Genomic DNA, 56,166 nt, shown 5'->3' with positions numbered 1-56,166 from the left:
GCGCCGCTGATAGAAAAACTATCGACCTTGGTTTTCTTATCGACGCTATCGGGCATGAACCCGGGCGCCATGGTGAGTGTTGGCCAGCCTGCCGCGGCGGCGTGCTCAATGCCCAGCAGATCACCCTCGCCACTCCAGTAGGCCGCAAAGTGCTGTACAGACGGTGAGCGAATGCAGTCAAAGCGAGAGTCATCCTCACGGGTAAACACTAACTTCACCGGCTTACCAGTCGCCTTAGCAGTAAGTGCGGCAGGCACCATATAATCGCCCGCTAACCTCCGGCCAAAACCACCACCGAGATAGTGCTGATGGATCACCACTTTGTCTTCGCCGAGGCCGACTGCCTTAGCCACCACCGGCAAGAACAATGACTGCCATTGGTTGCCCGTATACACGTGGCAAACACCATCTTTAAACTCCACCGCAGCATTGACCGGCTCTAATGCAAAATGCAGTGCCGACGCGGTTCGATAGCTGCCTTCAATGGATTTTTTCGCGCGCTGCGCCGCTGCGTCGATATCTCCATGATCGACAAACAAGCCACCCGCTGTTTTATCGGCGACTAGCTTCTCACCTTCAGCGATAAGATCCTCTTCGCTGACATTGGCCGTTTCCCCCGCGCGGTATTCCACTTTGATAGCATCGGCAGCTTTAACCGCGCCGTAGTAACTGTCGGCCAAAACAGAGACCCAGCCCTGCAAAATATCACTGGGATCACTGAGCACCTCGTAACCCAAATACCCCTTCACGGCTTTTGCGCCGCTGTCATCAACATTCAACACAGTCGAACCGTAGCGGGTTGGCGGAATGAGGGGGCGCGCGTAGATCATTCCTTCCAGCTCAACGTCGATACCATACTGCGCCTCACCGGTCGTTTTCACCGGGATATCCAAGGCCCGACTCGGCTTGGCAATTAACTGACGGTTGTCAGGTTTTTTCGGAGAGAATTTGGCGAGCTGGTCTTCGCTGTAGGTTTTATCAATCTTGCCGCGCTTCACAATATCGGCAAAATCCAAACGCTGGCTGCCACAAATCACTTGGCTGTTTTCCGTGCGGCAGTCTTTCGCTGCCACCCCAAGCAGCTCGGCAGCCGCTTCAACCAGCGCCTCTCTACCCGCAGCACCGGCTTGCGACATCGGCACATACGACTGAAATACCGACCAGGAGCCGCCCGTCACCATATACCCCCACTTGGGGTCGGTATCCACGTGATTAAAGCTCACCCTATTCCAATCGGCACCCAGTTCATCGGCCACGATACGCGCCAGCGCTGTGCCCACGTGCTGCCCCATCTCCGCACGGGTTACATTCACTAAAATGGCGCCACTTTGGTCAATCTCAAACCAGATAGTGGGGTTGAAACGCTTGCTGTTTAGTCGCTCGGACGCCGACTCAGAACTGCACCCAGACAAGATCGGCGCGAAGGCCAGCATTACCCCTGCCCCCGCCGATGCAATAAGAAACTGGCGGCGATTCACGCCCGTGTTGTTGGCATTTTTTATCCGTGACATCTTAACTTACCCCCTGTTTTTCAGACGCTTGCGTCGTGGTGCTATCCACCACCGTATTGCGCTTAGGGTCGTAAATTTGAATGGTGCCATCACTGCTCTGGGCAACTTTTTTTATCGCCCGCTTAATGCGCACATAAGACATGCACCGACAGAGATTGCCCGACATATGCTGCACAATCTCCTCGTCTGAGGGATTCGCCTTGTTCGCCAGTAGCGCCGCCGCCTGCATGATCTGACCAGACTGGCAGTAACCACATTGCGGCACTTGCTCCTCCACCCAAGCCTGTTGCAAGGGGTGGCTACCCGCCAAACCCTCAATGGTACGAATATCCGCATTGTTCACCGCACTTAGCGGCAGCGAGCACGAACGCATGGGGTTGCCGTTCATGTGCACCGTACAGGCGCCACACATCGCTATACCACAGCCAAACTTGGTTCCTTTTAGCCCAAACTCGTCGCGAATAACCCAAAGTAAGGGGGTATCTCCCGGCGCATCTGAGGACATCTTCTTGCCGTTCAATGTAAAAGTCGTCATCCATTTCACCCGTGTCGTAGCAAAACCTGCCTCCCAGTGTAGCTACATCTGACAGATCTACCCAACTCAGCACAGACGGACTCATTCTCGGGATACCACAGGCTTAGCCATTACGTGCCACCCCATTGCGGGGCGGATAGACTCTCGGTAGCGGCAGGTTCGCCACGTCTACAAAAGGGCGATGCGAACTCAGCGCTTAAAGAATGTTAAACAGCACCAAGGCGTAGGCGTAGAAACGCAGAAAGCGGGTTAAGCCGATCAATAGGAATGTTCGGAAAGGATACTCGATCATCCCGGCAATCGTGCTCGCCATCGCAAACGGAATTGGCAATAGCGCAGCGATGACGATAAAAACACCGCCCCATTTTTTCATAAACTCGACGTGCTCGGCGTGGCGTTCAAAAAGATAACGATGCACCGAGGGAATGTGTTCAATACGACTGCCTATGCCGTACGCCGTAATACCACCCAGGTATGAGATAGCCGCGAGTACCGTCACCATCAGGTAAGGTGCTTCCGGGAACCGCGACTTCGCCCACAGCATAAACAGGTCGGGCGGCAACAACCCAAGAATGGATTCAGAAATATAAAACAGCGGGAAAACATAGGTCGGCGGCAAGCGCTGCTCAATAAAAATCCGCAGGCCTTCCTGATATAACGCGAGATACGGCCTTACTAGCCAAAGCAGCGCGACGAGTGCGGCCATCACCGTCAAGGCTTTCAGCACATTCACGGTAATGAGGGTGTAAAGTTCACTGCGCTGATCGAGTGAAAATGACTTTTGTGGGCTCCTCATCACTCCGCCTCTTCCGGCTGACCAACATGGTAACGATGCTGCGAATTTCGATTTTTATAATTATCGCCACTTGCCGCCAAGGCCTGATTTTCAGATTCGAGAATTTGGCGAAGACTATGCAAGGCATTGTACGGCCCATTGACCGAAAGCGCGTTTATAAGCCAGCCTGGGATCGGCCCACCCGGTTCGGCGTGGATCACCGTGCTTAGGCGAACACTAGAGGAACCGGTGCGTACCAGGGTCCATGTTCCCTCGGCTTTTTCCACACGTACGCGGTCATCGACAATTGACGGTATGGTGTTGTCAGCGTGGGAGAGGATGCGCGCCTGCGAACCATCGGGCGCTACCGACCACTGTCGGCGTAGCAGCATGTCTCTGTCGCTAACCGGCCAGGGCAAGTCATTAACCACGTAGATAATATCTTCGCTTTCCGACAGTTTTTTATATACCGATGCCTCGGTGCACACCTTATCCCAGCGCGGCCGCTGACCGGCATCAAGTAACAGAGCGAAGGCTTTTTCGAAGGGCGCATTAATGTCCACCTCGGCTTTCACTTCACGCGTTGCCGAGTCATGGATCTCGCGGCTGGAGACTTTTATGCCGTCCTCATACTTATCAACCCGCCACACCGTCATGCTTTCCCCGCCCCACAAACTGAGCGGGACGAAGAAGGCCACTGTTGCGGCGCAGCGAAGCAGCAGACGAAGCGCGCCGCTGGCGCGCACGCGGCCTCTAAAAACGGTAGCCAAGTTCGACTTCATAGGTTGTATCTACATAAGCGCCACCGAAGTGAGTACCCCGAAAGCCCGGTGTATCCTGAGCGGCAGCCAGCGATTCACGGCCGGTAATGTTGTCGCCGAAAAAGCTAATATGCCAAGTGTCGTCCATCGACTTAAGGCCAAGCCGCACACCGTAGGTAGTGCCAGAAATGCGCGTATCGATTGGGTCGAGGTCAGTGGCCAGGGCCACCTCGGATGAGTAGCTCGCGGTAATGCCTGCCAGCGTTAGGAAGGGCCAGTTGAAGGGCTGCCCCTGCCAGCCCGCCGTGAAGGTGGACTTAATTTCCGGTACCAACCGCAGGCGTCGGCCGGTGAGGTCACACGGAGGTGGGTTGGTATTTTCAGCCGTACAGGCGGCCTGGCTAAATTCAGAATATTCCGATTCCGTGAAGGCGCCATTCAGGCCGAGCAGGATGCCGTAGGGCGTCATCAACATGCCCTCGTATTCCAAACCGTAGATCGTTGCTGACGCCGCGTTCTCCACCACGTAGGCCACGCCATTGAAGGTCGATACCTGAAGATCGCGAAAGTCGGTGTAAAACAGTGACGCATTAAAACGCGCCGCGCCGCCCAACCATTCGGTTTTAGCGCCCAGCTCGTAAGTCAGCGCGGTTTCGTCGTCAAACTCCAGGTTTATGTCGTTGCTTGGCTGGCCGGTGAAGCCACCAGACTTATACCCTTTGGCGGCAGTAAAATACGCCATTGCCGCATCGGCGAAGTCATACTTCACAGAGAATTTGGGAATGAAGTTGAAGGTTTCCCGTTCACGCTCCGCTTCAAACTGTGTATCCCCGGCAATAATCACCGGGAAGATAGTCGCCCCTTGAGGGTTCGGGCCGAGGCAATAACCCGCTGGGGACGGGATGCCGCCAAGCCCAGGCAAATCCACAGGCAGCAGCTGGTTGCACGCCGCACCAGAAATAACCGCATTCCCCTCGCCACCGGTAACGTTATTAATCAGGCGGTGACCGGTATCGAGGGTTTTGTCTTCATAATTTAAACGCCCACCAAAAGTGGCCGACCAGCGCTCTGTGAAATGCCAGGTGACCTGCCCAAACAGGGCAGCGCTGCCGGTGATCTGGTCGAAGCGCGTTAACGCCGTTTCGATGGGTGACGGACCACCAGCCAGTGTTTGTCGCGCCTGGATCAATTGACCTGCCAACTGGCCACTGTTGGCATCGTTGAGCACCTGATCCTGACACGCTTCCGGGTCGGGCGATTGCAAGCAGGCCATGCGCTCGCCTTCACCCGTCACCTGTAGCAACTCGGTCAGCAGTAAAAATTGTTGGATGTTGTAATCGGCCTGCAAGTCCGACTTCATGAAAAATAACCCACCGACAAACTCAACATCCCCCGGTGGTGAAGTGATGCGAAATTCCTGACTGTACTGCTCCAGCACTTCATTGTTATCAAGGATAAGAAAAGGAATCGGTGAAAAGTCGGCATCCAACCTCACCTCTTCGTCCAACCAGGTGTAGTTGGTAATACTGGTAAGCAGGTAGTCATTGCCGAAACTCCAGTCGGCTTTCAAGGTAACGTCATAGGCGTCGCGCGCTACACGGCCCTGCGTATCTTTCGCTGTTCGCTCGTCGAAAGGGTCTGCCGTGGTTTCCGGGTCAAACACCTGCATGGCCGCGAGATGGCGGTCACGCGCGCGAATAAGCTGACTACCCTCGCCATGCTGGCGGATCAGCGCTGCGTTCAGTGTCAGGCCAATGGTCAAATCCTCGGAGGCGTCCCATACGACGCGCAGGCGCGCATTTTGGGTATCGATATTCTCTTCATCGATCTCTGCCGTGGTGTTGTAAACACTGCCATCGCGAAGCTGACTCATCAGCGCGACTCGCCACCTGAGCGTATCCGTTATGGGCCCCGTGGCCATCAGGCGTACGCGCTGTTGGTCCAGGTCACCCAGTAGCACGTCACCCTTAAAACCAAATTCTGTGTCGGGCATGGCGGTGCGAAAGTGTATCGCACCGGCCGAGGCATTTTTACCAAACAGGGTACCCTGCGGGCCGCGCAGCACTTCAATCGCCGCCAGGTCCATGGTGGCCTGATTAATATATGAAGCGCGACCGTAGTAAACATCGTCGATCAGCAATGCCACCGATTGTTCAAAACCTCGGTTATAGCTCGACCCCAAACCGCGCATATAAATACTGGGAAACGACGGTGTTGCCAGCACGTCCAGGTTGGGCACATATACCGCCACTTCGTTCATGTCGGCCATGTTTTTGTCGACAATGTCATCGCCACTAATCGCGGTAACAGATAGCGGTACGGACTGTATGTCTTCCTCTCGCTTCTGCGCCGTGACGACAACTTCTTCAAGGGCATTGCGCTGCCGCTTAAGCGATTGCTCCTCCGCGCTAACCTCGGGATTAGCGGCCGGCGCTGCGAAACCCAGAGCCGGAGCCGCCAGTAGGCTCGCCACAAGCAGTGGTTGTAAGCAGGGTTTGCTCCGCTTAAATAAAAAGTGATTGAGCGCGCTGAAACACCCTCTTGTGTCGACTGACATTTACGCTTCCCCTACTGCTTATTATTGTATTTATACTTTTGACGCTAGAAATAATTGTGTTCAGCGCGGTTCGTCCGAGAGCAGCCCGTGAACATTGTGCACCGTTGGCGACTTATCAACGGCCTTCAGGTCAGGCGCGGTCCCCAACAGCAAGTCGCCCAATCCGGTTGACACGCCCCACCATAATTTTTCGTCGCGGTAATGATGCAGGCGATGCATTCGCTGGCGGCGACGGTAGTAATTCACTGGCATACACCAGGTGGTGTGGCCCATGAAATGACAAAACTCATAGTGCAGCGCCAAAGTAAAAAACATGGCAAGGGCACCGGTTGCCAGTTCGACACTGGGCAACAACAGGTAGGCAAGCGCAATCAGCACCGGCACCACGGTGGGGAACACCTCTTTGTTGATGGTGATATCACTGAGGTCAGAGGGGTTTACATGGTGGGCACGGTGAGAGCGGCCCACACTGAGGTCGATCGTTTTACCAAAAATTTTGCGCGGCTTGGAATGCAGAATGTAAGCATGAATCAGCCATTCCTGTATCGGCCAGAAAGCCAGAATGCACAGCGGAGCGATTAGATCCGCATAGCTCCAGTTGCCGAGGTAAACCCGAAAGCCGGTAAAGCCCAGTGCCAATGCCGTAAGAATGATCGGGCTCATATGGCCATAAAAGGCTTTAAAAAAGTCGCTAGCCTTTGCCGGGTTGGCTGGTTGGGCCGCGCCACCAGATGATTGAACGCTGCTCGTCATGGGATAGTCCTCTACGCATTGTTATTTAAATGATTTTGCGTGTGTTGCTCGTACAGATCTAAAAACTGGTTAATGGCGTTGCTGCTGCCATCGATATAGTCGCGTGCTAACTCTGCCGCCTCGTCAGCTTTCCCCTCACGCACCAGCATCGCGAGGCCACGGAATGAGTCCAACTTGCGAAGGTCGCGATCCAGCATCTGGGTCAGTAGCTCCCATAGCGGTTCGTAGGTTTTGCGCAGCGAGTTAAAGGCCAGGCGGTAGGCGATATTGCCGCTGCCATCAACCAGCTCCTCCCAAAATTCAAACGCGAGGCGCTGCAAGTCGACGGGGGCCACTGCCGCCGTCATGTCATCGACCAAGGCATCTAAACGATCAGCGGTAGCTGCGCCGCCATTCACCGCGGCATCGGCGGCAATCGCCGGAGACAAGACCTGACGCATCCGCACAATGCTGCGCGCCGCATCGACCTGAATTTGACCGTCCTGGTCAAACAATAAACTGGGGAGTAAGTCGGCACTGGCCTCCCTGCGGTAGTCCAGCACCGTTGTCATGCCGCCGTGCTTAACCTCAACCAAGCGCGCTTGTTGCAGGCGCTTGATCGCTTCGCGAACGGCATTACGGCTCACCCCTAGCATTTCAGACAGCAACCGCTCCGAGGGCAATTCCTCACCGGCTTTCAGTTCCTGATAGACGATGCGATTACGCAATTGGTCGAACACTTCATCCGACACAGACCGCTTCTGTATGGCCTTGAACATAGCTGCTACTCTCCCTTGAGGTAACTTATCCTACCAGTGGACCTGTTATTGCGCAAGTAGGTAAATATGAGCAAAAGTAGAAGTCTGAGCAGCGAAGTCCCACCGAAGACGCTCGCCATCATCCCAACACGCTTAACGCCCTGATCACGATTCGAAAAAACCGGCGAATCAATCGATAAACACACCTAAAGTGGCCTTTCACCCACGACGTTTTTTGCCATAATCACTGCATAGACAATCAAACAGCGGGCAAGCTATGCGCAAAACGAAGATCATCTGCACCATTGGGCCAGCAACCAGCGACTACGAGTCACTGCACAAACTGGCCGACGCCGGGATGAATATCGTGCGCCTGAATATGTCCCACGGTGAACACGACAGCTGCGCGCAAATTATTAAGTCCATCAAAACCCTCAACCGCAAACTCCACCACCCGGTCGCGGTGCTGATCGACACACAGGGGCCGGAGATTCGCACCGGCGATATCAATAACGAACTCAGCCTGAAAACCGGCGATGTGATTTCGGTGGTCGCGCGGGGCGAGGCCGATGTCGAGGCCAGCTCGATCCAGATCAATTACGAAGACCTGATCAACGACGTGAATATCGGCGACAAGATCACCGTCGACAACGGCCTGATCAATCTGGAAGTGCTCAGCAAAGAACAGCGCACCATGCAGTGCCGAGTGATCGACGGCGGCGTATTAAAGAGCAAGCGCCACGTTAATCTGCCCGGTATTCGCGTAAACCTGCCCGCCATTACCGAGAAAGACCGCCGCGATATTCTGTTTGCCATGGAACAAGAGGTGGACTTTATCGCCCTGTCATTCGTGCGCAGCGCCGACGACATACGAGAATTGAAAACCCTGCTGGGCGACAAGGTCGATAAGATAAAAATTATCGCCAAAATTGAAGACCAGGAAGGCGTTAAAAACCTCGACGCCATTATTCAAGAAGCCGCCGGTGTGATGGTCGCCCGGGGCGACCTGGGTGTGGAAATTCCCTTTGAAGAGCTGCCCATCGTGCAGCGGCAAATTATTTCCCAGTGCGCGAAATACGGCCGCCGCGTGATTGTTGCCACCCACATGCTGGAATCGATGATCGAAAACCCCATGCCCACCCGCGCCGAAGTTACCGATGTCGCCAACGCCGTGTACGAAGAGGCCGACGCCATTATGCTGTCGGGGGAAACCACCGTGGGCAAATACCCGGTGAAATGCGTGGAGGTGTTAGACCGCATTGCCCGTTCCATTGAGAAGAATCGCGGCCTGCGCTTTAGCGATGAACTGATCATGGGCAACGACAAACAGGAAATTGCCGCCGCCGCGGTGAAGCTGGCTGAGTCCATTCAGGCCAAGGCGATTGTTGTGCCAACACGGCGCGGGCTGATGGCCAGCCTGGTCACCAACTGCCACCCCCAAAGCTCCATCATCTGCGCGTTTACTAACGACAGTCGCACCCGCCGCAAGCTGGTGTTAAACCGCAACGTGCTTAGCTACCGCATCAACTTCAGCTCCGACCCAGAGAAAACACTCGCCAACGCCGCCCACATAATGATGAGCCGCGACGAATTCAGCGAAACCGATAAAGTGGTGGTGATTTCAGACGCCCTCTCCAGCCACGGTATCGAGGCCATTCAAATTCGCCAACTTGGCGACTTGGTAGCGCGCTATGAAATTGACCATACATAGAAAGGCTTGCGAGACGTTGTGGACCTGAGTAACTACCTGCTCCAGTGCCAGCTCTCATCCTAGTAGTACAAAAGGTGTTGCGGATATTTTTCAAATGTCTTCATCATTTATGAATGGAATAAAAATTATGTATTGCGGTAAGGAATCCGAATGAAAAGTCATCTTATTAGTGTGTTATTGCTTCTCTCGCTACCTCTTTTGACGGCCCACGCAGGTGGGCCGATACGGTCGATGACCGGAGGAAAGTGTATCCCGCTGGAAAGTCAGCCTGAGCTCTGTCGCGAAGCCGGAGAGCGCTGGCTAGTCATGAAGGCCGATGGCTCTGGCACGATGGTGATGGGGTTTGTGAGGAGTTCGCCTACCTATAAGGACATGAAAAAGATCTCCAAAAAGTTTGGAGGCAAACGCGAGAGAATCCCGGAGAGTAAATGCAAAAAAGACTGGGGAAGGAAACACCCATGGGGGCTAATCGAAGCAAATGGTGCCTCTCCGGTAGAGCCTGCCGCTTACCAACTCATCATTCCAATATCGGATAAATTTGCAATCGCCCAGCCCTACAAGGACATCGACTGTCATTGGAACGATGAATACTACCTTGTGGAAATTGATAACAAACTCAAAAAGCTCAAAGAGCCACTGGGAAAGGGTAGAACTTACTACACCATGGGTGGCTACTCCATGCAGAGCCCGGTAAGGGTCTTTATTGCCAGGGGCACTACGAGTGTAGGTGAGAATACTGTCAAGTTTGAGCAACTGGGGCCAGATGGAAGAGTGGTCGCGACTTACGACAATATTATCTTCTCTCAGGCAAAGCTGACCTTCTATACACAAAATGAATCCGGCTTGATCTTTGCCAAAGCGATTGACCCTAGAACCGGGAATGAGGCCTCCGTCCGCTGGGGACCTATGGGAGACTTTCTCGGCTATTATCCGAAGATCGATATTATTGAGTCGATCTATGACTTAGACAGAAAGAAATTCACTAATTATCTGATGCAGGCAGTCGGACGCCTTCCTCTGCAAACGGATCTGCCCGATCACACGTTGTATGTACCACTGGATGAACAGGGAGAACCCGTGAAGGGCCCTAAAAACTTTGTGGGTATGACGCCGCTTTATGACAATTACTGGGGCTTTAATGAGCGGCAGAAAAAATATAAAGACTGGTTGCTAGTGTACAAAACACCCACTGGCTTCAGTTACAAAATTGCCGGGCTGGCTACGCGCGGTCAAGTCAAAAACAATAGCGAATCTTCTCCGATCAGTATCTTAGCCTCGGAGGCTGACTACGTCATGCTGGCTGATTTTGATTATCAGAGAGAAGAAGGAGCGCGGGAGTACAAGTCAAATAGCGATATTTGGCAATCCTATTTTATTCAATTCTATACCGCCTACGAAGCCGATGGTGTGACACCAAAGGCTAGCGCCTATCCCGGAAAATGGCACTCGCTATCGCCATGGATAGGAAGCCGCATGGTGGTAGATACGGGTTATAAAGCGAAACTGGCAACGGCATATGGACCAAATCGATACGGATGGGATGACAGATTTACCGCGATTCAAACGGTCTACCAGAATGCGCTAAAGTCCCGTGCAGATAGCCTGGCTCGCAAGAGGGCCTACGAGGCAAAAATTGCTGAATCGAAGCGCCGTAGAGAAGAAGAGCGTGAACGTGCTTATAGGGCAGCACAAGAAGAGTGGCGTAAACAACAGGCTTTTCAAGCCGCCCACCCGTCCAATCGTAACAGCTCACAGAGCTTTGGCGATGCATTGAATGCCTGGGGTGATGCGATGATTAAGCAAGGTCAGATCAATAACCGCAACAACAGTTACAACGGCTACCGACGGGACTGTTACAACAATTATGACGGCACAGAAACCTGCTTTACCTCAAAGCGATAGTTCGCCATGACGAAATGGATCGTACACTCTGAGTGGTGGATGCAACGTGTCGTGTGGCTTTGGGGTGCAATAACGCTGCTATTTGGCTTGGTGACGCAGCAAGATCCGCTGTCGACGTTTATTTATCCCTGCCTGGCTGTGGCGCTGGCTTATTTGGCCGCAGCTCTGCTGAGGTGGCTGTTCGTGTTTCAAAGCTCGACTACGCAGCGTGTCACACCGTTTATCAGCCGAACCATCACTGCCTTTTGGGTCTTAGGGATAATTGGGTTTCTTCAGCTGTTGGCAATCGCGTTATTTGAGGGATTCAGGAGTGGCGCTTTCAATTATTTTTTAATTGCTATTTCTGTATTTCCTGTGGGCACGTCAATGGGGGCGGCACGAGAGTGGCGTCGAGTGCGACAACTGCAAATTAGAAACACTATTAGCTAATTTATGGGAAGAACATGAAAACGGCTAAATACGATATAAAACGCTTATCACCCCAGGATAGAAAGCGCATACAAAATCAATATTGGTTGATTGGCGGTTTTTCACTCTTTGCCGGAGCGATCTTCTATGTGATTTTTACCTCGATTGTTTCTTCTACCCATAACAGCGCCATTCCAATGGTCATTTTTGGTTTTTTCGCTGTGATTTTTTTTGCTGTTATTACAAGCATCGCCCGGCAAAACCACATCGAGCTCAGAGACGGGGTCAAACACTGTTACACAGGGGTGGTAACCAATAAGCGTGTCAACAAGCATACCTCCAGAACAGGAAATCATCGCTCCCCAAATCGCGCAGGTAACGGGGGAAGCCGAACCAGAACAACCATTACACACTATTTGTCAATTAATGGCGAAGAGCTAAAGGTAACGCCTAAAGAATATCATCAAGCGTCCGTAGGGGACGAAATTTCATTACATATCAGCCCCAAGAAAAAGCTGATTCTGAATTTTGAGATTTTAAATGCTCACATTCATGAGCGAACTGAAGAAGCTCCTGAATCTCGAAAGGTTAGTTCTTCGCGGAAGAAACGAGAATTACATATTTCTCCTACTGAACGATCAATAGTTAAGAAGCTTTTCTTCAAACAATGGCGAAAGAAGCTTTATTTCTTTATCGCCATGCTGGTTCTGTTTTTCCCTATCTTTACGACCAATTTGATCCTTTTTTCATTTCCTTTGGCCATTGTTCTGCTATACAAGGCTTTAGGTCTTTTCTCAGCCTACAATCTTTACCGACGGTTTACGAATACTGATCTTGGCAAAGTGGAAATTAGAACGAGGGTAAAAGACAAATTCGCTACAACATCGAATCTGGCAAAAACTAAATTTCGACTTTTGACGGCTGAGGGGCGGTGGGACGTGACTGAAGAAATCTACAACGCCTTGTCAGCGTCGGATGCTATTACTCTATACAAGCCTGCTCATTTGGATATGATTTACGCGGTTAGTTACCAAAATGACAAAAATATTCTATATCTGGTGTAGCGCACTGCTTTAGTAAGCCTTAATTGAGTGGGGATTTCTTTATCGATTTACCAAGTTTTATTTTTATTATTAATATACGCGTTAAACCGTTTTCCTAGCTCCCGCCCGTCCTTAAAGTCGGTGATATCACTCTCTCGAATAATACCTAAACGCTGATAAGGAAACTTCGTATTCTGAGGTTGCATGAATGACAATTTGTGTGTCCCATTAGGAAGCTTCAACACGCCACCACCCATAAACATATACCACGGCGAGTGGAAATTGGCATTTGACCGCTGAGTGCGAAACACTTCGATATTTTGACCCTCGGAGATCTCCTCAAAAGCGCCCTCTTTATCCACCATCAAGTCGAGCTTCTTCTTACCAAACGTCCCTGTGTCGATGAGTGAGAATGCAATCTCGTCACCCTCAATCGACAAGTAACCTGGGGCACTGTGAAATAACCCGTTTAGCAGCCAAGCTTTCAAAATCATTGTCTAATCCTTTGCACCTGCTTTGAGTTTTTACACCAGTATGAGTCATCGGATCAAATGCTACCTGCTGTCACGTAATATTATTATCGACTAAGAAGACAGGCTTAAAAAAAAGCGTTTCACGATAACAATGGCGAAACACGCCAGGTGCGGGCTTGCTGTGGGGTATACTTTAAGGAGGGCTTCACATCCATGCCGTAGTCACTATTGACTCCATTCTGAAGTACGCGGTAGCGTTTTGCTGCGGCCTGCAGCGCCATAATCAGGTACTCATGCTGCATTGAGTATTCCACACTCTTTGGCGGCCTGGAACCGGCGAATTAACGGTGCGCTAACCGCCAAGCGTTCTTTTATTTGTGAATTTAATTGCCGACGTCGGTGTTTTGCCGCGGGTTTGGTGCGACACCATGTCACATCCTCAGGCGTTGAGTCAGTCATTAGACTATTGCCGACATCTATAATTAGGCGATTTTTCTGTGAAGAAGCAATTTTTACTGACGGCGTTCGCGATGGCGCCCGCACTGGGGTTGGCCAACCATGACTTGGCCATTGAATTGGTTGAGGTGACGGCTGAGCGCGACCTGGACCCAACAGCGGATCAGATTTTTAGCGATGCGCCGCTCACCAAGCCGGTGCACGACGCCGGTGAGTTGCTGCGTTCGGTAACGGGCATGAGTGCCACACGGCGTGGCGGTCGCGGCTTTGAGCCAATTATTCGCGGCCAGAGCCAGAACCGTTTGAATATTATTTCCGATGGCGCGTTTAACTACGGCGCCTGCCCCGGCCGCATGGATCCACCCACCACTTATGTCGGCTTTGACAGTTTTGATCAGGTTTCTGTGATTAAGGGTAATCGCTCGGTGATTTACGGCGCTGGCGGCAGCGGCGGCACGCTATTGTTTGAACACCAACGCCCGGAATTTGATGAAAGCGGTTATCGCGGCAATGTTCGCCTTGGCTACACCGGCAACTCCGACCTGCGCAGCGCTGCGGTGGATTTTGCCGCAGGCAATGACCGCGGCTTTGTTCGCGTATTCAGCGAGAACATTGAATCGGACAACTACGATGATGGTGACGGCAACACCGTGTCGTCGGCCTTCGACTCCAACAGCTTCGGCGTGATTGTAGGTGGCGATATCGGCAACCACTATCTTGAAGCCTCTCATGAGGTGGCCAACGAGGAAGACCTGTTCTATGCCGGGAACGGCATGGATGCGCCCTATGCCGATTCCACCACCAGCCGCTTTAAGTGGCATTACAACGCCTCGATTGGCCCGGTAGATGCGCTGTCGCTGAATCTGTATCGCAGCGATGTTACGCACTTGATGGACAATTACACGCTACGCCCGCGCAATGCGATGCCGAACGGCATGGCAGCGCCAAGTTCATCGGACACCTGGGGCGGCCGTTTTATGGCCACGCTAAATGGCGACAACAGCGAATGGCGAGTGGGTATCGACCACCGCGCCAATGACCGCCGTGCCGACCTGTTTATGGATGCCGGCAAAGACGGTAGCTTCGATATGCTGGTGTCTCGCATGTGGCCCGATATTGAGCAGCGCCTAACGGGCCTGTTTGCCGAACTGGACTACGAGCTGAACGCGGTGGATGAGCTGCGTGTAGGCGTGCGCTATGACCAATTCCGCTCAGAGGCTACCTCCAGCGAAAAACCCGCCGGCATGATGGGCGCGGCCACCCCCGCCAACCTTTATCAGGCTAACTACGGCACGCGCAGCAACAAGGCCACTACCAATGACCTGGGCCTGGTATTGGGCTGGGACCGCAAGCTGAGCGAAAGCACCTTGTTTAGCACCAACCTTAGCCGCTCGGTTCGCCACCCGGATGCCAGCGAGAACTTTATTGCCCGCAGCGCCATGGGCAAGAGCTGGGTGGGCAACCCCAATATCGACCCGGAAATTCACCAGCAGCTAGACCTGACCTTGCTGTCTCGCCAGGGCGACAGCCACTGGTCGGCCACGGTGTACTGGGACGAAGTGACCGACTACATCGAGCGCTACAATCGCGGCACCGCCACCCTGTACCGCAACACCAACGCCCAGTTGCGCGGCGTGGAATTGGAGGCGGGCAAACCACTGTTTGGCGGCGTATCTGCGCGGGTGGGTATTGCCTATACCGAGGGTGAAGGCGACAACGGCGACCTGGCGACTATCTCGCCGCTGCAAGCCACCACCCATGTTGATTATCAGCGCGATGGCTGGTCGGTGGGCGTTCAGTGGATTGTTGCCGATCGGCAAAACCGCATTGATGTCGACAACGATGTACCGGAAGAAACAGCCGGTTTTGGTGTGGTGAATATCTACGGGAACTGGGAAGTGACCGACGCGCTATCGCTGGAAGCCGGTGTGGAAAACGTGGCGGATAAGAGCTACGCCTACCACGTTAACACCGCCTCATCTGACCCCTTCGACCCAACGGCCGTTCGCGTGAACGAACCCGGACGCCAGTACTGGATCAAGGCGCGCTATCAATTCTAACCCCTTCACCCGCTGGCATTGCGCCGCGGGTGCTTTTTTTGCCGCCGTAGCAACGCTACTTAGCAGCGTAGGCGGCAAACACTTCTTCGCCGGTCAATTTCTCGGTGGCATTGGCAAACGCGTAGTAGGTTGGTTTTTGGTCGATGAAGATCTGCTTGCTAAATTGCCAGTCCACATCGCCAAACAAACCCACCGGCAGAGCGTAATGATTGTCGGCCGTTAATCGATAAAACAGGTGGGTGCCGCACTGGCTGCAAAAGGCGCGCTCGGCCCACTCAGAAGACTGATAACGGCTAATATATTCCTCGCCGCTGAACCGCACCTCGCCATCACACTCCACGGCCAATAGCGGACCGCCGCCCCACTGGCGACACATGTCGCAGTGGCAGGCATCGATATGCATAGAGGACGGGGTGGCAAACACCGACACCTTGCCACATAAACAACTGCCTTGTTGCTGCGTTTCACTGGCCATCACACTCTCCTTTTTGGGGTAGTTTCACTGCTCGGTTGTCGCCTGCTCCAGTTGCGCCACCAGCTCGCTTACCGCCTCGGCAAACTTGCTGTCGTCGAGCTGTTCGCTCAGCTCACTGGCCCGCTGGGCATGCGTTAACGCCCGCGCCAGGTCTTGCTGCTCGGCAAACACTTCTGCCAGGGCGAAATTTAATGAGGCGATATATTCATCCAGGCCTGCGCGCTCAGCGCAGGCTAAGCCGGTTTCGTAGGCGGTAATGGCCTGCTCCACGTTGTTGGAAAAATCGCCCAGGGCCTCCCATTGCAGGGGGTGGTCGGCCTCGGTGTCGGCATTGTCTGCACACAGCGCCTTTAAGGCCTGAAAGGCTTTGGCCTCGCCCTTGCGGTCGTTGCCCTCGGCGGCGCGCAGCAGATTGAGGGTGAGGCAGTGAATCTCATCGTATAGCGGTGCAGACATGAATAAATCCTTTGGCGGCAGTTTGGCGCTGCCCGAAACTGAAGGTAGTGGCACTGCCAAGGTTTATAGCACGGCCGGTAGTGTGGCTAACAGCTTGGCCGACTCTGCCATTGGCGGGCCGCCACTTTGCCACCTACTATGGTCGCAGCCCACTAACGATAAAAACAGGGAGCCATCACCATGCACAACATCGACCTCAGCGGCAAAGTTGCCTTAATTACCGGCGGCAGTCGCGGCCTCGGACGCGCCATGAGCCTCGGCCTGGCGAAAGCCGGTGCCGATATTATTGTGGCCAGTCGCAAGCTGGAGGCCTGCGAAGCCGTTTGCGAGGAAGTGCGCGCCTGCGGCCGCCGCGCCGTGGCCATTGCTGCCCACGCTGGCGACTGCGCCAGCCTCGACGCCTTAATCAGCCAAGCACTGGAGGCGATGGGCAAGGTGGATATTTTGATCAATAACGCTGGCATCAACCCCGCCTTTGGCGAGCTATCGGCACTGGAGCCCGCCATGTTCGACAAAATGGTGGACGTGAACCTGAAGGGGCCTTGGTATTTGGCCTCGCGGCTGGCGCCCCATATGGCAAAAAGCGGCGGCGGCAGCATTATCAATGTCATCTCTGTTAGTGGTTTAAAGCCCTCGGCACTGATGGGCTTTTACGCCACCACCAAAGCCGCACTGAATGCCATGACAAAAGTGATGGCCGCCGAGTGGGCCGATAACAACATTCGCGTTAACGCGCTGGCCCCCGGCACCTACCTGACCGACATGGTGAAAAACAGCTTCCAGGTACCGGGCTTTGAAGAGGCCACCCTGCAAAGCAATTTACAAAAACGTATTGCCGATGCGGACGAAATTCTCGGCCCGGTACTGTATTTGGCCAGCGACCTGGGGCGCTACACCACGGGCAGCACTGTCGTCGCCGACGGCGGCTTTATGGTGTTGTAAGGCGGCGTAAAAGGACTAATACGATGAGCAATTACCCCGACTTTAACTGCCTGCGCATCACGCCGCTGGAAGACCAGATTGTCGAGCTGCAACTGCACCGCCCGCAGTCCCGCAATGCGCTGAGCTGGGAACTGATGCGCGAATTAAAGGCGGCTTTGCACCTGCTTGATCAGGACAACCGCGTGCGAGTGATTATTCTCAGCGGCGCGGGCAAGTCCTTTTGCGCGGGCCTGGATTTACTCGACCAAAACAACCCGGACAGCCTGCGCGACACCATTGGCGAGATCAAAGCCGGAAGCCGCGCCGGTATGCGCGCCCAGGAATACATGGCCGATATTGCGCTGCTGATGCGCCGCATTCAGCAGCCGATTATTGCCGCCGTGCACGGCCACGCCTACGGTGGCGGACTGGCCCTGGCACTGGCCTGCGACCTGCGCATAGCAGCAAGCTCGGCGCGCTTTTGCAGCCAGTTTATTCGCCTGGGGGTTTCCGGTTGCGACTTTGGTGTGAGCTATACCCTGCCGCGTTTGATCGGCGCCAGTCGCGCCCATGACATGATGCTGACCGCCCGTGTGGTCGATGCCGAGCAAGCCGAGCAATGGGGCTTAGTCACCCGCCTGACCAGCGATGACGCACTGGCCGAAGAGGCCCGGGCACTGGCACGCTCGCTCACTGAATTCAGTCCCTATGGCGTGATTTCGACCAAGCAGGCAATGTGGGAAAACCTCAACGCCCAGTCACTGCAGCAGGCGTTGCAACTGGAGAATCGCAATCAGATTTTGAACGGTTTAAGCGGGGATGTTGAAGAGGCAGCAGCGGCCTTTTTTGAGAAACGGCCGCCGCGCTTTGATGACTAGGGCAGGCTTACATTACCCGCCAGCCCATCGCCTGAAACAGCACCTCAACCGCCAGCGCTATACCGCCCGCATAAGTGCCGAGTGCGCCTATAAACCGCATGGGGTTGGGGCGCGCCATGGTGCGCGTGGTGAGAATGCCCAGCACAAACAGCACGCGGCAGGCGGTAACGGCCACCATGGTCCACATCACCCACAGGGCCATTTGTGCCTGGCTGGCAATGTAGATCAACACCATTAGCGCCGGCGCGTATTCAACCGTGTTGGCGTGGGCGCGAATGGCTTTGTGCAGTGGGTCTTTCGGGTCATCTGGGCAGCCGCTACCGCGTTTGGCCTTGGTGCGCGCAATACTGACGTTTAAACCCAGCACAAAACACAGCAGCCCCAGTACCGCGATGCAGATCATCGGAATATTCATGTTTACCTCGTTATCGTTGTTGTTAGTGTGCGCGTAATAAGCGCTTTCCTAAGCCAGCCATAGCAGCGTGATGACACCGTAACTACACAGTGACACCAGCGCAATACCCAGCAGATTCAGGGCGAAACCGGCGCGCATCATATCGCGAATTTCCAGCTCGCCGCTGCCAAAGATCACGGCATTGGGCGGTGTCGCCACCGGCATCATAAACGCGCAGGAGGCCGCCAACGCCGCCGCGCAGCAAAACAGCAGGGGCGATATCCCCTGGGCCACCGCCAGCGCACCGAGCAGCGGCAAAAATGCCGCCGTGGTGGCGGTGTTACTGGTTAGCTCGGTGAGGAAGATCATTACGCTCACGATCAACAGTAATATGAGCGCCAGTGGCAGCGCCGCCAGTTGTTCAAAACGGCTGGCGATCCACTCAGCCAGCCCCGAGCTGCCAATCAGCGCTGCCAGCGCAAGCCCGCCACCGAACAACAGCAGCACACCCCAGGGCAGCTTTTCGGTGGTTTTCCAATCCAGTAATGCGCTGCCCGGCACACCGGAGCGAATCACAAACAAACTCAGCGCCGCCGCCAGTGCAATGCCGGTATCACTTAAGCCCGGCAGCAGTTGCTCGGCAAAGGGACGGCCTATCCACGCCGCAGCGGCCACGCAAAAAACAATGGCCACGCGGCGCTCGGCAGTGGTGATCGGCCCCATCTCAATCAGCGCCTGCCGGCTGATATCGGCATTGCTGTAGTCGGCAACGCCGCTAAAGTCGCGACGACATAATAGCCGCCAGCAGATCACTAACATCGCAAGCGACAGCGGCAGCGCCAAGCCCATCCACTGGGCAAAACCCACCTCAATGCCGTGACTGCTTTGTAAGTAGGCGGCGAGCAGGGCATTGGGAGGCGTGCCAATCAGGGTAGCCATGCCGCCAATACTGGCGCTGTAGGCAATGGCTAACAGCAACGCGATAGCGTAATTGCGCCTTGCGGCGCCCAGGGACTCAGGCAGCAGACCAATTACCGACATCGCTATCGGCAGCATCATTACCGAGGTGGCAGTGTTACTTACCCACATACTTAGAAAGGCGGTAGCAACCATAAAGCCGGCAATTTGCCGACGCGGCTCCGCGCCCACGCGGCACAATATGGTCAGCGCCAAGCGCCGGTGCAACTGCCAGCGCTGCATGGCCAGGCCGAGCATAAAGCCGCCCATAAACAGAAACACAATGGGGTGAGCATAGGCCGCCGCCACCGCCTTGAGGGGCGACAGACCGATGATGGGTGCGAACAGCAGTGGCAGCAGTGCCGTAGCGGGAATGGCAATGGCCTCGGTGCCCCACCACAGCGCCATCCACAGTGCTAGCGCCGCACATAGCCAGGCGGAGTCGCTCATCCCTGCCGGTGCAGGCAACAGCTCGGCGGCCAGCAGCAAGCCAGGGCCGAGTAACAGCGCAACGCGGCGCAGGGTGCTAGCAGACGATGGGGTATCAGCGGGTTTGCTCGGCACTGGCGGAATCCATGGCGACAAAACAAAGGCTTATAGTAACGGCCTGCCGCCACTTCCACTACCGCCCAGCGCGTACCATGTTCAAGATTGAAAATCGGTGCTTCAAACAACTCTCGTAAGCCGCTACCCAAGCCCCACTTCAATAGCTATGCTCTGAACAGCTTTATAGGAGAAGACACCATGCAACGCGATGCCATGCTGGCGTTTCGAGAGCGCTACCGCCGCGACATCAGCCCCTACTATTCCGGCTGGCTGCACATGCTCAGTGTGGCCGCGATGGGTTTGGCCGTGATCGCCTACGCCGTGATGCAAACCGAGCAGCCCTCGCCTGCGGAGTACCTGGCGCTGCCGATTACCTTAATACTGGTGAACTTTGCCGAGTACTACGCCCATCGCTGGCTGGGACACCGTAAAACCCGACTGGGCGGATTATTTTACAAGCGCCACACCGGCGATCATCACAGCTTTTTTCTGCACGACGATATGGACTACGCCAACTCGCGGGACTGGCGCGTGGTGTTGTTTCCCAGCTATTTGATCGTGGCGTTTACTGTCGGCTTGGCAATACCCGGGGCGCTGGTGTTAAGCCAGATTGCCAGCCCGAACATTGCCTACCTTTATGTCATTGCTGCGATTGGCGGCTATCTGTTGTACGAGGTGCTGCACTTTAGCTATCACATTCCCGAGGGCGCGGCGGCCGAACGGGTATTTGCCTGTATTCCTGGCTGGCGCTCACTGCGACACAGCCACCGCGTTCATCATCAGCGCGATAAAATGGCCGCGTGCAATTTCAACATCACCCTGCCGATTTTTGACTACCTGCTGAAAACGCGGCAGTAAGCGGGCACGAGGCCCGCCTTGCGTTAGAAGTTGCGGCTAAAACCGATGCTCAAGCCGTCCATTTCCAGCTCGTCTTTATCGGTGTAGCGGGTTTGCTCAACGGTAATCGCCAGCAGGTCGCTCACTTCAAACGCGACGCCCAGGCCGTAGGAAACACTGTCGCGCTTTTCACTAACCGTGACTCGGCCGGGGCGCTGCGCCACTGAGGCATTAAACTTAGTGTGCGACGCGCCGAGCAATACATAGGGATAAATGCTTTCTGTTACGGGGTAACCCACTTTCAGGTAGGCGCCGAGCAGTTGCTTGAGCTCAGTTTCCACTGCCATTCCCTCGATATTGACGCTGTCATCGCCCAGCCCCATACCCGCGCGGAACTCGGCCGCCAGGTAGTCGTTAAACTCCATGCCATAGCGCAAAAAGGCAAACGCCGGTTCCGCTTCTTCACCGCTCTCGGTCACGGTGAACTGTCCCGCTGCGGCGCCAAAATAACGGTCTTCTTCAGCAAGCGCTGGGCACGCTGCAGCAATACCGCTTGCCAGAACCAAAGCAGAGAATGTGTTACGCATGGTGTTTTCCTTCTACATCGCCGGGGAATGAACACGCTGTTCGATAGTTTATGCAAGGCGTGAAATACACCGCGCATCACCTATCGACAGCAAATTTGTCGGGCACGATATAGATTGAAAAAGCGGATCGCAAGGGAAAAACGGACAAATTCTACCGCATTATTTATGTCGCGATCATACATACATTTTACGCATTCAGCGCAGCAATAATTAGTATTGAGGCCGTGAATCAATGCGGTAAAAACCCGTGTTTTTAGCGATAAAACCCAGGGCCTGCTAACACTAATTGAGATGCACCTGCCCGAGGTCATTCTTGCCTCCAGCAGGGCGAAGGAAGCGACGTCTGGTTATTCCAAACTTCTCTTCTCATTCCTGGGTTGGCGAATTTTTAGCCGCAACAGGCGTAACTCAATTAGTCAGAGGTGCCCTAGTCACTCAGCTCAATATCTAAACTGTCGAGCAGGCTAAGCGCTTCGTAGCGGGTAAATTTTGCGCCGCTAATGCGATTGTGAAAAATATCAATGTGATAATTCTGTGCGTCGCGAAAATCCGCGCGCTCAAGAACGGTTTTTGAAAACTGCGCACCGCTTAAATCGCTGCGTTGAAAACTGGCCTGACTCAGATCTGCCTCGCGAAAATCTGCGCGACAGGCCCGGCAGTCTTCCACGATCAATTCCGGTAATTGCAGGCCGTAAAACGAGGCGTCGTCTAACAGGCACTGAAAGAACCGCACCGGCGCGGCAAACAATACCCGTGGCCAGGAAACTTTCGACCAATCCACGCCGCGCATTTTGCAGTCGCGAAACAGGCTGTCTGAAAATTTGCTGTAGCCAAGGTCCAGTAAGTTGAGGTCGCACTGTTCAAATTCGCAATCGACAAAATTGCAGCGCTGAAAACTGGCCTGAGAGAAATTGCACTGTTTGAAGTGACAGCCCTCAAACTCCACACCCTCGATGCATTGATCCTGCATCTCAAGCTCAGAGAAGGTCTGTGAGTAGTAGCTGCTGTCGGTAAAGGCGGTCATTGCGGCGCTCGTCCGGTGAGAGTGGTTCGTTATGCTGCCCTGCTACCCGGAGCGTCGCAAGGCACAAACGGCTTAGGCGGCGGTATATCGTGCTCGCCGTCAGCCGGCGCTGCGCACGCTCGCCCCGTCACGTTGCGTTGGCGGCAGGCGCTTATCTTGCGTCTCGTAAAATGCCCGCCTGGCGCGCATGCGGTGATTAACGCACTCAACCATGTGCCGATCGGATTGCCAGTTATGGCAGCCGCCCGGCGCCGTGTACTGCTGCTCGAAAGCCCGCTCTAATTTCGCCTGCCGCTCTGCCTTTGCCCGCGCCGCCGCTTTTCGCTGGAGAATGCGCTGTTGCTCGGCGTCCCGCTGCGCTTGCTGGGCCGTCTGGTGCGCGGCGATGCGCTCCAGATTTTGCGTTTGTAACTGCTGGACGTTATTCATCATGCGCTGACCAAACTGCTCGATAATTGCCACGCGAAACATCCACAGCAACGCCACCCCGGTGACGACAATCACCCCTTTGAATAACCATTGTTTCACTGCCGATCACTCCTTGAAAAAACTGCTAAAAATTCCGTTTTACTGCTATTGACGGGCCGGGCATTTCACCGTAAAAACCCGCCGTTCAATTGCGTGTGTTATACCATGGCCTGGATCTCTTTCGATGTGTTTCGCAGCCTCGGCTTCGCCGATACACAAGTCCTCAAGCCCGACGATATTTTTCGTTGTCGCGAAGATATAAGCAATGCCGACTGGGTGCTTTACCCAGAGTACTGGCAGCTCAATGCACTGGTTTATGGCCTGAACGCGCGGGTTTTCCCCAGCGAGGCCAGTTATCGGCTCGGCCACAATAAAATTGAGATGACGCGCGCCTTTGAAATTGTCGCCCCCGGGCATTGCCCACAAACGCTTATCCTGGCGAACACCCCCGAAAACGCACAGCGGGTATGGCGCGACATGTTGCTGCCCTTTGTCGCCAAGTTACCCAAGGCCTCTCAGGGCGACGGGGTATGGCTGATCGGCGATCGCGCCGATTGGGAGCGCTACCTGCAACGCAGCGACGTGATCTACGTTCAGGAGTACCTGCCGATCGACCGCGATATTCGCGTGGTGGTGATCGGCGACAAGGTGCTCTCGGCGTACTGGCGTCTGCAATCTGAACAGGGCTTTTACAACAATGTCGCCAAGGGCGGCTTGTGCGACCACGGCGCCGTTCCCGAGGCGGCCACTCAGCTCGCCCTGCACTTAGCGCGCAGCCTGGATATCAATCACGCAGGGTTCGATATTGCCATGGTGGGCAACCATCCCTATGTATTGGAGTTTAATCGGCTGTTTGGGCATCACGGTGTTGAGGGTGGCGGGCGCGCGGTACGCGATGCGGTGCAGGCCTATCTGCTGGAGCACTCCGAACCCACCGGCCCCAACTACCCCAGCAGGCCGCCGCGACGGCTGCAACGCGTGGCATAAAAGCGCTACCAGCGCAGCGCCAGGAACCCAAGTGGGTTATGGCTAAAGGCCACGCTGAGCATATAGAGAAAGACCAGCGCCGCCAACGCAGCGAAAGCCGCCTTTTGCGCAGGGCTGCGGCCGCGCTTTATCGCAACACTGCCCAGTACGATGTACAGCAGCAAGGCAGAGAGCTTTGCCGCCAGCCAGGGCGTTTGCTGCGGCCAGGCACTGAGCATAATCATCAGGCTGACACCCAGCGCCAACAGGCCGGTGTCGAGCACATGGGGCAACACCCGCACCCACCGCCGCTGCATCATAGGCGAGGCACGCAGTGACCATGTGGCGCGCAGCAAAAAGAATGCAAAGCTGCTCAGCGCCGCGCTGATGTGTAGCGCCTTGATCAATGAGTAATCCATATTGACTTGCCTTCCACGCAGCTTAGGGCTCCGCGGCCTCATAGTGTTGGCGGAAACGGCGCTTGGCGGCCAATTTATCGCTGGCGCATTTCAGCATTTGCGCGTCCGACTGGATGTCTTCGCACTCGGCGGGTGGTTGATACCACGCCGTAAACGCCGCCGTGAATGCCTGCTCGCGCTGCTGGGCTCGGCGCTGCATGTCGGTCAAACCCTCAGTTGTTTGGCTGGCATCCCCCCTGGGGCTTTGCACCAGCGCCTGGTGACGTACGCTTTTGTCGCTGCGTTGTTGGCCAGTTGGAGTGGGCGTTACCGCACTGGGAGAGGTATCAGCGCCGCGCCCCAGGTAAAGCGCAGCCGCAGCAATCAGAGTGCCCGTAGCAATCAAGTAAGCTGTTTTTCGCGCAATGATCATTTGCCCACCCCGACACCGTGCTGCGCTTAGTGAAACGCAGAACGCACAGCGCCTCAATAGGCTGTGCCGATTAAAGTAGCAAGCAAAAAGGTCAGCGTTGGCACAGGCCTCGCTTGAGTACATCGAGCTAACCGAAGAACCCAATTCCGGGCGCGAAAAACTGATTACCATGACCCCAGCGGGCAAGCAGCACTGCGAGGATATGATCGCCAGTGCCTGCGAGGTGATTCGCAATATCACCGACAACTTCAACGATGACGAGAACCGCATGGGCGTGTATATGTTTATGCGAATGGATGAAGAGTTCTCCAAGGTAAGAACCTAGGGCCCGCTTACTCTCATTGAATGGCTCCAGCCTGCTGGCTTGTAGCGAAAAATCTCCCCAACGCGATACGCCGTATAACGTTGTTTAGCCGCCAACGCTTGGAGAGATCGTGTTCACCATTGCCTGCCGCACACTGCTGCCCGCGTGGGGCCTTCTCGGCGCAGCAGCCTGTTTGTGGATGCCCTCTGACTCCCTACTCGCGATCACGCCCTGGGTATGCGGCGTATTGCTCAGCTTGATCGGCCTGGTGCTGGCGGTGGCCATCAAGCCCTATTTCCGCAGTCGTTCTTTATTTCACAAGCCCTATACCACCGTCGCCATCGCCGCCGCGCTGGCGCCCATCGCGGCCGTGGCCTTTGCGATAAATGTGCAGGCAACCCTCTCCCAACACGCGATTCGCGATATCGCAGTGTTGGTGTGGCTGCTGAGCTCTCTGGGCCTGGTACTGTCTACGCTGGTGGCCCGGTTGCTGTGGGCCGTACACCCTAGGCGCGCGGGGAATTTCAGCGGCGGGGAATAATGGCGAAGTTGCCGTTGGCCTGCGCCAATAGCTTATCGCCGCAGTAAAGTCGCGACTCAAGGTTAGCAAGGCTGCGCCCACGATTAACCATTTCCGTTACACAGCGCACGATGCCAGCGATAGCAGGCCGAAAATAATTGATTTTGATCTCGACCGTGGCGCAGTACTCGTCTGCCGCCAAACCGGGATATACCGCGGCCCCCATGCCGGTGTCGGCCAGCGCATACAGCACGGCGCCATGCACCACCTGATGGGGGTTCATGTGGCGGGCGGGGTCCAGGGTCAGTTCACATTCGCTGTATCCGTCGCGCTGCTCCAGCACCTGCAAGCCGATATGTTCTGCAAAGGGGTGTTCCATTACCGCGTGCTCCCGCTAAAGCGGCCCGTTCATGTGTCGAGCCAGGTAGTCCTCAACGCTGCCCGCCGGGTTTGCCAATACCGTTTCCACCCAAGCGTTGCGCTCAAGGGCCATCAGTTTCATATCCCACACACAGGCGATTAAACCTGAGGGAGTGGTATAGCGAAAGGCCGTTGGGTCTTCCAGTGGTGCCACGTACACGTGGTGGTGAAGCTCATTTTCATCGGCCCACCAATCAACGAAGACAAAGTGCGCCGTTTTACCCTGATGAACGCCGACATAACCCACGTGATAGTGAGCACTAACATCGGCGCTATCTGCCAGCCTATCTGCAGTTAGCTGTTTTGCTGCGCGCAACAACTGCGGCTGGATTGGCGCGTCGCCATAGCGAATGCCGTAGGCCTTCATGCGCCAATCCCCAAGCTGCCATGTCTCCAGATACTGGCAGTCGCGGGGTTCATAGGGAGCGATCATTGGTGGGAGACCTCAAAGCCAACCACCCGGCCCTGCTTGTAGAGGGTTTTCGCGGTTTCCGCGTCGAAGCAGGCGGTGCGTGTTCCGCCCTGATAACCGCAGATGAAGCTGTCCCAGTCGGGGCTGCTGGCGGTGCCCGAAAAAGACACCTGACCCGCACGAGGGATCGCGGGGTCGATTTCCACATAGCCAAAGGCATCGCCATTTTGGATTTTCAGCCACAGGGTAAAGTCGCTCGGCAGGCAGTCATCTTCTGCGCCGCCCTTCTGCCATTTGTAGTCGCCTTTCACCAAGGGCTCACCAAAGAAGTGACTCACCTCGTAGGCCACCTTCAACGAGGCCACTTGGCACGCGCCAACGGAGAAGTTCTGCTTGGTCAGTGTTCCCTCACAATCACAATTCGCCTTCTCTGCGGTATTCATGCGGCCGCTGTTAATACTGCCCGAGCGCGGTTTGGGGCGCGCCGCTTCTGCTGCGCGCTTGGCGGTCTCACGCTCGCGTGCCTGCGCGGCCTCCTGCTGTTGCTGGACTTGCTGTTGGGCTTGTTGCTCTCGGCGGCGCTGCTCCGCTTCGCGGCGTGCCTGCTCTGCTGCGCGGGCAGCTTCCTGGCGCGCTATTGCGGCTTCTCGTTGGCGTTGTTCATACGCCGCTTTTTGCTCAGCGTACTGGGCCTGCTTCATTGCGATTTGCGCTCGCTGCTCTTCCTGGCGACGCTTTTGTTCGGCGTTGTAGGCCGCAACCTGCTGTTGAATTTCGCGATTTTGCTGCTCAAGTTGCACGCGGGTTTCTGCCAAACGGCGCAGCGCGGGGTCTTTAATTTGGTAAGTGCCCTGAGCAACCTGTTGCTGCATTTGCGCCAGGCGCGTGCCCTTGCCATCGTCTACCCAAATATCGCCAACGGCCGCTCCCATCACATCCAGCGAGTTTTCGATGGGAATATCGGCACTGCCGGCAATGGCGCCAATCGCCACCGTGGCGAAGATTTTGCCAAACATATCGCCGCTGTTGGACTTTTTATAGGAGTTGGTCTGGCCACCGTATTGCTGAATATAGGCTGTGGTTTTTTTGTAACCGTGGCGCATAGCAATATCCAGCGCCGACTCATTGTCTTTGTCGCGCAGGTTGGGGTTGGCACCCAAGGAAAGCAAGGTCTTTACGGTGTCGTAGTAACCTTTATCGGCAGCGATGTGTAGAGCGTAGTAACCACCGTCACAGCGAGCGTTAACATCGGCACCCGCCACCGCCAACATTTTAATAATGTCGTCCGTAGCCTTCTTACCCGACTTCGCTGCAAAATACGTTGCCGTTGATTGGCGCTTACTTCTTTGATCAACATCGGCACCGGCCGCCACCAATTCTCGAACAACATCGGTATGGCCTCGTTCCGCCGCAGTTTGCAGAGGGCTCCAATCACCTTTGCCATTGCGTGTATCAGTATTCGCACCCGCTGCCAGTAGAAGTCGAACCACTTCTGCATAGCCCTCATAGCTGGCCAAATAAAGCGGCGTGAAGCCTTCCGTATCGGCTAGCTCAACATTTGCCCCGGCCGCCAGCAGGCGTTTTACCGGGCCAACATGGCCGTTATTTGCCGCGTTGAATAAGGCGGTCTCAAATTCGTTGTCATTGCCCAGGTTCACATCGGCGCCCGCCGCCAATAACAGGCCGACCTGCTCGTCGCGGTTCCAGCCCGCAGCGAGATACAGGGCGCTGTAATCGTCGGGGGTTTTCTTATCCGCCTCGGCACCTGCCAGCAACAGCGACTCAACAACTCCTGCATCCGCGCCCTGACGCGCGGCGCGTGTCAGCGGTGTCCACTTGCCGCGGATATTGGGGTCGCTACCGGCAGCCAGCAACATATCCACGACTTTTTGCTGCTCACTGTGCAAAAAGGCTTCATTAACACCGTTTACACCGCGATGAGAGGCGGCCACCGGGCCGAGGCGGGTCGCACTCTGCCAGCCACTTTTTTGGTTCCAGTTGCGGCGTTCAACACCGAAGTACAGCGCGTTGTAACCGGCCACAACGCCATTGCTCACGGCCTCAACATCGGCGCCGCGCACCAGCAGCAAGCGCACCAATTCGCTGTACTTGTTATGGGCGGCCAACATCAGGGGGGTATAGCCAGTCACCTGCACGTCGGGGTCGGCACCGGCATCCATCAGCTGGCGCGCGGCCTCGACATTATTCATGCTCACCGCGGCCCACAGCGGCGTTTTACCAAATGCATTGGCCTGATTGGGGTCGCCACCACTGCGCAGCAGAGCCGCCACCATGTCAGCACTATTGGCACTGGCACCCGCGGCCGCAATCAGGGCATTTTCCTGGCTTTCTCCCATTTCCACATTGGGGTTCGCACCGGCATCAAGTAAACGCGTCACGACCGCCAATCGGCCGCTTTGTGCAGCGCGGTGCAGGGCGGTGTAGCCCATGCCATCGCGCTCATCGACCGCACCACCCTCGGCAAGGTAGCTGTCGATAAAAGCCATATCGCCCTGGTTTGCAGCGGTGGTGTAGTCCGAGAAGCTGGCACAGGCAGAGAGCAGTGCACAGCAGAGGGCAAGTAAGCCTTTGGAGAACAAAGTATTTATGCGAGTCATGGTGGCTCCCAGAGAAAGTTTTCAGCGGCCCGGATCATCTTAGCAGCGCTCAACGGCAGATGAATCCCCAATTTAGAGGGCGGCCCAACAACCGTTTGGTCAACACGCGGCCCCTCGGCTCTGTTCACAGCCCCTATTAATAGACCCGACCACTCTCCTCTTAAGCAAGCAATACCCATACCCGATCTGAGAAATGTCACCTCCCTCTTTTCTTTAGACATGTTATAACATATCATTTTGTCCGAATTACTCACTGGCAGAACCCGTTTTGTTTGCCCGGCGTTGCAGAACACCACGGCAAAAACAATGGGGACGGCAACAGGCTGATAGGCGTGACCACCGCGGAGGCGCGACAATATGGCTATCCCACTGCAAACATCGATGCCCGAGGTGTACACCGTCGCCGGTGACAGCGCGGAAATCTTCGGCGATACCTACCGGGCCGACGTCAATATGGCGGTTTGGCAGCGCGCCGTTAGCCCGGCGCTTAACGCCGAGTGCGACGCCTTATTAAAAGAAGGCCGCTTTCGCGGCTGCAGTCTCTCTTTGCCAACAAGCCAGCTCAGTACACTGAGCGAGGCCGAGCCAGTATTAACAGCGTATCCAGCACTAAGCAGCGACATCCAGCTTCTGGCCGATATGTTTAGCCTGCTATTTGAACTGGACGCCGTCGGCCTGCGGCTCACCCCCTGAGCGGCAAGATGTGCCCCAAGTTCCACACCGACAACGTGGCTTGTCGGCTGGTAACCAGCTACAGCGGCCCCGGCACCCAATGGCTGCCGCACCACTGCGTAGACCGCAGCAAATTGGGCGCGGGTAGCCGCGGCCTCAGCGATGCCGATAGCGGTTTGTATCCCGCGGCAAGCGACATCAATACCTTGCAAACACACCATGTGGCCCTGCTAAAAGGCGAAAACTGGGAGGGGAACGAAGGCGCTGGCCTGGTTCACCGTTCACCCGCCGTCGCGCCGGGCCAACAGCGATTACTGTTAACTCTCGACTTTTTATAAGCCTGAACATACAGGCAAAACCCAATACCAATAGGAGCGGACAATGAAAGTAGTTTTGGGGCACTGCGCCCTGATCGGCATTTCGGGGCTGGCGCTATCCAGTGCCGCTCATGCGTTGACCGGCCAGGTCAGCGATACCCAAGGTAAACCCGTCTACGGGGCAACCATTGAAGCAGTGGGTAGCAAACAAACCGCCAGCACGTCTGCCGATGGTCGCTTCAACCTCGATACCGGCGCGGAACTGCCTGAAGAGATTCACATCAGCGCGCCTGGCTTTAGCCACCAGACACTGCACCTGGATGCCGGCAGCGACAAGCTGAGCATCACCCTGCGTCGCTCACCCATTGAGCAGGTTGATGTTGTGGGTTTGCCACTGCACATCTCGGTAATGGAATCGGCTCAGCCGGTTACCGTTGTCAGCGGCGAAGAACTTCGCCGTAAGCAGGCATCCACCCTCGGCGAAACGCTGAAAAACGAAGTGGGTGTTCACTCCAGCTACTTCGGCCCGGTATCCAGCACCCCGATTATTCGCGGCCTTAACGGCCCACGGGTGTTGATCACCCAAAACAGCCTGGATGTCAGCGATGCATCCCGGGTTGGCCCGGACCACGTGGTTGCCACCGAAGCGATGACCGCCCAGCAAATTGAAATTCTGCGCGGCCCTGCCACCCTGTTTTACGGCTCTGGCGCCATTGGCGGTGTCGTCAACATCGTCGATGACCGCGTGCCCTCCTCCAGCGAGCCCACTGGCGCATTCTCGATTGGCCACAATACGGTCGCCGACGAAAACGAAGCGTCTCTGGCCTTTACCGGCGGCAATGAGTTCTTCGCCTTTCATGTTGATGGCTTCTGCCGCGAGGGTAACGACTACGAGATTCCCGGCATCGCTGTTCTGGAAACCGAAGAAGAACACGAGGAAGAAGGTCACGAGGAGCACCGCGAGGGTGTACTTGAAGACAGCGCATCAGAGAGCGAGGGCTTCAATATTGGCGGTAGCTTACTGCTGGACAACGGCTACGTGGGTGTTTCCTATGGCCGCCTTGAGCGCCTGAATGGCGTACCCGGCCACAGTCATGGCGAGCACGAAGAGGAAGGCCATGAAGACGCTCACGAAGACGAGCACCATGACGAAGAGCACCACGACGATGAAGGTGTGCTCTCCGACCTTACACAAGATCGCTGGCAGTTGATCAGCGAGCTGTCGCTGGACAACGCGCTGCTGAGCGGTATTAACACCCGCCTTGGTTACACCGACTACGAGCACGCTGAAATTGAAGGCGGCGAAACCGGCACCGTGTTTAAAAACGAAACACTGCAAGCCCGCATTGATTTACTGCTGCAGGAATTTTCCGGCTGGAAAGGCGCGCTGTCATTTGAAGCAAAAAGCACTGACTTCGAAGCGATTGGCGAGGAAGCCTTTACGCCACCGAGCCGCACCGAAAGCTTTGCCATTGCCGTGATGCAAGAAAAACATGTCGGCAATTTCCTCTGGCAACTGGGTGCACGCGTCGAGAAAGTCAGCATTGAAGCCGACCCCATTGAATGGGAGGAGCACCACCACGGCGAAGAGGCAATGGAAGAAGAAGAGCATGACCACGAGTTACTGCACTTCGACGACCTCGACTTCACGCCCTACAGTGTTTCCGCTGGCGTAGTGTGGGACTTCGCACCTGACTACAACGCCGGTATCTCGCTTACCCATGCCCAGCGCGCGCCGAGTGCTGCGGAGTTGTTTTCCTACGGCCCGCACATAGCCACCGGCAATTTTGAAGTCGGCGCCCTGCTGCGTTTACACGAAGGCGACGATCCGCACTTCCACTACCTAAACGATGTGGAAGAAGAAACCTCAAACAACATTGACCTAAGCCTTCGCAAACACACCGGCAATGTCGCCTGGGTGCTGAATGTGTTCTACAACGAAGTGGATAACTTTTATTGCGAGCGCAATACCGGCCTAAGCAGCGAAGATATTGAAGGCCATGAGCATGACGAGCACGACGCCGGCGCAGAGGAAGAGCACGCGCACAGGGAGCTACCCCTTTACGTATTTGAACAGGCCGATGCCACACTGTACGGCATGGAAGCTCAGCTAGCATGGCAACTCGCGTCACCCTTTAAACTGAGCCTGTGGGCGGACCGCACCTGGGGTGAACTCGACGACGGCGGTGACCTGCCCCGCATTCCGCCCGCGCGACTAGGCAGCCAGTTGGCTTACAGCAGCAATGGCTGGGATGCAGAGATCAGCGCCACGCGTTATCTGGAACAAGACCAAGTGGCCGAGCTGGAAACCGTTACCGGCGCCTACACCATGATCGATGCGGAGCTCGCCTATACCTTTGCGGTATACCCCGGCGACGTCACTGTCTACGTGAAGGGCAGCAACCTGACTGATGAAGAAGCGCGCGTGCACTCCTCCTTCCTGAAGGATCGCGCACCACTGCCAGGCCGCGGCTTTAGCCTCGGCGTTCGGGGTAGCTTCTAAGTGAGGCCGGCGGGCTCCCGGTTAGCAACACGCGTGGCGAGATACACCGCGTATCTCGCCATTGTGGCCTGCGCCCTAGCGGGTAGCCCGCTGCATGCACAACATCACCATGCCCACGTTCACGGCGTGGCGGAACTGCAACTACTACAAGATGGCGAAATGCTGAGCATTGAGCTGCGCTCGCCAGCGCTGAACATCTTAGGATTTGAACACCCGGTAGAGCACGCCGACTATTTGCAGGCCGCCGAGCAAGCGCGGGCAAAACTGTCTGACGGCGGTTCACTTTTTCGCTTAGAAGGCGGGACTTGCCAACTCACAACGGTGTCGATCGACATCGCGGGCTCGTCAAACGACAGCGCCCATCAGCGTCACAACGATGTTGTCGCAAGCTATGGATATCAGTGCAAGCGCGCCGAGACATTGCAGTCGCTTTCTACCAGCATCCAACGCGTCTTTCCCAGCATACATTCGCTGAACGCTCAGTGGGTACTGAATCATCGTCAGGGAGCGGCCAACATAAACCACAACCAACAACACATTATATTTAAGTAACCCCACCTACGATGTGGCGAGGGAATACGAAATACCTCTACCCGTGATTTTGGAGACCATGTGAAGACACCCGCTGCCAGCTTGGATAAAACGGCCATTGGCCTTTCTTTATTTTGCGCCATACATTGCCTGTTATTACCTGTAGCACTGGTCATGGCACCAACGCTGGCTGCCTCCGGTTTTGCCAGCGAAGCCTTCCACCAATGGCTACTTATCGCCGTGTTGCCGATCAGTGTGGTGGCGCTTGGCCTTGGCTGCCGTCGGCATCACAATTTCAGCACCTTGCGCTGGGGTATTCCCGACTTGTTGATTCTTTCCTTCACCGCGCTGTGGGGCCACGACCTACTGGGCGAAACTGGGGAAAAACTGGCGTCGCTACTGGGCGCGTCACTTATTGCTGTCGGGCACTGGATAAATCATCGACTCTGCCAGCAACTGAACTGCCCCTGCGGCAATGAACGTTAATTCGAAAAATGCTGCGGTCGGTCTTTGTAGCGACGGCGCGACGACAACCCGCCATAAAGGTATGTAATGAGTTCCCGCAAAGAAAAACTGAGCGCCATCCCCACGAATGTCATTACTGGCTTTCTCGGCGTGGGCAAGTCCACCGCCATTCTTCATTTGCTTAAGCAAAAACCCGCCGATGAACGCTGGGCGGTGCTAGTCAATGAATTTGGTGAAATCGGTATCGACGGCAGTGTATTAGGCGGCCGCGAGTCGGAGGACTCCGGTGTATTCATCAGCGAAGTACCCGGCGGCTGCATGTGTTGTGCAGCGGGGCTGCCCATGCAGATCGCGATGAATCGACTGCTGTCCCGCTCTCGGCCCCATCGACTCATTATCGAGCCCACCGGCCTCGGCCACCCCAAAGAGGTGTTGGCGGTGTTGTCTGCCGACCACTACAAAGACCTGCTCGATCTTCGCGCCACCGTTACCCTGGTAGATGCGCGCAAAGTCAGTGATGAGCGCTACACCCAGCACCCGACATTTTTACAGCAATTAGCGATTGCCGACGTGATTGTTGCCAACAAGGCCGACCAATACGAGGCAAAGGACTTTCCTGCCCTGTTGAGCTTTCTTGAAGCAGACATCGGACTGGACGCGAAGTCAGTCTTTCAAGTTACCCACGGGCAATTGGCGCTGGAGTGGTTGGCAGCGCCGGCCCCCGAACATCAGCTCCCTCATCACCATCACCACCATGAAACCGAAGCGGCGGTTATCGATCCGGAGATACCCGAGGCGGGCTATCTCAGTATCGACAATCAGGGCGAGGGCTTCTTTAGTCGCGGCTGGATATTCAAGCCGGAGTGGACCTTCAACAGTCAGCAGCTTTATGACCTGCTGCTGGGTATTAACGCGGAGCGCCTAAAAGGCGTGTTTATTACTGACCGAGGTATCACCGCCTACAACAAAGCCGACGGCGTGCTAACAGAGGTGTCGCTTGATGAATGTATGGACAGCCGCGTGGAGTGCATTAGCGCCGACCCAGCCGTATTTGAGGGCATGGAAGCCGCGCTGTTGAACTGCGTTATTGAGCAGGCCCCGTCAACGCTTTACTCGGTATAGGGCGCCACCCTTTCGACCTTTATCGAGTAAGCGGATGTGGCGGTGTCGTTTTCGGTGAGGCTGGTCGTCAGCACGCCGGAGATCCAATACGGATCGTAAAGCGACTCCAGGACAAAGCCCTTGTCGTATTCGGCGTAGATAATTTGATTCGGCGGGGGCGGCGGCACGTGAATACAGGCGCCAAAATACGGGACTAAGAAAAAGCGCGTTACGTGTTTTTCTGTGGCGCCAAATTCAAGTGGCACGATAAACCCCGGCACCCGCAGTGACTGGCCATCAAATTCGGGCCGGACCCTGGTCGAACTAAGCGCGCTGATAAGCACTGTCATTCGCCTGCTTAACCGCTGAATACACTTGGCTGGCAATCCGGTCTTCCTCAGAGCCGTCTTCAATCTCGTTGAGGTACTCCGGCGGGTTTAGCAACGCTTCCAGATCGTCCGCTGGCATGAGATCCGTCCACTCGATGGTGCGGTAGTCCTTCGCCAGGGCGGCGTTGGGCGCCAACAAGCCAGGCAGCAGCACTACCGCCGCGAGCATCTTTATCAGTGTGTTTATCAAAGTAACTCCGAAGCTCGGCCCCGGCCGCGCAGTGCGCCGCAACCGCAGGCCTATGTGGCGAGATATCTCACAAAAGAAATGTTATATCATAGTTTGCCAAACGATCAGAACCGGTGTCAGGCCTTGCTCGTGACGATTGACGATCTGCGTTTTCACTACCGCGCCGATCACACCGCCATTCTTAATATTCCTCACTGGCAGCTCGCCAGCGGTGAGCAGGTGTTCCTGCACGGCCCCTCCGGTACCGGCAAATCGACCCTGCTAAACCTGATCGCCGGGGTATTATTGCCGAGCCAGGGCCGCATCGAGATACTCGGTAACAACACCGCACAGCTTAGTGGCCGCCAACGCGATACGCTGCGCGCCAAACATATCGGCGTGGTCTTTCAACAGTTTAATCTCATCCCCTTTCTTAGCGCGGTAGACAATATCAAGCTCGCCGGGCATTTTGCCGGCAACAAAAACACCACCGCCCGCACCAAAGCGTTGCTGTCCGCACTGGGTTTGGCGGAGTCCGATCAGCACCGCGCCACGGGCCGCCTGAGTATTGGTCAGCAACAACGCATTGCCATAGCGCGGGCGCTAATCAATCAGCCCGAGCTATTAATTGTGGACGAGCCCACCTCGGCGCTGGATAAAAAAAATGCCGATAAGTTTATGGGGCTATTAATGGAGCAGTTGAGCGAGGGCAATACCGCGCTGATTTTTGTCAGTCACGACCCGCGTTTGGCCAAATCCTTTGATCGCGTGGAGTCACTGCTCGATATTAACCGCGCCGAGGTTGCACTGTAATGCTAGTACGCCTCGCCATCGCCAGTTTGTGGAATCGCAAAGGGTCAGCCCTGCTCACTCTGCTGGCCATCGCCGTTAGCGTATTCGTATTGCTAGGAGTCGAGCTGGTGCGCGGCCAAGCGAAAAGCAGCTTTTATAATACGGTTTCCGGCATTGACCTTATCGTGGGTGCGCGCACCGGCGACATCAACCTTCTTCTTTACTCGGTGTTTCACCTTGGCAACGCCACCAACAATATTTCCTGGGAAAGCTATCGGCAGATCGCCGACAAGCCCGAAGTGGCCTGGACCATTCCCATCGCCCTGGGCGACTCGCACAAAGGCTACCGAGTTATGGGCACCAGCAGCGACTATTTTCAGCACTTTCGCTACGGCCAAAAACAGCCGCTGGCTTTTGCAAAAGGCAGTGCCTTCGCCGACACCTTCGACCTGGTGTTAGGCAGCGAAGTCGCCAAAACATTGGGCTACACGCTTGGCGACGAGGTTGTTCTGGCCCACGGCCTGGGTCGCACCAGTTTCAGCAAACACAGCGACAAGCCCTTTACCGTCGTGGGCATTCTCAATGCCACCGGCACCCCCGTCGACCAAACGCTGACCGTTAGCCTCGAAGGGATCGAAGCGATTCATCTGGGCTGGCAAAACGGTGTTCAATTGCCCCGCCACCTGAGTGCACAGCAATCACCGCAGCATGTTGACCTTACCCCCGAGAGCATCACCGCCTTTATGGTAGGGCTGCAATCTAAAATGGCCACCTTCTCGCTACAGCGACAAATTAACGGCTTTCAGGCAGAGCCACTGCTGGCCATTTTGCCCGGGGTAACCCTCAGCCAGCTCTGGCAGTTAATGTCGGTGATGGAAAATACCCTGCGGCTGATTTCCGCGCTGGTGTTTTTTGCTGCGCTGCTTGGCCTGGCGGCGATGCTGCTTGCCAGCATTCGCGAGCGCCAGCAGGAAATTGCCGTTATGCGCGCTATTGGCGCGCCGCCGTGGTTTTTACTGCTATTAATTGAAGGCGAGGCCACGCTGATTGCGCTGAGCGGTTTTGTCCTGGCGAGCGGCGCGTTGACGGCGACTACCGCGCTCGGCGCGCCGCTACTGGCAGAGAAATTCAGTTTGTTTATCGACTATGCGCTGCTGGCAAAACCCGCCGCGATCGTATTGGCGCTACTACTAGTAAGCACCGCCGTTATTGCGCTGATTCCCGGCATCAGTGCCTATCGCCGCGCCCTGCACCAGCAGCTGTGCCGCTAGTGCTCAGCCAATACCAAATCATTTACTTGGCTTGTTTTGACGTCGACTGCGGCGCCGCACCGTGTTGATTACTAAGCACACCGTCCAACACAGTGCGGCAGTGGCAAACAGGTAGCCGAGGGGAATCAGGCCAAAGGGTTCGCGAAGAACACCCTGCTCATCCACATAGGAGCCAATTTGCTGAAAACCCAGCATACAGAACAGCGCGGCCAGCCATAAAATAACGGGGCCACACCAGGGTCGGCGGAACAAGGTCATGGCGGCTCTCTCTGGTGTTTGAATTACGACACCCGTCGAGCCGCGGCGTTCCGCCTGGGGTTTATAGCTGCGGAATAATCTTTGAGAACTTGCTGATCATCGGCATAACAATTTCGGGCTTGTTCCAGTTTTCCATGCCCACACCGATGTTCACGCGGCTGATGCCCATATCGCGATAGCGCTTGAGCAGGTCGACGCTAAGCTCGCCCATGGCCACCATAGTGATGTCTATTTGGTCGGGATCGCGACCGTTGTCGCGCACGGCTTGGCGAAATTGGGCAATACCCTCACCGACATCGGGCATCACTACATCCACCGGCATCCAGCCATCGGCCCATTCGGCAGCGTGTTTAATGCCCAGCGGCCCCATCGCACCGAACAGAAACTTCGGGCCGCCCGCCTGCACGGGCTTGGGCTCAAACCACACGGGATCGAAGTCGATCATGTCGCCGTGAAATTCCGGCGCAGGGTCGCGAAACAAGGCGCGTGTCGCTTGAACGGTTTCGCGCAAGCCGCTGTAGCGTTTTTTCCAGGGCAGTGAGGTGGCGTTGGTAAATTCCTCTTCATTCCAACCAACCCCGGTGCCAATAATCACACGGCCACCCGACAACCTATCCAGGGTGGCAATGGTTTTGGCCTGGGAGAGCAATTCGCGCTCCATAAGTAAGGCGATGCCGGTACCCAGCTTTAGCGTTGTGGTCGCTGAAGCGGCTTCCATTAAGGAAATATAGGGGTCCATCATTTCTTTGTAGGGTTCGGGCAATTCACCACCGGGCGGATAGGGCGTTTTCCGCGACATGGGAATATGACTGTGCTCGCCATACCAAAGGGAGTCAAAGCCGGCATCTTCCACAATGCGCGCCAGCTCCGCTGGGCGTTGGTCGTGCACGGTGTTCATTGAGGTAAAGCCTAGTTGCATCGCAATTCTCCATTATTATTTGGCGCAGCTATTATTGAGAGCTCGGTTATGGGCGGCCATTCCTGATCTGCTTACGGCACTGTATTTTCGATGGTGAAGACCGTCAAACCTTTAACGGCCGTGCGGCGCCTAAATACGCCTGGGGCGCAGATTTTTAAACTGCCACCGCGGCGATGCACGCGCGCGTTTCACCCAGGCATAAAAAAGCCGCCCGTAGGCGGCGAAGGGTGATGGGTGGGAGATTAGTAGCGGTAAATCAGGTCGAGGCCGTAGCTGCGTGGCTCGCCCCACAATACCGAGCGGTCGGATTGCGGCTGATTGTCGATGGCAGTAATCGCGTACTCCTCGTCGGTGAGGTTTTTACCCCAGGCTGCAACACTGAGGTTGCCACCCGCAAAGGGCATGTCGCTCACACCGAAGCGCGCATTCCACACACCGTAGGCTTCCAGGCGCGTGTTTTTCACATTTTCTGCCCGCGAGCCGCCGTTGCGCTCATCCATGTAGTTGTAGCTCAGGTTCAACGAGGTACGGCCCCAGTCGGCATCGGCCAGTGTCCAATCCGCCGCTGCGGTATAGGACTGCTCAGGCGCAGCAAAGAATACAAATTCGTCGCTGACATCCTTGCCAGACACGTCTTCAGCTTTTGTGACCTCGGCATCCAGGTAGGCGTAGCTGAGCATCAGCAGCAGATTGCGCGTTGCCATGAAGGTGATATCAGCCTCAAAGCCCTGCATTTCCGCTTCACCCGCGTTGGTGATTTTGGTGTCCGCCACGGTGCCCGCCAGAATAAAGTTCAGCTGCATATCGCTGTACACACTGCGGAAGATGTCGGCGTTGATCCGCAGGCGGCGATCCATCAGCTCGCTCTTAATACCCAGCTCCATGGAGCGCACTTTTTCTTCATCAAAGCCTTCAGCAAAACCAAAGCCGTAATTCACGCCATCACTGGCCGGCCCCTGGTTACCGTCGCGCTGTGGGTCACGAGTGTTAAAGCCGCCGCTCTTATAGGCCTCGTTGATTTTGCCGTAGATATTCACGGTGTCGCTCAGGTCATACTCGGCCACAAAGCTGAAGGAGTTATCGGTGAAATCCTTCTCCGCTTTTACGTCGTCGAACTGACGAGATGGGTCGGTTTGGTCAATAGTGCCCCAGGGCAAATCCATTACCAGACCGTATAGCTCGACAATATTCAGGTCGGTCTGATTCTTAACCGCGGCGCGCTTGTCACGGGAGTGGCGCGCACCGAAGGTCAGGTGCAGGCGGTCTTCCATGATGGCCGGTGTCCAGGTGGCCTGGCCAAACAACGCCAGCGCTTCGTTGTCGATCTCGTAATGCTGCGACAGCAAGTTAACCGCATGGGTACGGAAAGGCACACCGGGCACACGCGCATCAGCGCTGAGCTGGTGGTGAAGAGGTGAGTTATCCTCAATGGCCGACTCGCTAAAGTAATAAGCGCCGGTCAAAAACTCTACACGGCCATCGGCCGCATCGCCGCTAAATTGCAGCTCGTGGGAGCGCTGGCGCTGGGTAACCAGCGGTTTTACCAGATCAGTTGGGCCACCGTTTACTTTATCGGTTGCCTGGCCATCGTAGCCGTGGCTGTCCAAACGGAATTCCGTAGAACCCGCACCGCCACCCAAGTCAGCGTAGGAGGAGTCACTCAGCTCGCGGTAGGCCCCGATATACTTAAACTCGCCAGCGTCAAAGTTCGCCGTCAGCGTAATGGCATGGCCGGTAATTTCAGTATTGGATTCTTCCAGCGGCATACCGGTTGCCAGCGAGTCCAACCGTTTCTTACTGAATACGCTTTGCTCAGCGGCGTGTTCTTTAATCGGCTCGGCCTGCCCCTTATTACCCAGAGGCGGTGTCACCGACTGATACATGGAGTTGTAGTAATCCAGCTAGGAGTGGTCGTAGGCGTAGTCCAGAGTCAGACTGTCGTTGATATCCCAGCGCACATCCATGCGGTAGCCTTGGACTTCGCGATCGCCAAAATCGCCACCCGGCCCGGTGTTTTCCACAAAGCCATCTTGCTCGGTATGCAGGAAGGCCAGCTTCGCTGCTAGGGTATCGGTGATCGGAATATTGGCAGAGGTTTTCGAGGTAAGCAGGTAGCGGTCGCCCACTGTGAATTTTTGCTCGAATTCGAAGGCTTCAGTATTTGGTCGCTTGCTAACCAGGTTGATGGCGCCACCGGTCGTGTTGCGGCCATAGAGTGTGCCCTGTGGGCCACGCAAAATCTCGATGCGCTCCAGGTCGGCAACGTCCAGCGCAGTGCCTGTAGAACGGGCGATGTACACACCGTCCATGTAGATGCCCACCGGCGGGTCTTGGGTGATTTGCGCGTCGGAAATACCAATACCACGGATAAAAATACGCAGGGTCGCATTGTTAATGGGGAAGGGTTCAATACTCATGCTCGGCACATTGGCACCGATATCAGCAAGGCTGTTGATGCCCTTGTTTTCCAGTGCTTGTTGGCCAAACGCAGTCAGCGAAATGGGTGCATCTTGCAGTGACTCCGCTTTTTTCTGCGCGGTGACAACAACCTCTTCCAATGCGTAACGCTGGGTGTCGCCGGGTTGTGCCATGGCCATTGGCGCGGCCAGCAATGCCACTAGCGACAGCCACCCCTTATCATTTTCGTTAGATTTCACTTTCACTCTCCCTGCCAGTATTTTGTCAGTGGGTTGTTAAACTTCTAATTTTTATGGATTTTTGCTTTTTCAGCGGCGCACAAGTTAATAATCTGTAACCCCTAATGGGATACGTAGTCACCGCAGCGATAATAAAAATGCTGAGTAATAGCAGGCGCTAACAATCGTGAACTAGTGCGAAATGGCTGGCTTTTATCACGAAAAATCGAGTTACTGCTCTGTAACCGAGTCGTACTCCGCAACAAGAAAACACTTCAGTTAAGGCGAGTTCATTAAAAATATTTTTGCCTAGCTTCGACTGGTTCAACTATTCAACTCTCATTTACCCCTCCCTGAACCAAAATCTGATACAAAAATCTGGCAGGCTATATTTCAAAAACTACATATATGGAAATTCATATATATTGCTGATAGCATATGAATCACGTCATTTCTCAGCTTGAGATCACCATGAAAGTACTCTTTCTGTGCACGGGCAATTCCGTGCGCTCGCAAATGGCCGAAGCGGTGCTTCGCCACCAGGCAGTCGAAGGCATAGAGGTCTTTAGTGCTGGCACTGCGCCGCAGGCCATCGACCCGAGAACCCTATCCACCCTCGCCGACGCCGGGGTGTCCACGGCTGGGCTGTCGTCAAAGCCGGTCGAGGACTTTGCCGATCAGCATTTTGACTATGTCATTACGCTCTGCGACAAGGCGCACAATGCCTGTCAGCAGTGGCCGGGGGCTGGGGTTGTTATGGCGTGGGATTTTCCAGACCCGAAAGCCAGCGACCAACCCCAGGCCTTCGCTCACACCCTGCAGGAGATCAGCGAACGCATTCGGCTGTTTCTACTGGTGAACAGCAAAACGGTCAGCACACCGCCGCTCAGCCCTGTGGACTTTTTTAAGGCCTTGGCGGATGACACCCGTTTGCTGTCAATGCTGTTAATTACCGAGCGCGGCGAGCTCTGCGTGTGCGATCTGATGGAAGCGCTTAACGAGTCGCAACCCAAGATCTCCCGCCATCTCGCGCAGCTGCGAAAGCGCGGCATTCTTCAGGACCGTCGGCAGGGGCAGTGGGTGTACTACCAACTTCATCCAGCGCTGCCTGAGTGGGCCCACGACATACTCAAGGTCACCCTTAGCAACAACGCCAACTACCTTAAAAGCCGCCTGGAAGAGCTGTCTTCCCAGTGTTAATTGCCACGAGGCTACTATGAAGATTTTATATATCTGCACCCACAACCGCTGTCGCAGCATCCTCTCTGAAGCGATCACTCGCCACCTTGCCAGCGACCTTATCGAGGCGCGCAGTGCCGGCAGCCAGCCAGCTGGTGAAGTGCACCCCACCTCACTAAAAGCCCTGCGCGCCGCCGGTATTGATACCAGCGGCCTACAAAGCCAGTCATGGAACGAGCTGGAGAGCTTTGCCCCCGACCTGGTGGTTACCGTTTGCGATTCGGCCGCTGGCGAGTCCTGCCCGCTGTGGTTCGGCAAGGCACTGAAAGTGCACTGGGGCCTGGAAGACCCGTCGAAACTGACCGGCACAGAGGAAGAGATCGACGCGGCATTCCGCGCCTGCATTGCGCTGATCAGTGAGCGTGTCACGGCGTTAAAAACCATTGCCACCCTCGACAAATCTGAATGGACTGCCGCGCTGGCAGACCTGGGAGCAAAGTAATGAGTCTTGATGATATGTCTCTGCCCAATGTGGATAACAGCCAGTTCGCCAGCCCGAGCACAGCACAATTTAACGCGAACTATTCCGGCCACAAGCCGCGCTTTCTTCTGCTGTACGGCTCGCTGCGCGAGCGCTCCTTTAGCCGCTTAGTGGTCGAAGAATGCGCGCGACTGCTTAGCCATATGGGCGGCGAAGTGCGTATCTTCAACCCCGAGGGCCTGCCACTGCCTGACGGCGCTGACGAGAATCATCCCAAGGTAAAAGAATTGCGTGAACTGGCCATCTGGTCGGAAGGGCAGGTGTGGTGCTCTCCCGAACGCCACGGCGCGATGACCGGCATTATGAAGGCGCAGATCGACTGGATCCCCCTGTCGCAGGGCGCAGTGCGGCCCACCCAAGGTAAAACCCTGGCGGTGATGCAGGTGGAAGGTGGCTCCCAGTCTTTTAATGTGGTGAATCAACTGCGGGTACTGGGCCGCTGGATGCGGATGATCACCATCCCCAACCAGTCGTCGGTGGCCAAGGCCTTTCTCGAGTTTGACGACAATAACCGCATGAAGCCTTCCAGCTATTACAACCGCATTGTGGATGTCATGGAGGAACTGATGAAGTTCACCCTGCTCACCCGCGATAACAGCGACTACCTGGTCGACCGCTATTCCGAGCGCGTGGAAAGCGCCGAAAAATTAATGGAACGCGTTAACCAACGCTCTATTTAAGCCGCAATTAAGCTGTAATCAAGAGAGAAAACCATGGGACTTTTTGAGCGCTATCTTTCGCTTTGGGTTGGGCTGTGTATCGCGGCCGGTGTTGTACTGGGCAATACCATCCCCGGGGTATTTGCACAGGTTGCCGCCCTGGAGCTTGCCCACGTTAACCTGGTGGTGGCGGTGCTGATCTGGCTGATGATCTATCCGATGATGATTCAGATCGACTTCGCCTCGCTAAAAGACGTGGGTAAAAAACCCAAGGGGCTGCTGCTAACACTCACCGTTAACTGGCTTATCAAGCCCTTTACCATGGCTATGCTGGGCTGGCTGTTTTTCAAGGTGATATTCGCCGACTGGGTAGACCCGCAATCTGCTGGCGAGTATATCGCCGGGATGATTTTACTCGGCGTTGCACCCTGCACCGCGATGGTATTTGTATGGAGCCAACTCACAAAAGGGGATGCCAACTACACCCTGGTCCAGGTGTCGATCAACGACATTATTATGATCTTCGCTTTCGCGCCGATTACTGCGTTTTTACTTGGCATTAGCGATATTCAAGTGCCCTGGGAAACACTGCTGCTTTCGGTGGTGCTGTATGTGGTACTGCCGCTGATCGCCGGCGCCATTACCCGTCACCGCCTGGACAGCGCTAACGACCACAGCCGCCTGAATAACTTTGTTGCCACACTGAAACCCTGGTCGATTATCGGCTTGCTGGCAACCGTGGTGCTGCTGTTTGGTTTTCAGGCAGAAACCATTATCGCCAAACCTATGGTGATCGCATTAATCGCTGTTCCCCTGCTCATACAAACCTACGGCATCTTTGCCATCGCCTACTTTGCCGCCAGGCAATTAAAGTTGCCGCACAATGTCGCCGCTCCCGCTTGCATGATTGGCACCTCCAACTTTTTCGAGTTGGCAGTGGCCGTGGCGATCTCGCTGTTTGGCCTGCATTCCGGTGCCGCCCTCGCCACAGTGGTTGGGGTGTTAGTAGAAGTACCGGTAATGCTGTCGCTAGTGTGGTTTGCGAATCGCACGCGCCACTGGTTTGCGCACTAAGACGACGCGCCTAGCTTGCTGAAAAAGCGTGCTGGGGAAACTGAACGGAGAGAAGTGGGTGTGGAATTCACCGGCGGCTATTGCAGCCGCCGGTGTTGAAAGGCTTATACGCGCTCGAAGATAACCGCGATACCCTGACCACCACCAATACACATGGTGACCAGCGCATATTTACCACCGGTGCGCTGCAGCTCGTAGATCGCCTTAGTGGCGATGAACGCGCCAGAACAACCTACTGGGTGACCCAGTGCAATGGCACCACCGTTGGGGTTGGTCTTGCTCAAGTCCAGACCCAGACCTTTAGCCACCGCTAGGGCCTGCGAAGCGAAGGCTTCGTTGGATTCGATCACATCCATGTCTGCCACTGACAGACCGGCCTTCTCCAAAGCTTTCGTAGATGCTGGGATCGGGCCCTCACCCATCACGTCGTTAGGAACACCGGCTACCGCGTAGGACACGATGCGTGCAATCGGCTTTTGACCCGCTTTCTCCGCCGCTTCGGCAGAAGCCAAGACCATAAACGCAGCACCGTCATTCAAACCCGACGAGTTGCCCGCGGTTACCGAGCCATCCTTTTTAAAGGCGGGGCGCAGTTTCGCCAGCGTGTCGACGGTGGTGCCGGGCTTCACGTGCTCATCGGTATCGAAAACCACTTCACCCTTGCGGGTTTTCAGCGTGACGGGCGCGATTTGCTCTTTGAAGTAACCCGCTTCAATGGCAGCGGCAGCGCGGCGGTGAGACTCGGCAGCAAAGGCGTCTTGCTCTTCGCGGCTGATCTCCCATTTGTCTGCCAGGTTTTCAGCGGTAATGCCCATGTGGCCCACACCGAAGGGGTCGGTCAACGCCGAGGTCATCGCGTCGAGCATTTCTACATTGCCCATGCGTGCACCGTTGCGCATGGTGGGCGACAAGTAAGCGCTGCGCGACATGACTTCCACACCACCGCCAATACCGTAGTCGCAATCACCCAACATAATGTTTTGGGCAGTGGTGACAATGGCTTGCAGGCCCGAGCTACACAGGCGGTTTACACCCATCGCCACGGAATCCATCGGCAGGCCAGCCTGAATTGACGCCACACGCGCCACGTAGGCATAGCGAGAGTCAGTGGGAATACAGTTACCCACTGTCACGTAGTTAATGTTCTGAGGATCAACAGAAGAGCGATCAATGGCCGCCTTCATAATCTGGCCGCCCAACTCATGGGGCTCGATACCGCTCAGGCCGCCACCGTAAGTCCCAATGCCCGAACGGGCCGCGCTCAATACAACAACATCTTGGGTCATGAAATTCTCTCCTGTTTAGTCAACGGTAGCGTACAGACCCCACCAGCACTGCGCCAGGGCGTCGCAAGGTAGGCGCTACTATAACGAGTACCGACATCAATACAATAAACAGAGGAAATCCCTACCATTTATTTTATTTATCTAACTGTGATAAATACGGCCTACCAGCGCCGAGGCCGCTTAGAAAAACAACAACTTAGGCAATGAGCCAAATGCTAATTATCCACACTTTTTTGTAAGGGCAGAAAAAGGGCATCCACCGCTTTTGAATAAAACGCCCTGAATAGTATTAGGGTAAAGAGCAAAAATCCCACCTCTGGCTTACCCACACTGAAAAAGTAGGCGCAGAGCAACGCCAGAACCAGTGATAGCGCCACCGTATAAAACCTCCCCACTTCCACCCCGGTCTGACAGCGCGGACAGCGATGTAAGACGCCCACTTTAAAGTCTTGCGGGGCGATGCACGTCTCTTTGCAGTGTGGGCATCTTCTTTTCATAGCGGCCTGTAAAACACCTAGTGAATATAAAAAAGCGGTGTGACTCCAACCCACTGCACGGCCGGGTCACCGCGCCGTGAGCGAGAACGCCGTTAAGCGCGCTTACTCCACCGTTACCGACTTGGCGAGGTTTCTCGGCTGATCAACATCGGTGCCTTTTAAAATCGCCACGTGGTAGCTCAGCAGTTGCAGAGGAATGGTGTACAAAATCGGTGCGACGATATCGCTGACATGGGGCAGCTCAATAATCTGCAAGCTGGGCTCGGGGCTAAAGCCAGCGGCTTTGTCGGCGAAAACAAAGAGCTGTCCGCCGCGCGCCTGCACTTCTTGAAGATTGGATTTCAGCTTTTCCAGCAGCTCGTCATTGGGGGCCACAGCGATAACCGGCATGTCGCTGTCCACCAGCGCCAGCGGACCGTGTTTAAGCTCGCCAGCGGGATAACTTTCGGCGTGGATATAAGAAATTTCCTTCAGCTTAAGCGCACCTTCCATCGCCACCGGCCACTGCGCACCGCGCCCCAGAAATAAGGCGTGGTGCTTGTCGGCAAAGGCTTCTGACATTTGCTGGATCGCTGCATCCAGGGTCAGGGTTTCGTCGAGTCGAGCGGGCAGTTGGTGCAAGGCGGCAACAATGCTTTGCTCTTCCTCTTCGGTGAGGTCGTGGTGGCGACCCAGCGCAACAGTAAGCAGCAACAGTGCCACCAGCTGGGTGGTGAAGGCCTTGGTCGATGCCACACCGATTTCCGGGCCGGCCTCGGTCATTAAATAGAGATCGGACTCGCGTACCAGCGAGCTGAGCGCCACATTGCAGATGGTGAGGCTGGCGCTGTAACCAAGGGTTTTGGCCAGCCGCAGGGCGGCCAGCGTATCGGCCGTTTCACCGGACTGACTGATGGTGACGAACAGGGTGTTTTCCTGCACTTTGAATTTGCGGTAGCGAAACTCGCTGGCAACTTCGACCCGGCAAGGCACACCGGCGATGCCTTCGATCCAATACTTGGCGACCATGCCTGCGTGATAGCTGGTACCACAGGCCACAATCTGCACCGAGGATACCGACTGCAAAATGTCGTTGGCGCGCGGCCCCATCGCCTCGGCCAGCACTTTTTTGCTGCCCAGTCGCCCCGCCAGTGAGCGCTGAATAACCGTGGGCTGCTCGTAGATTTCCTTGAGCATGTAGTGGCGGTAATGGCCCTTGTCGGCGGATTCCGCGGCGGCATCGATCTGGCTGACTTCGCGGGTGACCGGCTCCAGGTCGGCATTCCAAATGCGGTAGTGACCAACGGTCACTTCGGCAATATCGCCCTCTTCCAGATACACAAAGCGATCGGTCACCTGGCGCAGCGCCAGTTGGTCAGAGGCGATAAAGTTCTCGCCAATACCCATACCAATGACCAGTGGGCTGCCCTTGCGCGCACACACCAGTTTGTCGGGTTGGTCGGCGTGGATAACGGCCAGACCATAGGCACCCTCCAACTCCGTTACCGCCAGCTTGACCGCGCCGAGCAGGTCGCGCTGCTGTTGGTAATAGTGGTGGACCAAATGAACGATGGTTTCCGTGTCGGTGGCCGATAAAAAGGTATAGCCCAGCGCTTTGAGTTTGCTGCGCAGCGCTTCATGGTTTTCGATAATGCCGTTGTGTACCAGCGACAGCTTGCCGGAATTGTGGGGGTGGGCATTGGCTTCCGAGGGTTCGCCGTGGGTGGCCCAGCGGGTGTGGGCAATGCCAGTGTGGCCCGGCAGCGGCTGCTCGCCCAGCGCCTGTGCCAGCGCCTCGACTTTACCCACACGCTTGCGGCAGTCGTTGTCGCCATTGGCTGAGATAACCGCCATACCGGCTGAGTCGTAGCCCCGGTATTCCAGGCGACGCAAGCCCTCTAGCAGAATTCCAGCAACTTCTCGTTGGGCAACAGCACCGACGATTCCACACATATTCGAGCCCTAATAAATAGTAGCGATCAGGATGTTTTAACGGGCCGCTTCCAGCCCTTGATATTGCGTTGGCGGCCACGGGCAACGCCCAGTTCGCCGTCGGCGACATTTCCGGTGATGGTTGAGCCCGCCGCCACCGTCGCGCCCTCGCCCACCGACACCGGCGCGACCAGCGCGGTATTGGAGCCGACAAAGGCACCATCGCCAATCTCGGTGCGAGATTTGTTCACTCCATCATAGTTGCAGGTAATGGTTCCCGCACCAATATTTACGCCCGCGCCAAGGCTGGCATCGCCAACATAGCTAAGGTGATTGATTTTGCTGCCCTCACCCACCTGCGCGTTTTTGGTTTCCACAAAATTGCCAATGCGCGCTGCATCGGCCAGCACAGTGCCAGGGCGCAAACGCGCAAAGGGGCCAATGGTGCACTGCTGACCGACCACCGCATCTTCTAACACCGAGTTGGCCTTGATGACCGTACCCGCCGCCACGCGGCTGTTGCTGATCACGCAGTTGGGGCCAATTTCTACGCCGTCACCCAGCTCAACTTCGCCTTCAAACACACAGTTCACATCAATGCTGACATCCTGACCGATGGACAGCGTGCCGCGCACATCAATACGTTGGGCGTCGGCCAGGGTGGCGCCGTCGGTCATTAGTTGCTCGGCGATCAAGCGCTGGTACTGGCGCTCCAGCGCATTGAGTTGCAGACGATTGTTCACGCCCTCCACTTCCCACAGCGCCTCGGGCTGAGCCACGTCAACGGCAACTCCCGCCGCCACCGCCATGGCAATAATATCTGTTAGGTAGTACTCGCCTTGCGCATTGTCAGCCGACAGCGCAGGCAGCCACTCACGCAGGTACTTGGCAGGAAGGGCCATCATGCCGGTGTTCACTTCCCGAACGGCGAGTTGCTCGGGGCTGGCATCTTTTTGCTCAACAATGGCCTGCACCGCACCGTCGGTATTGCGAATAATGCGACCATAACCAGTGGGGTCGTCCAGCGTGGCGGTGAGCAACACCAACGTGTCGCGGCAGCGGGCAACCATGGCCTGCAAGGTTTCGGGGCGCACCAGCGGCACGTCGCCGTAGGTAATCAACACCGTGGCATCCTCGGCTACCGCGGCCAAGCCCTGAGCCACCGCGTGACCCGTGCCCTTCTGCTCCGCCTGCAAGGCCCACTGTAAGTTGGGGTGCGAAACCCCGGCCTTCACCTGCTCGGCGCCGTGTCCCACCACCACATGAATAGCGGCCGGATCAGTTTGCGCGGCCGCATCGATGGCGTGCTGCAACATCGGCTTGCCCGCCAATGGGTGCAACACTTTGGGTAAGGCCGAACGCATACGAGTACCCTGACCCGCTGCAAGGATAATGACTTCTAAAGACACCGATGATCCCTTCAATACCGTGGCGACAGGAGAATGGTAACGAATGCCGCCCACCGCGACCAGCGCGGTGAACGTAAGTACTTGCTATAAATGGAAAAGCTCAGTGAACCAACACCCAGCGACTACACAAATCGGCCACCCACCAACTGACGGTCATGGCAGCGCGACAAGCAAACCAGCGACGTGATGGCACCGACCAACGCCAGTGCCATATCCGACTGGGTGTCCCACTCATAACCTTGGGTGCCAAGGAAGGCTTCCGCGCCTTCACCGCTTAGCTCGGCCACCCACCATTCGATAAGTTCGTAGAAGGCGCTAAACGCGAGGCAGATAGCCACCACAAACAGTGCCAACCAGCGGCTGCCGTTCACCGCCTTTTTGCGAATAAAGATTTCCCGCGCCAAGACAGCGGGCACAAAACCCTGAAAGAAGTGGCCAATTTTGTCGTAGTTATTGCGCTCGCTGCCAAACCAACCATCAAAGCCGGGCACTTCGGCATAGGTGTAGTGGCCGCCGACCATCAGTATCACGCAGTGCAATAAAATCAGCGTATAGAGCAGCGGCGTGAGCGGAAACTGCCGGTATGTTGCCGCCATAACAACGACGCCAATAACCGCGGGCGCGACTTCCAACAGCCAGGTAAAGGGGTCGTGGGGCCCAATACCCGACCACAGCAACACCGCCGTAAACACCACAATCCAGATAGCTTTAATGGCCTTGCTCCTCACATTTACGGGGTGCGTTAGTTACGTCAACGCTTCAGCACGGCGAACCAGGCCGCGAGTCATGCCCTGAAAGCCGCGCGCCAAGTGCTTGCCCAATAGCAGGCGCACCAGCGGCGACAGCCCGCCGCGCAGGATAAACACCGATTCATAGCGGCAGCTGCTGTTATCCAACGCTGTTAGGCGGTGCTGGCGCGAACTGGATAAAAGGCCCAGCGGCAATTGAATGCCGTACTCCAGGTATTCGGCCGCCGTGTTTGCGCGGATGGTTTCGGTTTGAGAAATACACCGCGAGGGCAGCAGTTGTACCTGCATAAAAATAGGCTCGCCCACAACAAAGCTGGATTTGCAGGCCACGATAAACGGATTCCATACGGCGTAGTGGGCGGTATCGAGTAGAACCTGCCAGACTTTTTCGGCCGGGGCCGCCACGGTTTCGGTAAAGCGAATTTCAAACATATTGCTGCCCTGGTTAACGACTACTCGGCCGCCACGGTGCACACATACACCGAGTTGGTGGACTCGGTATTTTGGAAGGGGTTGTAAAACGACACCACGTGGGACGCCACGCTAGCGAATACGCTGCCTAGCAGCGCTTCAAATTCGGCGTCGGGCAGATTTTGCGACCACATGGCAAACACGCCACCGGGCTTGAGCTGGCTAGCCATTAGCGAGAGGTTTTGCGTGGTATAAAAACCGGCGTTGGCGGCGTTGAGAAACTCCGACGGCGAGTGATCGATATCCAATAATATGGCGTCGAAACGCTTGCCGGGTACCGCCGGGTCAAAGCCAAGTTCGGGCTGGGTGGCCAGCTCAAAAAAGCTGCCCAGCACATAGCGGTTGCGGCTATCGGCGTTGAGAATTTTACCCAGCGGCACTTTTTCGTCGCGGTGCCAGCCGATCACCGTGTCCAGCGCCTCCACGATAAACAACTCATCAATTCGCGCGTCTTCCAGGGCTTTAACGGCGGTGTAACCAAGGCCCAGGCCGCCCACCACCACGCTGAGGTTTTCGCCCTGCACAGCGGCTAAGCCCAGGGTCGACAGGGCTTCCTCGGCATCGTAAAACATGCTCGACATCAGAAACTCGTCGCCCAGTTTTACCTCGTAAATATCGCGCTCACCCAATGCGGGAATGCGCCGCCGACGCAGGGAAATTTCACCCAGGGCAGAGTCCTGGCTGTCGATTTCTTCAAACATTAGCGACACGGTGATGCTTCCTTATTCAGTCTGTTGCGGTGCGCCGACCATCATACGCAATATTGGTCGCTACAGCTCGTCGCCTGACGGCGCCAAACCATTGCCGCGGTAGCTTTGCTCGCTGTCGCCAATACGCACCAGGCTGTCGTGCAAATACGACAAATGCGGATGGCCGCCAAGCAGGGTCAACAGCGCCTGAGTATTGTTGTTTAGGTAGTACTCCATCCATGCCAGCGAGTAGTTCGCGGCAATTTCGCGACCCCAGGTTGAGGTGGGCAGCAAGGGATAATTAGTGTGCTGCGCATGACTGGCTGCCTCGGCAACAATAAAGGCGCGGTCGCTACTCAGGCTGTCGTAGAGCGGGCGCACCACGGCGGGGTTCACAAAGGGCAGTGGCGCAATGGGGCCATCGTGATCGCCGGTTTGGATCATCACCGGTATCGGACTGGCGGTGACCGACTCGAATACTGGCGCCGCCGCCACAACCGCGCGAACGCGAACCGGGTTGGGCTCGGCGGCATCGGCGGCCTCTTGTTCCTGCACGCGTAGCGCCGCAGCCGCGCCCATGCTATGGCCAATCACGCCCAGCCGGTCGGCATCCAACGCGGCGGCCACGGGCGAGTCTTCAAACAAGTAGCGAATGGCATCTTGGGCATCGTGCAAGTTGTTGTCCGGGTCGGACTCGCCGGCATCATCCGAGCGGCCCTGGCCGCTGAAGTCGAAGGCGAACACTACATAGCCATTGTCGGCGAACAGGCGGTGCCACCAACGATACATGGCGGTGTTGGTGTTTAAGCCCTGCAGGGCAACAATCACCGGGAACGGCCCCTGCGTAGGCGGTACCAAACCCTGTTTGGGCAGCACGATTTCACCGTGCAGACGAGTGCCGTAGCGGTTATTAAATTCCACCGGCACCAGCGCCACATTGGGGTTTTCGTAAGGGTGACCGTACCAGTGGTAAGCGTGCTCTATGCGCGAGCCATCCTGCCCCTGCGCCAGGGTTGATCGCACCATGTGCTCGACAATCACCGGGTCGCTAATATCGTTAATGGTGTAGCCGAGGGCAACGGGGTCGAACAGGCGGGCAGCCACATCGCGCGGCAGGGCCGCTGACAGCAGCGACAAATTCGTGATCAGTGGCGCCAATTCCTCCGGCGCAGCCGGGGGATCTTCACCGGGTTGCGAGGCCGGCCACGCCCGTAGGCTGCTGCCTGAACCTGCACTACCGCTATTACTACTACTGCTGCTGCCACCGCAGGCTACAAGGGAAAGAATGAGTAAAGGAACAACCAAACCACGAAGAAGCTGTTTTTTCCAACACACGAGTTGGAAACACGTGTTGACAATACGGTAACTGGAGACGCTCATAGAAACTGCCAAGAAATGCACATGGAATTACACACATTGTACACAACGCGGCGTAGTTATTGGGCATACCGAAAATGGAAAGCATCTCGCTGGCTTTCGATCAACATACGAAGAAGGGTAATTTCTCCCGACACCGAAGGGCGACATCAAGATAGCGCCCTATTTCACACGGACACTATCTAGGGTCGAAAAATACGTCTTTTAGATCAACGGTTTCATCCACTACCTTTAATGGATCCGCCGTTTTTCCCTCACTTAAAAATCGCTTGGCCAATAAGAATGCCTTAGGTTGGTTTATCGCATCCACAGCCAAAAGTGTATCGCCACTAAAATAGAAAGCAGCGAAGCTGCGACCACTTTTCGGATCACCACGTAAGACCACCTTGTCAAAACCAGCGCAAGATCCGGCAATCTGCAGTTTTACATCGTATTGATCAGACCAAAACCACGGCAAGGCACGATATGGCTGATACTTACCACATATTGTCCTTGCAGCAACCCTGGCCTGATCATTGGCATTTTGCACTGACTCCAAACGCAGGGTGGTTTTATAGATCGGATTGTAATGGCGGGTGCAATCACCCGCGGCAACGATATCCTCATCACTGGTTTGGGCAAACTCATCTACAACAATGCCATTGTCCACATCTAGTCCAGCCGCTTCTGCAAGCCCAGTCGCCGGGGAAACCCCTATACCAACCAATACCAGGTCGGCCGGAATGTAACTGCCATCGGCCAGGTGAACGCCGGTCACAGAGCCTTCCCCCGCGACTCTATCAATGGACACATCTGTGAGTACCCGAGTGCCCTCTTCGCGATGCACCCTGGCATAGAATTCGGAGATCTCTGGCGATGTCACTCGAGCCAGTACTCGCGGCAATGCCTCTAGTACTGTCACGTCCATGCCAACGGCCCTTAACGACGCTGCAGCCTCAAGGCCAATATAGCCACCACCGATAACGACCGCTGACCGCCCATTGCCAATATACTTACGAATTTCATGAACATCTTGAAGGTCACGCAGGTAACACACTCCCGGCAAATGAATGCCTGGAAGTTTAATTCTCCGTACGCTGGCACCGGTAGTTAAGGCCAGCTTGCTATATGACAGCTCACGCCCGTCTTCGAGAGCTATTTTTTTATCCACGCGGTCAATTTTTAGTACACGCGCCCCAAGCACCACATCAATGTCAGCCTTCTTATAAAAATCGGCTGGACGAATTAATATTTCGCTACCCTCTTTTTCACCATTCAAAGCACTCTTTGAAAGTGGCGGCCGATGATACGGCAGGGATTCTTCGGCGCTAATAAGAGCTATTTTGCCAGACCAACCTTCCTGCCTTAGTGACGCAGCCAGGGTCGCACCCGCGTGGCTACCGCCAATAATCAAGCAATTATCTACAGACATAGGTACCCCCAATTTAAAAGCGATTGCCGGGCTTAGAGAGCAACACGATGACTACCACATATATCAATGAGACAGCTCCCAATAACGCGGGAAAGAAAGCCAGTGCACCTGACAGCGATGCCGCACCCAGCGCGTTGCTTTGCAGTGTAAGGCCATGATTCGGGGCGAACATGCCAAATACATAGAAGCAAAAATTCCCCCAAATGGCGATTGAGCATCCTAAAAATATTTTTCTGCTTGAATCGCCATCTACGCCCAACAATCTAACCGACGAGCCTATAGATATCGCCATTAATGCATTCATAAGCATTCCAGTATGTACCGTTCTCCAGCCCTCGGTCGTGCCAGGAATGTCAACGGGAATGTGTAAGGGAATCGGACTAAGCGAAACCCCACCTATCATTGAAAAAATTAGCGTAAACCCAGAAATTAAAGCGACTAGCAGCGCCCAAAAACCTTGCCGAACCAGCCGGCAGCTGTAAAAATCAGTCATGCCAACATCTCATTATTTACGCTAATTAAAAAAATAATTCATTGATAGAAATTACGTTGACCAGAGCATCGGGGGGCAACAGTAGCTCAATAATGAACAAGGGGTCAGTTGCCGGAAGCGACTCACTAGCTGCAAGGTTTTGGTTTCCAAGGACTACCGCAACCAGCCCCTCGCTAATCCTCAGCGACTCATCAACACCTCTAATAACCGGTATGCCTCTGCCGTCAACAACAGGGAGGTCTTCCACCAAAACGAGGTCACTTAACACCGGGATATCGCGGCCAATAAACAACCCATCTACCTGGGACAAAACACCCACCGGTATTAAGGAGCCCAGCGAACCGCCACTGACGACGGGAATACCCATACTACTCGCAGAATTTGCTGAACTTAGTAAAAAAATTGTTATAAGCGTATAAATATAATTTTTTATTTTCATTTTTATAACCCTATTATCAAATCATAATAAATCGATTTTAGTAACGATATGTCATTTCTAAACCGTAGGTTGCCGGCGCGCCCTGTTGGTAATAATCGAACCCGAAACCAGCCTGTAGATTAATCGCGTAACTATCGTATTTAGTTTCAGTGATGTTTTTTCCCCAAATAGCAATAGTGTAGTCGTCATTGGAACTAAACCAGGTAAACCGCGCATTGTATATTGCGTAGGCATCCTGCTTTATATTTTCGTAGCCAATTTTGTCGTTGTAAGCGCTATACCATTGGTCGTCTTGGTAATTACCATTCAGATTCATACTCAGGTAGCCAGCGTTATTGCTGAATATTTCCCAATCGATTGATACGTTTGCGCTGATCTTGGGTGCTGAAATCAACTCATTACCAGAGAGATCCACAATATCATCGTCATCGTTAACCGTTTGCACGTTTGATAGTTCCAGTTCGGTATATTCCGTCTCAAGAATTCCCATACCTAGCTGGACGGTAAGCGCTTCCGTTATCGCGAAAAACATTTCAGATTCAAAGCCAATGATCTTAGAACCACCCGCGTTTTCAAGAAAGTTAGACACCCCGACTACGTTGATAAATTGTTGGTTGGTGTAGTCGTAGTAAAAGAACGCGCTATTGATGCGAGCGCGCCGA

General features: G+C 55.4%; 61 protein-coding genes and 1 pseudogene (2 of these 62 cut by a window edge). 24 read left to right on the top strand and 38 right to left on the bottom strand.

Annotated features, from left to right (window positions below):
* The 7 genes from HNR64_RS02440 to HNR64_RS02410 form a co-directional block, all read right to left on the bottom strand.
* On the bottom strand, positions 1–1,511 hold the 5' portion of the coding sequence (locus tag HNR64_RS02440) for a xanthine dehydrogenase family protein molybdopterin-binding subunit (protein WP_204994994.1). Its footprint begins 775 nt before the window's first position; the window shows 1,511 of its 2,286 coding nt (coding positions 1–1,511); its start codon is at positions 1,509–1,511; the stop codon falls past the left edge of the window.
* Between the two features lies 1 nt (position 1,512).
* Positions 1,513–2,046 (bottom strand): (2Fe-2S)-binding protein, encoded by a 534-nt coding sequence (locus HNR64_RS02435; RefSeq protein WP_204994993.1) that lies wholly within the window; start codon positions 2,044–2,046, stop codon positions 1,513–1,515.
* Between the two features lie 196 nt (positions 2,047–2,242).
* Positions 2,243–2,842 (bottom strand): YqaA family protein, encoded by a 600-nt coding sequence (locus HNR64_RS02430; protein WP_204994992.1) that lies wholly within the window; start codon positions 2,840–2,842, stop codon positions 2,243–2,245.
* The gene (locus tag HNR64_RS02425; protein ID WP_204994991.1) at positions 2,842–3,603 is read right to left on the bottom strand and encodes an START domain-containing protein; all 762 of its coding nucleotides are present in this window, start codon (positions 3,601–3,603) and stop codon (positions 2,842–2,844) included. The genes HNR64_RS02430 and HNR64_RS02425 overlap by 1 nt, the downstream gene beginning before the upstream one ends.
* A complete protein-coding gene (locus HNR64_RS02420) occupies positions 3,575–6,139 on the bottom strand; it encodes a TonB-dependent receptor (protein ID WP_204994990.1) in 2,565 nt (854 codons plus the stop codon). The genes HNR64_RS02425 and HNR64_RS02420 overlap by 29 nt, the downstream gene beginning before the upstream one ends.
* A gap of 60 nt (positions 6,140–6,199) precedes the next feature.
* Positions 6,200–6,892 carry a sterol desaturase family protein gene (locus HNR64_RS02415; RefSeq protein WP_204994989.1) on the bottom strand — a complete coding sequence of 231 codons (693 nt, stop codon included), beginning with the start codon at positions 6,890–6,892 and terminating at the stop codon, positions 6,200–6,202.
* Between the two features lie 11 nt (positions 6,893–6,903).
* Entirely contained in the window at positions 6,904–7,650 is a 747-nt protein-coding gene (locus tag HNR64_RS02410) for a FadR/GntR family transcriptional regulator (protein ID WP_204994988.1), read from the bottom strand.
* Positions 7,651–7,906: 256 nt separating this feature from the next.
* Here HNR64_RS02410 and pyk point away from each other — a divergent pair, with 256 nt between their 5' ends.
* The 4 genes from pyk (at position 7,907) to HNR64_RS02390 (ending at position 12,714) form a co-directional block, all read left to right on the top strand.
* On the top strand, positions 7,907–9,340 hold the full coding sequence (gene pyk / locus HNR64_RS02405; RefSeq protein WP_204994987.1) for a pyruvate kinase: 1,434 nt from the start codon (positions 7,907–7,909) through the stop codon (positions 9,338–9,340).
* 150 nt (positions 9,341–9,490) lie between these two features.
* Positions 9,491–11,242, top strand: coding sequence for a hypothetical protein (locus HNR64_RS02400; protein WP_204994986.1), 1,752 nt, complete (start codon positions 9,491–9,493; stop codon positions 11,240–11,242).
* A 6-nt stretch (positions 11,243–11,248) separates the two neighbouring features.
* Entirely contained in the window at positions 11,249–11,671 is a 423-nt protein-coding gene (locus HNR64_RS02395) for a hypothetical protein (RefSeq protein ID WP_204994985.1), read from the top strand.
* Positions 11,672–11,685: 14 nt separating this feature from the next.
* Positions 11,686–12,714 carry a hypothetical protein gene (locus HNR64_RS02390; protein ID WP_204994984.1) on the top strand — a complete coding sequence of 343 codons (1,029 nt, stop codon included), beginning with the start codon at positions 11,686–11,688 and terminating at the stop codon, positions 12,712–12,714.
* 47 nt (positions 12,715–12,761) lie between these two features.
* Here the strand turns inward: HNR64_RS02390 and HNR64_RS02385 are convergent, their stop codons facing one another.
* Together HNR64_RS02385 and HNR64_RS02380 are read right to left on the bottom strand one after the other, a co-directional pair.
* Positions 12,762–13,187 carry a hypothetical protein gene (locus tag HNR64_RS02385; RefSeq protein ID WP_204994983.1) on the bottom strand — a complete coding sequence of 142 codons (426 nt, stop codon included), beginning with the start codon at positions 13,185–13,187 and terminating at the stop codon, positions 12,762–12,764.
* Positions 13,188–13,306: 119 nt separating this feature from the next.
* Positions 13,307–13,468 carry a hypothetical protein gene (locus tag HNR64_RS02380; RefSeq protein ID WP_204994982.1) on the bottom strand — a complete coding sequence of 54 codons (162 nt, stop codon included), beginning with the start codon at positions 13,466–13,468 and terminating at the stop codon, positions 13,307–13,309.
* Between the two features lie 195 nt (positions 13,469–13,663).
* Between HNR64_RS02380 and HNR64_RS02375 the strand changes: the two genes are divergently transcribed.
* Complete coding sequence (locus HNR64_RS02375) at positions 13,664–15,682, top strand: TonB-dependent copper receptor (RefSeq protein ID WP_204994981.1); 2,019 nt, start codon at positions 13,664–13,666, stop codon at positions 15,680–15,682.
* A 55-nt stretch (positions 15,683–15,737) separates the two neighbouring features.
* On the opposite strand, the gene HNR64_RS02370 is transcribed toward HNR64_RS02375, so the two are convergent.
* Positions 15,738–16,157: a GFA family protein gene (locus HNR64_RS02370; RefSeq protein WP_239547437.1), complete on the bottom strand. Its 420-nt coding sequence runs from the start codon at positions 16,155–16,157 to the stop codon at positions 15,738–15,740.
* 24 nt (positions 16,158–16,181) lie between these two features.
* Positions 16,182–16,613 (bottom strand): hypothetical protein, encoded by a 432-nt coding sequence (locus HNR64_RS02365; protein WP_204994980.1) that lies wholly within the window; start codon positions 16,611–16,613, stop codon positions 16,182–16,184.
* Positions 16,614–16,793: 180 nt separating this feature from the next.
* Here HNR64_RS02365 and HNR64_RS02360 point away from each other — a divergent pair, with 180 nt between their 5' ends.
* Positions 16,794–17,555: an SDR family NAD(P)-dependent oxidoreductase gene (locus HNR64_RS02360; protein WP_204994979.1), complete on the top strand. Its 762-nt coding sequence runs from the start codon at positions 16,794–16,796 to the stop codon at positions 17,553–17,555.
* 23 nt (positions 17,556–17,578) lie between these two features.
* Positions 17,579–18,412: an enoyl-CoA hydratase/isomerase family protein gene (locus HNR64_RS02355; protein ID WP_204994978.1), complete on the top strand. Its 834-nt coding sequence runs from the start codon at positions 17,579–17,581 to the stop codon at positions 18,410–18,412.
* Between the two features lie 7 nt (positions 18,413–18,419).
* Here HNR64_RS02355 and HNR64_RS02350 read toward each other — a convergent pair whose 3' ends face one another.
* Together HNR64_RS02350 and HNR64_RS02345 are read right to left on the bottom strand one after the other, a co-directional pair.
* A complete protein-coding gene (locus HNR64_RS02350; protein ID WP_204994977.1) occupies positions 18,420–18,827 on the bottom strand; it encodes an MAPEG family protein in 408 nt (135 codons plus the stop codon).
* Positions 18,828–18,875: 48 nt separating this feature from the next.
* Positions 18,876–20,327 (bottom strand): SLC13 family permease, encoded by a 1,452-nt coding sequence (locus tag HNR64_RS02345; RefSeq protein WP_338061804.1) that lies wholly within the window; start codon positions 20,325–20,327, stop codon positions 18,876–18,878.
* Between the two features lie 180 nt (positions 20,328–20,507).
* On the opposite strand from HNR64_RS02345, the gene HNR64_RS02340 reads away from it, so the two are divergent.
* Positions 20,508–21,167, top strand: a complete 660-nt coding sequence (locus HNR64_RS02340; RefSeq protein ID WP_204994976.1) for a sterol desaturase family protein — start codon at positions 20,508–20,510, stop codon at positions 21,165–21,167.
* Positions 21,168–21,190: 23 nt separating this feature from the next.
* On the opposite strand, the gene HNR64_RS02335 is transcribed toward HNR64_RS02340, so the two are convergent.
* The 3 genes from HNR64_RS02335 to HNR64_RS02325 form a co-directional block, all read right to left on the bottom strand.
* Positions 21,191–21,733: a porin family protein gene (locus HNR64_RS02335; RefSeq protein ID WP_204994975.1), complete on the bottom strand. Its 543-nt coding sequence runs from the start codon at positions 21,731–21,733 to the stop codon at positions 21,191–21,193.
* A 427-nt stretch (positions 21,734–22,160) separates the two neighbouring features.
* The gene (locus tag HNR64_RS02330; protein ID WP_204994974.1) at positions 22,161–22,757 is read right to left on the bottom strand and encodes a pentapeptide repeat-containing protein; all 597 of its coding nucleotides are present in this window, start codon (positions 22,755–22,757) and stop codon (positions 22,161–22,163) included.
* Between the two features lie 99 nt (positions 22,758–22,856).
* Entirely contained in the window at positions 22,857–23,285 is a 429-nt protein-coding gene (locus tag HNR64_RS02325) for a hypothetical protein (RefSeq protein WP_204994973.1), read from the bottom strand.
* Between the two features lie 105 nt (positions 23,286–23,390).
* On the opposite strand from HNR64_RS02325, the gene HNR64_RS02320 reads away from it, so the two are divergent.
* The gene (locus HNR64_RS02320; protein WP_204994972.1) at positions 23,391–24,212 is read left to right on the top strand and encodes an ATP-grasp domain-containing protein; all 822 of its coding nucleotides are present in this window, start codon (positions 23,391–23,393) and stop codon (positions 24,210–24,212) included.
* 5 nt (positions 24,213–24,217) lie between these two features.
* Here the strand turns inward: HNR64_RS02320 and HNR64_RS02315 are convergent, their stop codons facing one another.
* Both HNR64_RS02315 and HNR64_RS02310 read right to left on the bottom strand, forming a co-directional pair.
* A complete protein-coding gene (locus HNR64_RS02315; RefSeq protein WP_204994971.1) occupies positions 24,218–24,610 on the bottom strand; it encodes a SirB2 family protein in 393 nt (130 codons plus the stop codon).
* A 22-nt stretch (positions 24,611–24,632) separates the two neighbouring features.
* Positions 24,633–25,022 (bottom strand): hypothetical protein, encoded by a 390-nt coding sequence (locus HNR64_RS02310; RefSeq protein ID WP_204994970.1) that lies wholly within the window; start codon positions 25,020–25,022, stop codon positions 24,633–24,635.
* A gap of 97 nt (positions 25,023–25,119) precedes the next feature.
* On the opposite strand from HNR64_RS02310, the gene HNR64_RS02305 reads away from it, so the two are divergent.
* Positions 25,120–25,347 carry a helix-turn-helix domain-containing protein gene (locus HNR64_RS02305; RefSeq protein ID WP_204994969.1) on the top strand — a complete coding sequence of 76 codons (228 nt, stop codon included), beginning with the start codon at positions 25,120–25,122 and terminating at the stop codon, positions 25,345–25,347.
* A 109-nt stretch (positions 25,348–25,456) separates the two neighbouring features.
* Positions 25,457–25,867, top strand: coding sequence for a hypothetical protein (locus HNR64_RS02300; RefSeq protein ID WP_204994968.1), 411 nt, complete (start codon positions 25,457–25,459; stop codon positions 25,865–25,867).
* On the opposite strand, the gene HNR64_RS02295 is transcribed toward HNR64_RS02300, so the two are convergent.
* Genes HNR64_RS02295 through HNR64_RS02285 form a run of 3 tightly spaced genes read right to left on the bottom strand, consistent with a single transcriptional unit; the run spans position 25,851 to position 29,296 of the window.
* On the bottom strand, positions 25,851–26,225 hold the full coding sequence (locus tag HNR64_RS02295) for a PaaI family thioesterase (protein ID WP_204994967.1): 375 nt from the start codon (positions 26,223–26,225) through the stop codon (positions 25,851–25,853). The two genes, HNR64_RS02300 and HNR64_RS02295, sit on opposite strands and share 17 nt — an antisense overlap.
* Before the next feature lie 15 nt (positions 26,226–26,240).
* Complete coding sequence (locus tag HNR64_RS02290; protein WP_204994966.1) at positions 26,241–26,699, bottom strand: hypothetical protein; 459 nt, start codon at positions 26,697–26,699, stop codon at positions 26,241–26,243.
* Positions 26,696–29,296 (bottom strand): ankyrin repeat domain-containing protein, encoded by a 2,601-nt coding sequence (locus HNR64_RS02285; RefSeq protein ID WP_204994965.1) that lies wholly within the window; start codon positions 29,294–29,296, stop codon positions 26,696–26,698. Before HNR64_RS02285 ends, HNR64_RS02290 begins: the two co-directional genes overlap by 4 nt.
* Positions 29,297–29,653: 357 nt before the next feature.
* Between HNR64_RS02285 and HNR64_RS17305 the strand changes: the two genes are divergently transcribed.
* The 6 genes from HNR64_RS17305 (at position 29,654) to HNR64_RS02255 (ending at position 34,906) form a co-directional block, all read left to right on the top strand.
* On the top strand, positions 29,654–29,989 hold the full coding sequence (locus tag HNR64_RS17305) for a DUF1826 domain-containing protein (protein ID WP_204994964.1): 336 nt from the start codon (positions 29,654–29,656) through the stop codon (positions 29,987–29,989).
* 8 nt (positions 29,990–29,997) lie between these two features.
* Positions 29,998–30,306: a DUF1826 domain-containing protein gene (locus HNR64_RS17300; RefSeq protein ID WP_204994963.1), complete on the top strand. Its 309-nt coding sequence runs from the start codon at positions 29,998–30,000 to the stop codon at positions 30,304–30,306.
* A 43-nt stretch (positions 30,307–30,349) separates the two neighbouring features.
* Positions 30,350–32,788, top strand: coding sequence for a TonB-dependent receptor (locus HNR64_RS02270; RefSeq protein WP_204994962.1), 2,439 nt, complete (start codon positions 30,350–30,352; stop codon positions 32,786–32,788).
* 33 nt (positions 32,789–32,821) lie between these two features.
* Positions 32,822–33,340, top strand: a complete 519-nt coding sequence (locus HNR64_RS02265) for a ZrgA family zinc uptake protein (protein WP_204994961.1) — start codon at positions 32,822–32,824, stop codon at positions 33,338–33,340.
* A 60-nt stretch (positions 33,341–33,400) separates the two neighbouring features.
* Entirely contained in the window at positions 33,401–33,805 is a 405-nt protein-coding gene (locus HNR64_RS02260; RefSeq protein WP_204994960.1) for a MerC domain-containing protein, read from the top strand.
* A 66-nt stretch (positions 33,806–33,871) separates the two neighbouring features.
* Positions 33,872–34,906: a CobW family GTP-binding protein gene (locus HNR64_RS02255; RefSeq protein WP_204994959.1), complete on the top strand. Its 1,035-nt coding sequence runs from the start codon at positions 33,872–33,874 to the stop codon at positions 34,904–34,906.
* Here the strand turns inward: HNR64_RS02255 and HNR64_RS17055 are convergent.
* Together HNR64_RS17055 and HNR64_RS17050 are read right to left on the bottom strand one after the other, a co-directional pair.
* Complete coding sequence (locus HNR64_RS17055; RefSeq protein ID WP_239547435.1) at positions 34,894–35,235, bottom strand: DUF3299 domain-containing protein; 342 nt, start codon at positions 35,233–35,235, stop codon at positions 34,894–34,896. The two genes, HNR64_RS02255 and HNR64_RS17055, sit on opposite strands and share 13 nt — an antisense overlap.
* Entirely contained in the window at positions 35,210–35,464 is a 255-nt protein-coding gene (locus tag HNR64_RS17050; RefSeq protein WP_239547433.1) for a hypothetical protein, read from the bottom strand. Before HNR64_RS17050 ends, HNR64_RS17055 begins: the two co-directional genes overlap by 26 nt.
* A 129-nt stretch (positions 35,465–35,593) precedes the next feature.
* Between HNR64_RS17050 and HNR64_RS02245 the strand changes: the two genes are divergently transcribed.
* Positions 35,594–36,256, top strand: a complete 663-nt coding sequence (locus HNR64_RS02245; RefSeq protein ID WP_288362856.1) for an ABC transporter ATP-binding protein — start codon at positions 35,594–35,596, stop codon at positions 36,254–36,256.
* Positions 36,256–37,506, top strand: coding sequence for an ABC transporter permease (locus HNR64_RS02240; RefSeq protein WP_204994957.1), 1,251 nt, complete (start codon positions 36,256–36,258; stop codon positions 37,504–37,506). The genes HNR64_RS02245 and HNR64_RS02240 overlap by 1 nt, the downstream gene beginning before the upstream one ends.
* Positions 37,507–37,524: 18 nt before the next feature.
* Here HNR64_RS02240 and HNR64_RS02235 read toward each other — a convergent pair whose 3' ends face one another.
* The 4 genes from HNR64_RS02235 to HNR64_RS17040 all read right to left on the bottom strand — a co-directional run bounded on the left by HNR64_RS02235 (position 37,525) and on the right by HNR64_RS17040 (position 41,340).
* A complete protein-coding gene (locus tag HNR64_RS02235) occupies positions 37,525–37,764 on the bottom strand; it encodes a DUF3955 domain-containing protein (RefSeq protein ID WP_204994956.1) in 240 nt (79 codons plus the stop codon).
* Between the two features lie 61 nt (positions 37,765–37,825).
* Positions 37,826–38,683, bottom strand: coding sequence for a TIGR03619 family F420-dependent LLM class oxidoreductase (locus tag HNR64_RS02230; RefSeq protein WP_204994955.1), 858 nt, complete (start codon positions 38,681–38,683; stop codon positions 37,826–37,828).
* Between the two features lie 242 nt (positions 38,684–38,925).
* The gene (locus HNR64_RS17045; RefSeq protein ID WP_338061803.1) at positions 38,926–40,554 is read right to left on the bottom strand and encodes a TonB-dependent receptor; all 1,629 of its coding nucleotides are present in this window, start codon (positions 40,552–40,554) and stop codon (positions 38,926–38,928) included.
* Between the two features lie 30 nt (positions 40,555–40,584).
* Positions 40,585–41,340, bottom strand: a complete 756-nt coding sequence (locus tag HNR64_RS17040) for a TonB-dependent receptor (RefSeq protein WP_288362849.1) — start codon at positions 41,338–41,340, stop codon at positions 40,585–40,587.
* A gap of 417 nt (positions 41,341–41,757) precedes the next feature.
* On the opposite strand from HNR64_RS17040, the pseudogene HNR64_RS17035 reads away from it, so the two are divergent.
* The 5 genes and pseudogenes from HNR64_RS17035 to arsB all read left to right on the top strand — a co-directional run.
* Positions 41,758–42,159: pseudogene (locus HNR64_RS17035) on the top strand (arsenate reductase ArsC); the annotation flags it as partial.
* A 99-nt stretch (positions 42,160–42,258) separates the two neighbouring features.
* Complete coding sequence (locus HNR64_RS17030) at positions 42,259–42,519, top strand: metalloregulator ArsR/SmtB family transcription factor (protein ID WP_239547535.1); 261 nt, start codon at positions 42,259–42,261, stop codon at positions 42,517–42,519.
* A gap of 16 nt (positions 42,520–42,535) precedes the next feature.
* A complete protein-coding gene (locus HNR64_RS02215; RefSeq protein ID WP_204994954.1) occupies positions 42,536–43,000 on the top strand; it encodes an arsenate reductase ArsC in 465 nt (154 codons plus the stop codon).
* Positions 43,000–43,719, top strand: coding sequence for an arsenical resistance protein ArsH (arsH, locus tag HNR64_RS02210; protein WP_204994953.1), 720 nt, complete (start codon positions 43,000–43,002; stop codon positions 43,717–43,719). The genes HNR64_RS02215 and arsH overlap by 1 nt, the downstream gene beginning before the upstream one ends.
* Before the next feature lie 33 nt (positions 43,720–43,752).
* A complete protein-coding gene (gene arsB / locus HNR64_RS02205) occupies positions 43,753–44,772 on the top strand; it encodes an ACR3 family arsenite efflux transporter (protein ID WP_204994952.1) in 1,020 nt (339 codons plus the stop codon).
* A 104-nt stretch (positions 44,773–44,876) separates the two neighbouring features.
* On the opposite strand, the gene HNR64_RS02200 is transcribed toward arsB, so the two are convergent.
* The 11 genes from HNR64_RS02200 to HNR64_RS17025 all read right to left on the bottom strand — a co-directional run.
* The gene (locus HNR64_RS02200; protein ID WP_204994951.1) at positions 44,877–46,058 is read right to left on the bottom strand and encodes an acetyl-CoA C-acyltransferase family protein; all 1,182 of its coding nucleotides are present in this window, start codon (positions 46,056–46,058) and stop codon (positions 44,877–44,879) included.
* Between the two features lie 599 nt (positions 46,059–46,657).
* On the bottom strand, positions 46,658–48,487 hold the full coding sequence (glmS, locus tag HNR64_RS02195) for a glutamine--fructose-6-phosphate transaminase (isomerizing) (RefSeq protein ID WP_204994950.1): 1,830 nt from the start codon (positions 48,485–48,487) through the stop codon (positions 46,658–46,660).
* Between the two features lie 26 nt (positions 48,488–48,513).
* Positions 48,514–49,875, bottom strand: a complete 1,362-nt coding sequence (glmU, locus tag HNR64_RS02190; RefSeq protein WP_204994949.1) for a bifunctional UDP-N-acetylglucosamine diphosphorylase/glucosamine-1-phosphate N-acetyltransferase GlmU — start codon at positions 49,873–49,875, stop codon at positions 48,514–48,516.
* Between the two features lie 122 nt (positions 49,876–49,997).
* Positions 49,998–50,603 (bottom strand): DUF2238 domain-containing protein, encoded by a 606-nt coding sequence (locus tag HNR64_RS02185; RefSeq protein WP_288362846.1) that lies wholly within the window; start codon positions 50,601–50,603, stop codon positions 49,998–50,000.
* An 18-nt stretch (positions 50,604–50,621) separates the two neighbouring features.
* Positions 50,622–51,056 carry an SRPBCC domain-containing protein gene (locus tag HNR64_RS02180; protein WP_204994948.1) on the bottom strand — a complete coding sequence of 145 codons (435 nt, stop codon included), beginning with the start codon at positions 51,054–51,056 and terminating at the stop codon, positions 50,622–50,624.
* Between the two features lie 20 nt (positions 51,057–51,076).
* On the bottom strand, positions 51,077–51,796 hold the full coding sequence (locus tag HNR64_RS02175; RefSeq protein WP_239547532.1) for a polyamine aminopropyltransferase: 720 nt from the start codon (positions 51,794–51,796) through the stop codon (positions 51,077–51,079).
* A 69-nt stretch (positions 51,797–51,865) separates the two neighbouring features.
* A complete protein-coding gene (locus tag HNR64_RS02170; RefSeq protein WP_204994946.1) occupies positions 51,866–53,164 on the bottom strand; it encodes an alpha/beta hydrolase in 1,299 nt (432 codons plus the stop codon).
* Positions 53,165–53,339: 175 nt separating this feature from the next.
* A complete protein-coding gene (locus HNR64_RS02165; RefSeq protein WP_204994945.1) occupies positions 53,340–54,572 on the bottom strand; it encodes an NAD(P)/FAD-dependent oxidoreductase in 1,233 nt (410 codons plus the stop codon).
* Positions 54,573–54,585: 13 nt separating this feature from the next.
* Positions 54,586–55,065 carry a styrene oxide isomerase gene (locus HNR64_RS02160; RefSeq protein WP_036256990.1) on the bottom strand — a complete coding sequence of 160 codons (480 nt, stop codon included), beginning with the start codon at positions 55,063–55,065 and terminating at the stop codon, positions 54,586–54,588.
* A gap of 25 nt (positions 55,066–55,090) precedes the next feature.
* Positions 55,091–55,504, bottom strand: a complete 414-nt coding sequence (locus HNR64_RS02155) for a hypothetical protein (RefSeq protein WP_027874987.1) — start codon at positions 55,502–55,504, stop codon at positions 55,091–55,093.
* Positions 55,505–55,541: 37 nt separating this feature from the next.
* Positions 55,542–56,166: the 3' portion of a TonB-dependent receptor domain-containing protein gene (locus HNR64_RS17025; protein ID WP_338061800.1), read on the bottom strand. The gene runs 284 nt beyond the window's last position; 625 of the gene's 909 nt are visible here — the last part of the coding sequence; its start codon lies beyond the right edge, outside the window — the gene reads right to left on this strand; the stop codon is at positions 55,542–55,544.

The organism is Spongiibacter marinus, assembly GCF_016906995.1.
Lineage (GTDB): Bacteria > Pseudomonadota > Gammaproteobacteria > Pseudomonadales > Spongiibacteraceae > Spongiibacter > Spongiibacter marinus.
The sequence above is the reverse complement of the archived record's forward strand: the minus strand, read 5'-3'. Positions and strand labels throughout refer to the sequence as shown.

Bases quoted from the DNA above. Each gene is read 5' to 3' on its own strand.
- HNR64_RS02435 (WP_204994993.1), bottom strand. From the start codon at position 2,046: ATGACGACTTTTACATTGAACGGCAAGAAGATGTCCTCAGATGCGCCG.
- HNR64_RS02430 (WP_204994992.1), bottom strand. From the start codon at position 2,842: ATGAGGAGCCCACAAAAGTCATTTTCACTCGATCAGCGCAGTGAACTT.
- HNR64_RS02425 (WP_204994991.1), bottom strand. From the start codon at position 3,603: ATGAAGTCGAACTTGGCTACCGTTTTTAGAGGCCGCGTGCGCGCCAGC.
- HNR64_RS02420 (WP_204994990.1), bottom strand. From the start codon at position 6,139: ATGTCAGTCGACACAAGAGGGTGTTTCAGCGCGCTCAATCACTTTTTA.
- HNR64_RS02415 (WP_204994989.1), bottom strand. From the start codon at position 6,892: ATGACGAGCAGCGTTCAATCATCTGGTGGCGCGGCCCAACCAGCCAAC.
- HNR64_RS02410 (WP_204994988.1), bottom strand. From the start codon at position 7,650: ATGTTCAAGGCCATACAGAAGCGGTCTGTGTCGGATGAAGTGTTCGAC.
- pyk (WP_204994987.1), top strand. From the start codon at position 7,907: ATGCGCAAAACGAAGATCATCTGCACCATTGGGCCAGCAACCAGCGAC.
- HNR64_RS02400 (WP_204994986.1), top strand. From the start codon at position 9,491: ATGAAAAGTCATCTTATTAGTGTGTTATTGCTTCTCTCGCTACCTCTT.
- HNR64_RS02395 (WP_204994985.1), top strand. From the start codon at position 11,249: ATGACGAAATGGATCGTACACTCTGAGTGGTGGATGCAACGTGTCGTG.
- HNR64_RS02390 (WP_204994984.1), top strand. From the start codon at position 11,686: ATGAAAACGGCTAAATACGATATAAAACGCTTATCACCCCAGGATAGA.
- HNR64_RS02385 (WP_204994983.1), bottom strand. From the start codon at position 13,187: ATGATTTTGAAAGCTTGGCTGCTAAACGGGTTATTTCACAGTGCCCCA.
- HNR64_RS02380 (WP_204994982.1), bottom strand. From the start codon at position 13,468: ATGCAGCATGAGTACCTGATTATGGCGCTGCAGGCCGCAGCAAAACGC.
- HNR64_RS02370 (WP_239547437.1), bottom strand. From the start codon at position 16,157: ATGGCCAGTGAAACGCAGCAACAAGGCAGTTGTTTATGTGGCAAGGTG.
- HNR64_RS02365 (WP_204994980.1), bottom strand. From the start codon at position 16,613: ATGTCTGCACCGCTATACGATGAGATTCACTGCCTCACCCTCAATCTG.
- HNR64_RS02360 (WP_204994979.1), top strand. From the start codon at position 16,794: ATGCACAACATCGACCTCAGCGGCAAAGTTGCCTTAATTACCGGCGGC.
- HNR64_RS02355 (WP_204994978.1), top strand. From the start codon at position 17,579: ATGAGCAATTACCCCGACTTTAACTGCCTGCGCATCACGCCGCTGGAA.
- HNR64_RS02350 (WP_204994977.1), bottom strand. From the start codon at position 18,827: ATGAATATTCCGATGATCTGCATCGCGGTACTGGGGCTGCTGTGTTTT.
- HNR64_RS02340 (WP_204994976.1), top strand. From the start codon at position 20,508: ATGCAACGCGATGCCATGCTGGCGTTTCGAGAGCGCTACCGCCGCGAC.
- HNR64_RS02335 (WP_204994975.1), bottom strand. From the start codon at position 21,733: ATGCGTAACACATTCTCTGCTTTGGTTCTGGCAAGCGGTATTGCTGCA.
- HNR64_RS02330 (WP_204994974.1), bottom strand. From the start codon at position 22,757: ATGACCGCCTTTACCGACAGCAGCTACTACTCACAGACCTTCTCTGAG.
- HNR64_RS02320 (WP_204994972.1), top strand. From the start codon at position 23,391: ATGGCCTGGATCTCTTTCGATGTGTTTCGCAGCCTCGGCTTCGCCGAT.
- HNR64_RS02315 (WP_204994971.1), bottom strand. From the start codon at position 24,610: ATGGATTACTCATTGATCAAGGCGCTACACATCAGCGCGGCGCTGAGC.
- HNR64_RS02310 (WP_204994970.1), bottom strand. From the start codon at position 25,022: ATGATCATTGCGCGAAAAACAGCTTACTTGATTGCTACGGGCACTCTG.
- HNR64_RS02295 (WP_204994967.1), bottom strand. From the start codon at position 26,225: ATGGAACACCCCTTTGCAGAACATATCGGCTTGCAGGTGCTGGAGCAG.
- HNR64_RS02290 (WP_204994966.1), bottom strand. From the start codon at position 26,699: ATGATCGCTCCCTATGAACCCCGCGACTGCCAGTATCTGGAGACATGG.
- HNR64_RS02285 (WP_204994965.1), bottom strand. From the start codon at position 29,296: ATGACTCGCATAAATACTTTGTTCTCCAAAGGCTTACTTGCCCTCTGC.
- HNR64_RS17305 (WP_204994964.1), top strand. From the start codon at position 29,654: ATGGCTATCCCACTGCAAACATCGATGCCCGAGGTGTACACCGTCGCC.
- HNR64_RS17300 (WP_204994963.1), top strand. From the start codon at position 29,998: ATGTGCCCCAAGTTCCACACCGACAACGTGGCTTGTCGGCTGGTAACC.
- HNR64_RS02270 (WP_204994962.1), top strand. From the start codon at position 30,350: ATGAAAGTAGTTTTGGGGCACTGCGCCCTGATCGGCATTTCGGGGCTG.
- HNR64_RS02255 (WP_204994959.1), top strand. From the start codon at position 33,872: ATGAGTTCCCGCAAAGAAAAACTGAGCGCCATCCCCACGAATGTCATT.
- HNR64_RS17055 (WP_239547435.1), bottom strand. From the start codon at position 35,235: ATGACAGTGCTTATCAGCGCGCTTAGTTCGACCAGGGTCCGGCCCGAA.
- HNR64_RS02240 (WP_204994957.1), top strand. From the start codon at position 36,256: ATGCTAGTACGCCTCGCCATCGCCAGTTTGTGGAATCGCAAAGGGTCA.
- HNR64_RS02235 (WP_204994956.1), bottom strand. From the start codon at position 37,764: ATGACCTTGTTCCGCCGACCCTGGTGTGGCCCCGTTATTTTATGGCTG.
- HNR64_RS02230 (WP_204994955.1), bottom strand. From the start codon at position 38,683: ATGCAACTAGGCTTTACCTCAATGAACACCGTGCACGACCAACGCCCA.
- HNR64_RS17030 (WP_239547535.1), top strand. From the start codon at position 42,259: ATGCTGTTAATTACCGAGCGCGGCGAGCTCTGCGTGTGCGATCTGATG.
- HNR64_RS02215 (WP_204994954.1), top strand. From the start codon at position 42,536: ATGAAGATTTTATATATCTGCACCCACAACCGCTGTCGCAGCATCCTC.
- arsH (WP_204994953.1), top strand. From the start codon at position 43,000: ATGAGTCTTGATGATATGTCTCTGCCCAATGTGGATAACAGCCAGTTC.
- arsB (WP_204994952.1), top strand. From the start codon at position 43,753: ATGGGACTTTTTGAGCGCTATCTTTCGCTTTGGGTTGGGCTGTGTATC.
- HNR64_RS02200 (WP_204994951.1), bottom strand. From the start codon at position 46,058: ATGACCCAAGATGTTGTTGTATTGAGCGCGGCCCGTTCGGGCATTGGG.
- glmS (WP_204994950.1), bottom strand. From the start codon at position 48,487: ATGTGTGGAATCGTCGGTGCTGTTGCCCAACGAGAAGTTGCTGGAATT.
- HNR64_RS02180 (WP_204994948.1), bottom strand. From the start codon at position 51,056: ATGTTTGAAATTCGCTTTACCGAAACCGTGGCGGCCCCGGCCGAAAAA.
- HNR64_RS02175 (WP_239547532.1), bottom strand. From the start codon at position 51,796: ATGTTTGAAGAAATCGACAGCCAGGACTCTGCCCTGGGTGAAATTTCC.
- HNR64_RS02170 (WP_204994946.1), bottom strand. From the start codon at position 53,164: ATGAGCGTCTCCAGTTACCGTATTGTCAACACGTGTTTCCAACTCGTG.
- HNR64_RS02165 (WP_204994945.1), bottom strand. From the start codon at position 54,572: ATGTCTGTAGATAATTGCTTGATTATTGGCGGTAGCCACGCGGGTGCG.
- HNR64_RS02160 (WP_036256990.1), bottom strand. From the start codon at position 55,065: ATGACTGATTTTTACAGCTGCCGGCTGGTTCGGCAAGGTTTTTGGGCG.
- HNR64_RS02155 (WP_027874987.1), bottom strand. From the start codon at position 55,504: ATGAAAATAAAAAATTATATTTATACGCTTATAACAATTTTTTTACTA.